Origin of the sequence: Pseudoalteromonas sp. OF7H-1 (assembly GCF_022347825.1) — a bacterium.
Lineage (GTDB): Bacteria > Pseudomonadota > Gammaproteobacteria > Enterobacterales > Alteromonadaceae > Pseudoalteromonas > Pseudoalteromonas maricaloris.
Genome location: NZ_JAKRFX010000015.1, coordinates 1 through 57671, shown reverse-complemented (window position 1 = coordinate 57671; position 57671 = coordinate 1). Strand labels below are relative to the sequence as shown.

Below are 57671 nucleotides of genomic sequence, written 5' to 3'. Positions count from 1 at the left end.
TGGATTTTTTATTTCATGGGCAAGACCGCGAATGAGGTTTCGAGCTGCCTGAAATTGGTGCATTTGATTGGATGCTTGGTCATAACGCAGGGCATCATCAACACGGCGACATTCCACTAAAATATACGCCTTGTCTGCAAGGTAAACTCGTCTGGCATGCAGACTTAGTGTCGCAACACGATTATCTACAAATACCACGTCTACCCTGTGTTGCTGGCAGTCTACGCCATCTTGTAGCACGTATTTAGAGAGCCGTGGCAGGTCTATATGATGATGATTAAACACACTATCAATCGCCAGTCCGACAAGCCGTTTTGTGCTGAGTCCCAGTAGTTCACTACTGCTGTAATTGGCATAGTGAATCATTAAATTTTGATCGAGCACTAAAATCGCGGTTGAGAGAGATTGCCAAACTTTATCCAAGTCAATCGAGTTATGTTGATCCATATATGTTCACCGTGCACCAATGCGGTGCAATGAGAATAGCATAGCTTTGCATCCATTAAAGTAAATTATTACCTAAGCTCAGAAACTAGGGGTTTTCGAACTCGTATCCTAAACTTGTTATTAATAAAGCATGCCAACTTTAAGGTGCTGAGATTATTAATGCTTTGTGTCAAAAAATACATCTAGCTCGTTTTTGTGGGGGGAGCCTGTTTGTCATGTTCTGTATGAACGGGTGTGACTTTCAAAGCGCTAAGTATGTTACCGAACAGATTAACTGCTTTCCTCCTCAAACCGCTAATTTACATCGGGCTACGAATGGCGAGAAAACCACCCTTACAGGTGTGGTGCGGGTCGTCCAACCTAACTGGCGAGATAAATATTTATTGCGAACAAAGGCTGAGGTCTACTATCAAGTTCAAGTTGGTGAGCAAAGGTTGTGGATTGAACACAATGAAATGTCGAATTTGGCTTTCTCAATACCAGAGGAAATGAGCGTGGTGTGTTTGCAACTACTGGTTGCAAGCCAGTGTAGGTAAGCAATATCGCTTTAATTATTTACGGTATTGCGGTGCAAAAAGAACTTATGAACATCACTTTGGGCGACTAACATACCTTTTTGATTAAACACTTTCATAACCACAGAATGCTCGCCGCGATCAATGCCCCGCAAAGCAAACTGAGTATTACTTTGTTTTGGCCCTGTGGCTGTTCCATTGAGAAAGAGTTGCACGCTTAAACCTTGGGTAAATCTTGGCTCTATGGTGCCTGTTACGTATACGCTGCCGCTATTATCACGGATAGTTTGCTCATGCTCAGGAGAAGTGATTTTAGCTGTATATTGAATAGTTGGTGTCGTGTCCGTTTGCTCGAGAATTTTAGTATCAACACTTGGCATGGTTAAAGCGCTGGCGTTGAGTTTGACTTCTTTTGAACCTGGTTGCGGTACATCCGAATAGACCCAATGGCCGTTTTTGTCTTTCCAGCGATAGATTTTTGGGTTGGACTCTGCTGCAGCATCAATGCTTGTTAGGGCTAGCGTCATGCTAACCGACATTATAAGAAACCACTGACGCACCACAAATCTCCAGAGCAAACTACTGTTCATACTGTAGTATAGAGCAGTTGGAATTGCGAGTTACAAATGAATAATTCCCATAATGAAAACATAAAGGCGACTTTCTTTAAGCTTTTGAATTACATTAAAAAAGCCCGTAACAACGGGCTTGAGAACACATATGATTAAGAGTGCCAGAAACGCATAATGAGTTTTGGCTCTACAAGCTCAATACCGCGGTACTGAGCGTAGTAGTCTGTTAGCGATTAAACGCTGTAGTACATTTCGAACTCAACTGGGTGAGTTGTCATGTTTAATTTTTCAACTTCTTTCGACTTAAGCGTGATGTACGCATCGATTAGGTCGTCAGTGAATACGCCACCTTGAGTTAAGAACTCACGGTCAGCATCTAGAGAAGCAAGGGCTTCATCAAGTGATGCTGCAACAGTTGGGATTTCTGCTGCTTCTTCCGCTGGTAGGTCGTATAAATCTTTATCCATTGCATCACCAGGGTGGATCTTGTTGCGGATACCGTCAAGACCAGCCATCAGCTGAGCTGCGAAAGCTAGGTATGGGTTAGCCGCAGGATCTGGGAAGCGTACTTCGATACGACGACCTTTCTCTGATGGGATCACAGGGATACGGATTGATGCTGAGCGGTTACGTGCCGAGTATGCAAGCATAACTGGCGCTTCAAACCCTGGTACTAGACGCTTATAAGAGTTTGTTGCTGGGTTAGTGAATGCATTGATTGCTTTAGCATGCTTAATGATACCACCAATGTAGTAAAGCGCTTCTTCAGATAGGCCGCCGTACTTGTCGCCTGCGAAGATGTTCTTGCCGTCTTTAGCAAGTGATTGGTGGCAGTGCATGCCTGAACCGTTATCACCAACAATTGGTTTAGGCATAAAGGTTGCCGTCTTACCGTATAGGTGAGCCATGTTGTGGATAACGTACTTCATCTCTTGGATTTCGTCTGCTTTAGTCACCATAGTATTAAAGCGAGTCGCAATCTCATTTTGACCAGCAGTTGCTACTTCGTGGTGGTGCGCTTCAACAACGTGGCCCATTTCTTCAAGTACTAAACAAGTAGCTGCACGCCAATCATTAGACGAATCTACCGGTGCTACTGGGAAGTAACCACCTTTTACGCCAGGACGGTGGCCTGTGTTGCCGCCTTCGTAGTGTTTATCTGAGTTCCAAGCTGCTTCTTCAGCATCGATTTTGTACATTGAGCCAGACATATCAGTTTTAAATTTAACATCGTCAAACAAGAAAAACTCTGGCTCTGGACCGAATAATACGGTGTCTGCTATACCCGTTGAACGCATGAACTCTTCAGCGCGCTTAGCTACTGAACGTGGGTCACGCTCATAACCTTGGTGTGTGTTTGGTTCAACTACGTCACAACGAACGATAAGCGTTGTTTCTTCTGCGAATGGGTCTAGCTTAGCGCTTTCTGCGTCAGGCATAAGTACCATGTCAGATTCGTTGATGCCTTTCCAACCAGCGATAGATGAGCCGTCAAACATTTTGCCGTCTTCAAAGAAGTCTTCATCGGCTTGATGATGTGGGATCGATACGTGTTGTTCTTTACCTTTTGTATCTGTGAAACGTAAATCAACAAATTTTACGTCGTGCTCTTTAATAAAATCTAAAACCGATTGTGACATGTGTCCTCCGACTCGTTGGGTTATTTTTTGCTGCAATGTACTGCAATTGCACACAGATAAGCTTGATCTGTGCCATGTTTTTAAGTTTTTGATAAATATTGATTTTTAACTTTTGGGAAATTTAGGGATTAGCTTGGTGCACTAATTTGGTGCGTAAATGTTTCATTATGGTGCGCAATGTTGGTGCAAGCGATTCCCTGTGATAGTCACTTTATCTTCGAGTAAGTGTTTGGAGTATTGGTATAGATTATGAAACGCAACAAAGCAAAAATTAATTTAATTCGATAGCGGGGATCTGGGGTCGTGTTTTAATAAAAAAAGCAAGGCGCCTTGAGGGAGACGCCCTGCCTTCAGGGAGTTAATTTTATCGAAGCTTAGGCTAGTTACTTCTCAACGAGTATAATGCGGGCTTAGTAATAACCCCGCTGGCAGCTAATACAGTTGTTGCAGCGGTAATTCCGATGATAAGCGACAGTGGTAATACGAATCCAAGCAGGGAGACACTAAACATGACCTCCGAGTTTGCCAGCCAAGCCATAGCTGCAACGGTTGCAAATGTCGCACATCCAAGAGCCGTAAAGATCACTTTGGTATTTTCTCCTAGTAATCCAAGTACAATACTTTTTGGCGACGCACCAATTGCCATACGCACTCCGAGTTCATAGCGACGCATAGAAACGCCGTAATTAAGTACGCCATATATGCCAATTAGTGCGATCAGTAAGGTGATGGTTGCCAGAGATAGCGCAGCCCAACCTGCAACTTGGTGAATTGCGAGCGAGTTAGATAGCTGTTGAGACAAAGGTTGAATTTCAGCAACGCGCCAGCGTGTAGATATTTGCGCCATGGTTTGGTTTATGGATTGGGGAAGTATCTGCTGCCCTGTGTGCGTTTGAATAATAAACGCTGGTGTATAGGCTGACAGTCTGTCCACAGCCCACATACGAGCGGTATCAGGCTTATCTGGAATGGCTAAATTTTCACTAATACCGATGATTTCATACTGAATATGACGACGGCCATTGAGCCAATAAAAGCGTTTACCTATAGCGTCTCCTTGTGGCGCAAGTTGTTCTGCAAAGGCTTGATTAACAATAAGCACAGCTGATTGGCTATTGACTTCTTCAGTAGTGAAATTGCGGCCTTGTAGCAGACTAATCTCCATTAGCGGCAGATAAGATTCATCAACGATGTTACCAGACACTGAATACTGCGTCTGGAATCCTGAATCAGTTGCAAGAAACGTACTGAGCCCAAATTCAATCGGTGTGCCAGTAGTTAAGCTGACCGCTTTGAATTGTGGGTTTTGTTTGAGCGCAGCGGTAACATCTAGTAATTGTTGTCTGCGCTCAGCATAAAATGCATCTCTTTGTTCACGGGCTGGACGTTGCTCTACAAGTTGGTTGAGTTCAACCTCATAGCGCTCAGAGGTTGAGAAATTAGGTGATTGGTTGAGTAACCCCCATGCATTGATAAAAGTTTGCGAGCAAGCGAGTAATAATAGGCTGGCTAGAAATAGTTGGCTAAAAATTAAGGCTTTTCGGGTTTCTGTTTTGATTTGGATCCCGGTGCCTTTTCCGCTGCTTTGAAGTTGGCTATTGAGTTGCTTAAAGTTAATGCGTTTGCTCACGAGCCATGCACCGAGCGATGCCAATAACACGGCAAGAACTAAGCACAAGGCAACCGTGATGAAATTTGTGCTGAGGTTGAGTACGCCAGGTAGGCTATCTGCAGCCACCAGCCTAAGTAAGTAGTAGCATAACTCACTCACCGCGAAGAAAAGCATTGCGGCGCAGCTTGTGAGGATTAAGAGCTCGATAAATATGCCCCGCGATAAGTGGCCGCGTCCAGCGCCAAGTGCAGCCTTGATAGCCATATCACGTTGCTGATTTACTGCTCTGGCTAGAATAAGGTTAGCAATGTTGGCACAAGCAATGAGTAGCAGGCATAGTGCGCCTAACAGTAGCCAAATAGTTTTGCTGGCACTATCACCGTGGATTTTTTCTCGCAGCGGTAACAGCTCCAACGTAATGGTCATATCATCAAAAAAAGAAGAGCTGGCTGTTTGGGTTTTAAAACGGCTATTGTAATGCGTGGATAACTGGTGGTTGATAGTGGGAATGTCTACCGCCCCCGCTTTTTTAATCAACACGTGTCGATTAGGACCTGTGATCCCCCAGTGCTGAGCATCGCGGCGTTGAAATGAATAATAATCCCAAGGTAACCATACGTCAGTCAGACGGCCTGGAGTAAGCATTTCAGGTTCGCGATTTTGCTCTGATAGCACACCAATGATTTTAAAATTCACTTGGTCTATTTGAATAGATTGTCCGACGATATCGGCTGCTTGACCATAATATTTTTGCCAAGCTTGATAGGACAATACCGCGACTGGCTGCATTGAATTAAGGCCTTCGTCTGCGCTCGGTCCACGACCTAAGTGAAAAGTAAATCCTAGCATCGGCATAAATTCAGGGGTGGTGTAAGTGGTATTGACTTGCGGCGTTTCAACTTTACTTCTAATCACCTCTTCGGAATAGCCAAAGAGGGCGGTTTGTGACTCCGGCGTTTTTTCATTTTCATAGATCTCAAGCAGCATAGGTATCGGAGTGAAATCATCAAACTCCACTCTATCCTTGATATAGTGCACTGCTTTTGAAACGTAAAGCTGCTCTGCATTGGGGTAAGGCAACGACGCAGAGAGAATAGTAAAGTTTAAATTAAACATCGCCACGAGCGTACCTAGTGTGAGTGCTAGCGTAGAGATAATCGTGATGGTAAATACTTTTACTTTACTCAGAGAGTACAGACTGGCACTCATGTCTTTGACAAGCATATTACTTTCCTCGCTTCCATCATGGACTAAAACGTGTCAACGACTGCGTTGGCGTTAGTGTGTGTTTGGGGGGCCAGTATTTTGCCATCTAGAAGGTGTAGTTTGCGTGTCGCCATATCGGCATATCTAGGATCGTGCGTCACCATACATAATGTCGTCCCTTCTAGGTTTAGCGTTTTCAACATGTCCATAACGGCATCACCATTTTTTGAGTCAAGGTTACCTGTAGGTTCGTCAACAAGCAGTAATGCGGGGTTGCCGACGAGTGCACGGGCAATAGCAATCCTTTGCTGTTGACCGCCTGAGAGCTGGTTTGGGCGATGTTTTGCGCGGTGTGCCATATCTACTTTTGTCAGGCAACTCATTACAGCGTGATCAATATCGGCATTGCTCATCGGGGTTTTACGATAACGCAATGGCAGCGCGATATTATCGTAGACTGTCAGCTCATCAATTAAGTTGAATGACTGAAAGATAAAGCCAATTTTTTCGTTTCGAATATGTGCAGCCGCCGCTAAAGTTAATTGGCTAACCTCAAGATCTTCAATTTTATAGCTACCATCTGTTGGCATGTCTAGCAGACCAAGAATTGACAGCAGGGTAGATTTACCACATCCAGAAGGGCCACAAATTGACACGAAATCACCCTTATATATTTCCAAGTCAATCCCACGCAATGCGTGAGTTTCCATTTCTTCGGTACTAAAAATTTTGGTGATCCCTGACATGGTTAAAATAGTTTCTTTCATAATCGTATCCTAATGATGATTTATTATTGAATGATCCGTACTTGTTTAGCGTTTTTATAAGTACTTGTATCAGAGAGTATGATTTGTTGATTTGGGGTGACACCGCTTTCAATTTGCAAGAATTTGCCTGCATCAATACCAAATGACACTATCTGAGGGGTTGCGATGTCATTGTTTAACACAAAGAGCGTCTGCTGGCTGTGTGATAGAGTGTTACTTGGACGTTCAACATACAGTGCGTTCTTCAACTGATGTGTGCTAATTTGCGCATCTACGTTAAGTTCTGGACGCGCAGAATCAGGAACGCCATTGACAAAAGTGAGCTCAACTTCAATGGTACCTTCTTGTACTTGCGGGCTGATCCTTGTGACTTTCGCTGGCACTTGTTCGCGGCGTGTATTGACCGTAGCAAATTGACCTACCTGAATTTGTTCTGCTTTAGACTGAGATACTCTGACCAGTGCTTGAAGGTCGTTGGTACTGCCAACTTGAGCAAGTTCTTGGCCGGCTACAACACTTTGTCCAAGTTCAACTGCGAGCCGTTGCAACACACCTTCTGTACCTGCTCGGACTGTTAGTTTCGCTTCTCTTTCTTTTAACCGGGCGAAAAGAGACTGAGCTTGGTTGATCAGTTCTTGCGAGATGGTTAAATCTTCCGAATGTAATAGCTTTAGCTGTTCTATACGTGTTTGCTGTAGTTGTACTCTTTCTGACAGCTGCTGTTCTTCAAGCTCTGCGGTTTTTACATCAATGGCGGGGACAACGCCTTGGTCTCTGAGGGTTTGCTGAGCTTCTCGGCGCATGACTAACGATTGATGCTCACTGGTAAGCTCGGCAAGGGTGGCGACTTCCATTAATAACTCGCGCTGGTTTGCGAGTTTTTGTCTGCGAAAGTTTGCTTGCTGACGGTTTAGCTCCATTTCAGCACTTTCTAATTGCTGTAAGAGATCAGGGTCTTGCATCTTCAAAATGATGGTATCAGGCTGAACTTCACCACCGGGGCGTACTAAGATTTCATAGACGGTAGCCGGGTCTTGTGTGGTGATCAGTTTTTGTTTATTTGAGCGAAGCACGCCATAGCCGTCAACGCTAACATCTAAATCACCTTGCTTAACTTGTCCAACAATGATCGTTTGTCTTGGTAATTTGAACTCGTCCGATGTTGAGAATAGCTTAAGGCTAAGCCAAGCGAATATCAGCACTAGGGGGATTGCGATTACAAGTCCTAGCTTATGTAGCGGCTTTGCTTGTTTTTGTTTTAATACGTCCATCATCAGTTACCTTGCTTTAATCGGTTAACTAATGAGAGCAAACGATATGCCAAATTTTATCCTATTGTTTTTGTTGGTATTTAGTGTTTTTGTTTTACCGGAAGGTCCGATTGTGGACGTGAGAATTCAAAAACTGGACTGAGTATATTGGGTCAGTTAAGTGGCACAGGAAAGGCGAGTTGGCAAATCGCTCCCTGTTTATCCTGACGATTGGTAAGGCTAATGGAACCAGACATTTGCTCGACAAAATAGCGGCTAAGGTAAAGGCCAATACCTTCCCCGGTTTGTTTGGTGGAGTAAAATGGCACAAATAAGTTATCGTGGTTGGCAACGCCGGTACCTTCATCAAGCACCTCCAAGATAGCAATATTGTCTTTGGTATATAGCTTCAGTGTAAGCACAGAGCCCGCGGGGCTCGCTTCTATGGCGTTCTTGATGATATTGATTAGCACTTGATTAAATAGGGTTGGGTCAACATGGAAGTAGACCGGAGAAAGTTCAATTTGCCACGCTACATCGGTGAAAAGGCCTTGAACGGTTTTGCTCACTTCTAACCCCGACAGACGTTTTATCTCTACTTTTATTGGTTGGTTGAGCTGGCTGTACTTATGGATAAAATCCTGCAAATGGAAGCACCGCTCAAGTACGATATTAAATGCTTCGTGATCCCTTGGGTCTTTTGCGCGAGTTTGTAGGCGTTCCAGTATGGCGGACACTGGGGTGAGGGAATTTCTTATTTCATGGCTAATCACTCGGATCAAGCGTTGCCAAGCTTGAAGCTCCTGATCGCGCAGTGCTTGCTGAATATCGATACAGACGACAAGATGATATGACTGACTCTGCTGAGTAAAGGTGCTGTGTCTCACTTGCCAGCGCTTGTTGTTCTGTATATCGATAAAATGCCACTGTGGAGAAGGAGTTAACCCTATCGCCTCTGGGTGGCTATATCGTAGGGTTTGCCATGGCCTTTGAAATAATTGAAAGGAGGCGTCATTGCCAAAGCACAGTTGCATACGCTGGTCGAAAATAAGCATCGGGGTATTTAACACACTGATCAGTTCAGCAACGAGGAAAGATTGCATATCTTCATCGGTTTTTTCACTTTGTAGCATATCGGAGAGCGCATTCAGCTGATTGTGAAGCTGGGCGACAACGCCCGAAGAAAATGTCGGTTTGGCTTTTAGGCTAAAGTCGCGTTTAAGCCATGCTTCGGCTTGGTAGCCACAGCGTTCAAACGATAGCTTACAACGATTGTAAAGCTGTTTTAGTAATAGTCCTTGGCAGACAATCAGGCCAACGATTAAGAGTAAGGTGGGTAGAGGCATGGAAATAGGTATGCGAATCCCCATTTGCCAACTGACGACACACACTCCCGCAATTTCAATGGCGATGAGTAGCAAAAACTTACCTACGAAATAGCGCGCCAAGGGTTCTTTAAATAAGTGCATATTTTTCAAGGCGTCGGTAGAGTGATTGCTTAGTGATCCCCAGTAACTCAGCAGCTTGTTGTTTGTTTCCTGCCGTATTAGTCAAAGCTTGAGTAATCAGTTGTTGTTCTGCTTGCTCCAATGTGATGAGTGGCAGTGACATGGAATTATTCGCACTTGGCTGTGAAGGCGTGCTCATATGTAAGTGCTCGGGGCCGATTTCACCCGTTTGTGTTAGTAGCACGGCGCGTTCGAGCAAGTGCCCAAGCTCTCTGGTATTACCTGGCCAATCGTACTGTTTTAGCTGATTTAGCGCTGTGGGTGTAAGCCAACATTGTGTTTTTCCATACCGCTGACCATGGGTTTTGATAAAGTGCTCCGCTAATAATTCAATGTCTTCAGGACGTGTTCGCAAGGGGGGGATTTCGATTGTGAAGGTATTGATGCGGTAGAAAAGATCTTGGCGAAACTCTGCTTGAGCGATTAACTGCTCTAATTTTGCATTCGTTGCACTGATGAGCCTCACGTCTGCGACTTCAGTGACGCTTGAGCCGACTGCTTCATATTCTCGAGACTCTAGCACTCGCAGCAACTTACTTTGTTGTGCAAGCGGAAGAGTGCCAATTTCATCCAAAAATAAGGTACCAAGATCCGCCAATTTAAACCGTCCTGCACGGTCTGATTTGGCGTCAGTGAATGCGCCTTTGGTATGACCAAAAAGCTCACTCTCAAACAGTTGCTCAGGGATGGTTGCCATGTTGACGGAAATAAATGGCTGCGCTGCACGCTGCGAGTGTTGATGTATCCATTGGGCTATTAAGCTTTTGCCAACTCCATTCTCTCCGGTTAACAGAATATTGGCATCCGTGGGAGCCATAACTTCTAGTTGCGTCATCAGGTGTTGCATGGCTTTGCTGCGCCATAACACAGGTTTAGCATTTCCAGCGAGGGCATGCTGAAAAGCTTGGCTTTTATTTTTTAGTTTATTGAGTTGTAATTGGCCTCTAATAACTTGTTCAAAGCGCTGGTTTTTCCATGGCTTTTCTAGAAAATCTGCCGCGCCCAGTTGCATGGCTTGAACCACAAGCTCAGTATGTGACCATGCGGTCATAGCTACAATAGGGGTGGTATTGCCAAGTTGCTGTTGCTGTCGTAGAAACCTGAGTCCCTCTTGCCCCGATGTAGAGTCTAGCTCAAAGTTCATATCGAGTAGGATCAAGCTAGGCTGGTGTTGTTCAAGAAAGCTGAGTGCTTGCACTGGATTTTCGACTTCTTCGACGGCTAGACCTAAATCTTCCAATACAAACCGCGCAGCTAATCTTACTTCTCTGTTGTCTTCTATTAGCAATATTTGTGGTTTAGCACTCACAGTAAGCTTCCTTGATTTATTATTATCATCTCAATCGCTCTATTACTCTCCGCGTAGTGCATGTAATGCAGGGCGGGCAATAATATTTCTTGAAGATAGTAGCGTAACACCTGTGACTAAGGTGATAACAGTGGCAAGTGAAATTAACCAGTGGATAGCGCTATCTAGTGTAATAGGTACAAGCGTATCTTGAAGTATCGCAATACTCAATAACACCAAGATAGAAGCGCACGCTGCTGCAATAACAGGGCGCAAATTATCTTGTAATACCAGTCTAAACACGGCAACCGGTGTTGCACCAACCGACATTCTCACGCCTAACTCAAACCGACGTAACGCTACGCTGTACTTACATACACCGTAAATACCAAGTGCCGCAAGCGCAAGTGCGAATATCGATAGCATCAAAGTGAACATGCTAATGACACGAGCTTGCTGTAAGTGCGTAGCTAAAAGCATGGTCGTGGACTGAAAGTTATAGACGCGCATTTGCGGATGGATACCTGTGAGTGCCTGATTTATTTCCGCTCGACTAATTGTGGCATGTGCGTGAGTTTCAATTAACACAAAGGGGTAACCAGTTGGCACTGAGGGGATGAAAACCCTTGCAATATTAGATTGTTTGGGAAGATAAATATCCTCGACAACACCAATCACCTCAACGCTTTGTTGGCCGTTTCTAGGATATAGTTTAGCGCCCAATACTTGCCCTTGCTGGCGTAATTGCGTAGCTAGGGTCTGATTGACAATGACAACGGGCGCATTATTAATGGCTTCCTCATGAGTAAAAGTTCTACCGTCAATAAGTGTTGCCCCAAAGGTATCAAAGTATGGCCAAGTACCAGCCGTACTTTGATATTCAAACGAGTTTTTTTCTATACCTGGTTCAAATTGCATTTGACGATTTGAAAAGCCCGGCAGCCAATAGGAAAAAGGGGGATAGCCGCCAATGCCTACTTTGGTTACCTGTGGTAACTTTGCTAACGAGTCAACGGCAGATAAAAGCAGTTGTGAACGCTCCTCGCGGCTCATCTGCTGTAGCAAAGTACCTAAGTTTAGTGCTACTTGATAGGTGTTTTGTTCTCGTATCCCTGTGTCACGCTGCAAGTTTTGCCAGCTTGTTTGGAATATCCCAAGACAAATAGTGAGTAGTGACAGGCAAACAAATAATTGGAATGATATTAATAAAGTGCGGGTCATCGCGGAAATCTGAATGCCTGTGCCTTTACCACTGCTTTGCAGCTGTTGAATAATATGATGGTAGTTAAGTTGACGGCTTACTATCCAAGAAAGTAATAAACATAATAAAGTACTGACTGTAAAGGCAAAAGCAATAGTATGCGCTTCGAGTTGTAGCTCTTGCAAACGAGCGAGTGGGCCGACAACTCCTGACTTTAGTAGCCCTATGATCCCCTCAGCGATTAAAAGCGATAATGCTGCTGCGCTGATAAATAACAGTCCTAACTCTATCGCAATGTGGAAAAATAGATGATTAGGCTTGGCACCTAAAGCGGCTTGAACGGCAAAGCTTTTTTGTTGCTCGGCGGCACGTGAAAGCACTAAATTACAAATATTACTTAATGCGATTAATAGTAATACTGCGCTTCCGAGTAGCATCATTATACTCACTTGTGATGCTTCACCAATAATACGAGCTTTTATCGGTACAAATTCAAGTTGTACTTTACTATTAGCGAAAGTTTGCTCGCCAGCAGTTTGTTGTTGTAGTTGTTCATTCAGCCAGTTTTCAAGAGAAAGCTTTGCGCGACGTGCATGTTGTACATCATGTAACTTTAGCAATTGATATGTCTGGATATTATTCCTTTGCCATGTTGGTGTTGGAGAATCATTATAGTCATAACTGATCCATACATCGGTGTGCCAGTTAGGTGTGGATAATACTGGCTCAATGAATCGCTCGTCGGTGACGCCAACAATTTTGAAGCTTACCCCTTTAAATACCAATGTTTGGTCTAGAACGTTTGCATTTCCGCCGAAATAACGTTGCCACACTTGGTGTGAAACGATCGCGACAGGTTGTTGGCTACCTATCCCCTCATCTACTGAAAAGTACCGTCCCAATGCCAGTGGTACATTGAATATCGACATAAACTCGGGGGTGATCGCGCCAGTATTAAATGTTGGGCTGCTCGGTAAACTTTGTTCAACATCAATACTGATATTCTGAATGGCCATCACTTCGATATCGGAAAATTGTGCTTGCTTGTCATACGCCTCTAAGCTGCCAGCATGAGGAATAAAATTACTTTGCTTCACTTCATTATTGTCATCTACCAACGCGCCACGCATTAATACCAAGCGCTCTGCATCTGGGTAAGGAAGCGGAGCTGCGAGCAATTGATAGTTTAGGTTATACATCGCTACCAGCGCACCGAGTGTCAGCGCGAGAGTAATTATTATTGTTAGGGTGTAACTGACATGGCAGCAAAGTTTTTGCCAGGCCATTTTAAGTGAATGCGTTACCATATTTACTCCAAATCCGCTCACATTGTGTATCGGTATGTTGTGATAGTTATTCTACTCTACAGGGGAAACAGCAACGCCTATGCCAAACTTACTTTATTGATATTAATGACATTTGTATTTTATTTACAAGTGTTCAGTCCATAATCGGACGATAAAAGGCCATAAATGGACTAGAGCTGCAATAGGATTGTGCTGAAGCGACTTAAGGTTGTTGATTTATGCGCGCACCAATCAGGATTATTGAAAAAAATGTTGGATAAACTTTCATCTGTCACATTAATAGTAGATAATACGCGACCTTTAATTCTCAATCGGGCAATCTCAACGCGCATTTTTGCGTAGATCGACTAGGATCACTGAGGGCCAACTTCACTGAGTAATAATATGAGCATCGAAAAGTTAAGAAATATCGCGATTATCGCGCACGTAGACCACGGTAAAACAACGCTTGTAGACAAGCTACTTGAGCAGTCAGGTACACTACAGCAGCGCGGTGGTAATGAAGAGCGAGTGATGGACTCAAACGATCTTGAAAGAGAGCGTGGTATCACCATCCTTGCAAAAAATACCGCAATCAAGTGGAACGACTACCGTATCAATATCGTAGATACTCCGGGACACGCCGATTTCGGTGGTGAAGTAGAACGTGTTCTTTCGATGGCTGACTCAGTATTACTACTAGTTGATGCACAAGAAGGTCCGATGCCACAAACGCGTTTCGTAACGCAAAAGGCGTTTGCTCAGGGTCTTAAGCCAATTGTTGTAATCAACAAAATCGACAAGCCGGGCGCTCGTCCTGATTGGGTAATGGATCAAGTTTTCGATCTATTTGATAACTTAGGTGCAACTGACGAACAGCTAGACTTTAAAGTGATCTACGCATCAGCAATCAACGGCTGGGCAACACTTGACCTAGATGAGCCGTCTGACAACATGGAACCAATGTTCCAAGCTATCGTAGACGAAGTTGAAGCGCCTAACGCGGATCCTGAAGGTCCGTTCCAGATGCAAATTTCTCAGCTTGATTACAACTCATATGTTGGTGTTATCGGTGTTGGCCGTGTCACACGTGGTTCAGTTAAACCTAACCAACAAGTGACTATCGTGGGTGCTGATGGTAAGACGCGTAACGGTAAAGTTGGCCAAGTACTGGGTTACTTAGGTCTTGACCGTCACGAAGTTGAGCTAGCAACGGCGGGTGATATCATCGCAATCACAGGTCTTGGTGAGCTGAAAATCTCTGACACTATCTGTTGTCAGAATAATGTTGAAGCACTACCGCCACTGTCTGTTGATGAACCAACAGTAACAATGACTTTCTCTGTAAACACGTCGCCATTCTCAGGCCAAGAAGGTAAATACGTAACTTCTCGTAATATCCTTGAGCGTCTAGAAGCTGAGCTTGTGCACAACGTTGCATTACGTGTTGAAGAAACGGATAACCCTGATAGCTTCCGTGTATCTGGTCGTGGTGAACTTCACTTAGGTATTCTTATCGAGAACATGCGTCGTGAAGGCTACGAGATTGCTGTATCTCGTCCAGAAGTAATCTTGCGCCATGTTGATGGTCAGCTAGAAGAACCGTACGAAACAGTAACAATTGACTGTCAAGACGAGCACCAAGGTTCTATCATGGAGCAGCTTGGTTTGCGTAAAGCAGAAATGACTGACATGTCTCCAGACGGCAAAGGCCGTGTGCGTATGGACTTCATGATGCCTGCACGTGGTCTAATTGGTTTCCAAACTGAATTTATGACGTTAACGTCTGGTTCTGGTTTGATGTACCACACGTTCTCACATTACGGTCCACACAAAGGCGGTAACATCGGCCAGCGTAAGAACGGTGTACTAATCGCTAACGCAGCAGGTAAAGCGCTAACAAACGCACTATTTAACCTACAAGAGCGTGGTCGCCTATTCATCGGTCACGGTGTTGAAGTGTACGAAGGTATGGTTATTGGTATTCACAGCCGTGATAACGACCTAACGGTAAACGCGCTTAAAGGTAAGCAGTTAACCAACGTACGTGCATCTGGTACTGATGAAGCACAAAACCTTGTGCCACCTGTTGTTATGTCTTTAGAGCAAGCTCTTGAGTTCATCGATGACGACGAGCTTGTAGAAGTAACGCCTGAAAGCATCCGTATTCGTAAGAAACTATTGACTGAAAGCGAGCGTAAACGCGCAAGCCGCCAAGCTAAGTAATAGTTGACCTGGGCTTGGGATAACAACTTATCTTGAAGACAGGTTACTTAGAATACAAAAAACGCCGCAATTTTTGCGGCGTTTTTTGTGCTCCATTTACTAACTCTAAAATAAGCCGTACTCTTCCGTTTCTTCTGGCTCATAATTTTGTAAATGTTCAGGGCGGAAAATGGCGCTAGGGTCAATCAATACGCTGTGGCGTTTTCCCATCTTGACCAAGCCTTTCATCAATTTTTTGGTTTGCGCATCTATTTCAAAACCAATACTGGTCATTTCCTGCAGTGATTTAATATCGCTTTCATCACAGTGAACGTTATCTTCTACCTTATCGACAAGCAAACCGATATGCGGACTTTGGCCATCTTGAGTGGTAAAGACGATGATAGGTTTATGGTCGAGCATGATCTGATCACGAGCGGATTCAAATAATCGCATGAGTTTATTAAAAGTGGTGCTCTTTTCGCGAGCGAGAGTATCTATAGCCTCTTGTTTGTGTCCCTGTGCACACATCACTAATAGTTTATCTGCTAATGAATGTAGTTTTGCATGCGGTTCTTCGAAGCGTTTTAGAAGCGCTTTGAGGTCGTCATTTTCAGTTTTGAAGCCGTAATACCACTGCCCGAAAGCACATTGTTTTGGATCTTTGGCTTTAGTGAAGGGGACATCGTTAAAAATGCTTGCTTCGAGTGCGACAAGCCATTCTTTATGATCTTGCTCTCGCTGCTTTAGCATGCTGACCAATTCTTGATTGGTTTCGTAGGACGAGCGCTTGTTCAATATGATCCCTAAATCAAAAATAGGGGTCGGTACGCCCATGTAATCTTTGACACCCAAAAAGCTGGGGTTGTCATTGGGTAAATCCGTTAAATTTTCTTCGTAGCGTTCAGTTAATAGAATATCGAGGATTTGCAGTGATATTGTTTTTTTCCCGACGCGAAAGTTAATTAAATCCATGTCAGCCTCGCATATGGTCAGTATCAACTAAGCATAGAACATTATTGGAAAAAGGAGCGGTAAACTGGCAATTTCTTTTGCGCTGGCTGGAGCATAAATACCTCTCGAATAACGGTGTTATGCTCCAACTCCTGTTGTAATGCGTTTAGCAGACAATCGCTATCAATGGGCAGCTCACATTGCTGGATAGCAGTCGTCAATAAGTAGGCATTGAGATAGCCCTCAAAAACCTGTTCGTTATGGGAAAGTGTGGTATTGCGAACTGCCTCGCGAAAAGTATCACAAAGCTTGCCCTTGCAAATCGCAGGGTCGGGTACAACTTCGGTGACTAAAACTTTGGGCTTACCTTTGAGTCTAGCAAACAGCTCATTTGAGGAAGCAAATGAAACCGTTGCGTATTGTGTTTCAAGGCCAACCTCCATGGCGCGATTAATAAACTTAGACAGTGGCGTGTAGGTGCCTACCATCGCGAAGCCTTCTATTTTATGCTGCTGTGCTTGTTCAAGGGCTCGTTCAATATCATCTGTATTACGTCTAAAACGCGTTATCACAACGGGTTTTAATCCATGTTCCGCAAGCGCTCTGGTAAGGCTTTTTTCTACGGTTAGACCAAATTCATCGGCTTGAATGAGTAAACCCACCCGTTTTAGCTTTTGTTCATCAATAAAGTAGCGGATGATATCTTGTGCTTCTTTATTGTAGCTAGTGCGGAGGTTGAAGACATTAAATGTATGTGGTTCTTGAAGAAACTCAGCGCCAGTATATGGCATAAGAAAGGGAACCTTAGAGTGCTCTAAAATCGGCTTTATGGCATAAGATGTGGGGGTGCCCATTACGCCAAACAATGCATCGACCTTATTTTCGTAAACGAGCTTACGAGCATTGGTTACGGTTTTGTGTGGCTCATAGCCATCATCCAACACCTGCAACTCAATCGCAGCTGCACCGTTCGCTTTGTGCTGATTATAAAAGTTAAAGTGTAGCTCGGCACCCGCTTTCAGTTGTTGACCGATCTCTTTTGCGGGCCCTGAAAGGGCAGTAGACATGCCAATTTTCACCACAGATTGAGCGGATACTGTAAAATTCAGTACAGCAGAAGCAAAAACGAATAGTAAAAACTTAACACCGAAAATACTCATATACTTGCTGCACTGTCTCTCTTAGCGTTGTGGTGAGGGCCTTTTTACCAGATAATCCAAGCAAATTAAGTACGACTTGGGTCGAATGTTGCTGTAATATTAGACGAATTACTAATGCTTTGGAAACTTTAGTTAAGTTTTTAAGTAATCGAGGATCGGTTGTGATCAGCTGCCATATAAAAGGACATACTTGTTGCTCAACCGGATTGCTGTTACGTAAATAGTGCAAATAATCCAGCTGCTCATTAGTTATATGTTCAAAGGGTAAGGTCGCTAATAGTGCGCTCACCACCTCAGTATCTAGTTGTTGATAGTGCGAGCGTAACTGATAGAAAAAAGCTTGTTTAAATATTCGAGTATAAGTGTTGTCTAAGTCGCCTCGGACTTTTTTGAACATCAAAACCGCATACTCACCACTGGCCTTATCTTGCTTAAACCCCAGTTTCATTGGCTGATAGTGACGTTGTGACCAAAACGAAAGCAATGGCGCTGTAAGGCCAAAACTGGTTCCTATGTAACTGATATCTTCTGGTAATGTGGTTTCAAAGAACGCCAGTAGGCGACGGCCAATCCCTTGCTGTTGTACATCCGGGTGCACGGCTATTCTAACGATCCTTACGCTTTTTTCGGTGACAAACTGGCTATCACCAAAGCTTGTTGTTAGCTGCTGCGCCATGAGATGGCCTGCGGGTCTTCGCTTTCCCGCTAGAATATCTTCTGCGAGATCTGAAGCGAGTCCGCCTTCGATAACAGCAAGGCAAATTCCTATTAGCTCGTTATTGCAAAATGCACCTTGTAAATGCAGATCGGGTGCATCTAATAATTGCCTTAAATCATCCACGCTGGTTTGATAATGGGCTAATACGAGCAGTGAAAAAACTTGCTCAAGTAACGAGCTATTTTCTATCAACTCACTCTGGGAAATAGCACGCATTGTGGTTGAGGAAGTGAGTATGGGTGATGTCGCTTTACACTCGAGTACAAATAAATCCCTGATCTGCTGCTCCAGTGGATCATTCGATGCGTAACGAATAGGAGTCGATAAGGTGAAATCAAGATAACTTGGGTAATGTGATTCTAAGTAGCGTTTAAACCGTAAGGTGTAGCCTCTACCATTACCCTCATAACCAACTAAGGTGCTGGAAAAAATGCAGCGAAAGCCAAGTTGAGCGACTTGTATTAAAAATGGAACCGGCAGGGCGGCTGCCTCATCTACCAAAATAACCGTATTGCTATCAAGTGCAGAGGCTTGTTGTAGTAACGCATCTGGTGCCACATAGCTGAGATTAGCCAGCTTCTTCGTTTTTACATCAACCTCGGTATTGAGTGCTTGAGCAAGCATGCTAAAGCAACTATGCAGAGCATGAAGGTGACGGCTACAAATAACAAATTGTTGCGTAGGATGCTTTGATGCCAAGAGGCCTAATAGCGCACTCTTTCCCCTGCCTCTGTCAGCGCTTAGTAATACAGGTGTTTGCTGGTTTTCCAATGCTGTGGAGAGTTGTGTCAGTACGTTTTGTTGCTCCTCAATACCACAAACCGCCGAACTTGCAGCAAGATACGCTAAGGGCAGTTGAACCCCAAAGTGCTCACTGATATGCCAAGCTGGTTGTTGCTGCCAGAGTTGTTGCCACCTTTTTAAAAAGTAGCTCTGTTTGGGCGTTTGTCCCTCTGAGCACCAGCGGGTAATTGCAGGGTCTAGCCAGTGAGCGAGTTCATCTAACTCGGGAAGTAACAATAGGAGTAAGCCGCCTGCCTTTACCGTGCCCGCAGCAGCTGCGATTTTGTTAGGCACAATACCACTAAAGCCGTCGTAGACTAGGTTGCTAAATTCTTGTCCGAGTATTTGGTGTAAGTGCTCAGGCCAAACGGCATTTTCTAATGTCTTACTGCTACTTAGAATAAGATTATCGTTTGAGTTTGCTAGTAGCTGCTGACACTGCGCGTAACACCAAGCTTGACTGCCGGTGATAAGCAAGAGTTGCCGATGGCGGGCATCGGCAAGCTGAGAACGTAATAGCGGCAGATTAGAGCGCTTGAAGTCTTGCATAGGCGGTTACTAACCACTTACTACCAACATCATCAAAGCTAACTTGGATGCGTGATTGAGCACCTGCACCTTCATAGTTAAGCACTGTGCCTGCACCAAATTTGGCATGGAGGACACGCTGGCCTAAATTAAAGCCGCTATCTTCAAAGGTCGCGTGACTGATTGATGGGCTGAATCGACCCGAGTTAGCCGGACGAGAAATTTGCGTTTTAATCCGAATTTCTTCCATGCAGTCTTCAGGAATTTCACGTAAGAACCTTGAAGGGCTGTGATGTTTTTCTTGACCATACAAGCGGCGACTTTCTGCGTGGCTAATGTAAAGCTTATCCATGGCACGCGTCATACCGACGTAGCACAAACGGCGCTCTTCTTCCAAGCGGCCCGATTCTTCATTACTTTGTTGCGATGGGAACATGCCTTCTTCCACCCCAACCATAAAGACCAATGGGAACTCGAGACCCTTGGCCGAGTGCAGCGTCATCATTTGTACCGCGTCTTCGTGCTCGTCAGCCTGGCCTTCGCCTGCCTCCAAAGAGGTATAGGCTAAAAAGCCTTGTAATGGTGAAGTAAAATCTTCATCGATAGGCAGCTCATACTGACCACAAGCACTGATCAATTCTTCCAAGTTTTCCACTCGAGCACGGCCTTTTTCGCCTTTTTCGGCTTGATACATTGCCATGAGACCTGACTGCTCAATGGCTGTCTGCGCTTGTTGTGCCAGTTCAAGCTCGGCAATTTTATCGTCGAGCTGCTCGACTAATTCAATAAATTTTGTCACCGCCGTAGCAGCTCTTCCAGCTAAATGCTTTTGCGCAAGCACAGCTTTGGCTGCATCCCAAAGTGAGAGTGATTCGTGACGTGCACAATCGCGAATATGACTTAATGTTTTATCACCAATACCACGGGTAGGCGTGTTTATCACACGCTCAAATGCCGCATCGTCATTACGATTACTAATAATGCGCAGGTAGGATAAGGCATCTTTAATCTCTTGGCGCTCGAAAAAGCGCATACCGCCATAAATACGGTATTTTAGCCCTTCTTGAAGTAAGGCTTCTTCTAACACCCGGGACTGTGCGTTGTTTCTGTAGAGTACGGCGCTGTCGCTGAGCGCATTGCCAGCTTGTAACCAAGATTTAATTTTGCCAACCACAAAGCGTGCTTCATCAAGTTCATTAAAAGCGGCGTAAATTGAGATCGGCTCGCCTTGGTTACCGTCGGTCCAGAGACTTTTACCCATTCGTTCGGCGTTGTTTTCAATGAGCGCATTGGATGCTTTTAGAATGGTTGCAGTAGAACGATAATTTTGTTCAAGTCGGATCGTTTCGGCGTTAAAGTCGTCCAGAAAACGTTTGATGTTTTCTATTTTTGCACCACGCCAGCCGTAAATACTCTGGTCGTCATCCCCTACGATCATGATATTGTTGTCACTACCTGCAAGCAGGCGTAGCCACAAATATTGAATGCTGTTGGTATCTTGGAACTCGTCCACTAGCATATGGCGGAAGCGTTGTTGATAGTGACGTAGCAAGGTAGGTTGTTGCTGTAATAGCTCGTAGCAGCGCAATAGGATCTCGGCAAAATCAACAAGACCGGCTCTATCACAGGCATCTTGGTAAGCACTATATACATTCAACATCAGCTGTTCATTGACATCGTATGCTTGAATATCTTTGGGTCTTAATCCTTCGTCTTTACGCGCGCTGATATACCAGCTTAACTGCTTAGGTGGCCACTTTTTCTCATCGATATTCATGGCTTTGAGCAAACGGCGGATCATTCGTTGCTGATCATCGCTATCTAGAATTTGAAATGATTCTGGTAATTTAGCTTCACGGTGATGGGCGCGTAACATGCGGTGGGCTAGGCCGTGGAAAGTACCTATCCACATGCCACCAACAGGGCCATTGAGCGTCGCTTCAACACGAGCACGCATTTCTTTGGCTGCCTTATTGGTAAAGGTTACCGCGAAAATACTAAATGCAGAGGCGTGCTCAACTTGCATAAGCCAAGCAATACGATGAACGAGTACTCGTGTTTTACCTGACCCCGCACCTGCGAGCACTAACATGTTTTGCAGAGGCGCGGCGACTGCATCGCGCTGTTTGTCGTTGAGGCCGTCGAGTAATTCTGATACGTCCATTGCTTTGCCTATTTGCTCAAATGATGGCAAGTATACCGAGTCGTTGCCGTAAATCCCAGCATATCGCAAAGCAAACCTAACCGAGAAAAGATAACATTATGATTTATAAAGAAACATAAACTGGTTTTTTATACAGTGTTTATGTTTATTTTTGCAAAACGTCCTTCAACCGATTTTGTACCTCTGTTACCAATAAATCGGGTTGGAATTTTGATAGAAACGCATTACAACCCACTTTTTCGACCATGGCATTATTAAAGCTGCCACTGAGTGAGGTATTGAGAATGACATAAAGGTCTTTCAGGCGACTGTCATTGCGAATTTCATAGGTGAGTCGATAACCATCCATAACTGGCATTTCTGCATCGGTGATCACTGCAAGTAATTCTTTTTGTACGTCGATACCTTCGTCGGCCCAGTGCTTTAACACATTGAGCGCCTCTTGGCCGTCAGTTGCTGGGATGATTTCTATGCCTAATTGTGCCAAGGTATCGGCAACTTGACGACGAGCGGTCGGCGAGTCATCGGCATGTAGAATTTTGCGGCCATGAAACTCGTTGATGATATCTTTATCTAGAATGTCTTGCGGGATCTCAACTTTGTATTCAACGATTTCGGCAAGTACCTTTTCTACATCGATAATTTCAACGATGTGTTCAACGCCGTCACGTTTGATTTTAGTCAGTGCAGTGAGATAGTGATTGCGGCCAACAGACTTAGGGGTTGGCATAATATCGGACCACGTAGTATTGACGATTTGGTCAACTTTACCAACTAAGAAGGCCTGCACTGAGCGGTTGTATTCTGTGATCACTAGGTTGCAGTCTTTGTCTCGGTCGCATGGCGGCATGCATATCGCTTGTCGTAAATCGATAACCGGAATAGACTCGCCACGAATATTGGTTACGCCACATACTTTAGGGTGTGCATTGGGCATTTTATTGAGATGAGGGAGCTTAACAACTTCTTTTACCTTGAAGACGTTGAGCGCAAAAAAGTGGCGGCTATGAAGATGAAATAATAGCAACTCAAGGCGGTTTTCACCCACCAGTTGTGTGCGTTGATCTACTGAGGCCAATACGCCAGCCATGTTAACCCCTCATTACTTCTTGTAACCTTTTCTAAGACTATATCAAAGAAGTCGATATGTCGTGTTGTTTTTTGGCTAAAATCTGCAGTAAGGTAGCAGTATGTATTTGATAGGGAAGCAATATGCCTATAATTTTTAAGCGTTTAGTTGTTTTGATGCGGGCTCATGTGGATAAGGCCAGCTGGCAACTGTTATTTATGGCAACGCTCATTCATATGTCGGTGACTTGGGGGTTGTTATGGCTCAGCAATGAATCGGCATTATTGCCACTGAGCACGTTCTTTTATTACTACGTAGTGACGACTTCAACAGTTGGCTACGGAGACTTTAGTGCAACAACGGATTTTGGCCGTTTAGTCGTTGCCATTATACAGATCCCATTTGGCCTTGCGCTATTTGGTGTGTTATTGGGAAAAGCTGGACAATTTGTGACGTATTGGGTGAGAAGAGGCATGACAGGGGAAAAAGACTTTGCACATTTGCAAAACCACATCGTAATTTTTGGTTGGCATGATGTGAGAACGAAAAAAATGGTGGACTACATTTTAGGTGACAATAAACGCGAAGATAGAAAAATCGTATTGGCCGTCACCGAGGTCATGGAGCATCCGCTGTTGAGCTATCCAGAAGTCGCATTTGCGCGGTTAACCAGCTTTACTGATGACGAACAGTTAAGTCGGATTAACATCGAGCGGGCTGACAAAATCATCATTGATGGCGATGATGATAACCAGACATTTACCACCGCGCTAAAGCTTAGCCGAGTAGTAAAATCCGAAGCGCATATTAGCGCGCACTTCTTGGACGATAGCAAAGCGCTGCTTTTAAGAGAGCATTGTAAAAATGTTGAATGCTCAGCATCTATGTCTGCGGAAATCTTAGTGCGAGCCATGCAAGACCCAGGCTCAAGCCGAGTACAAGAGGAATTGCTGTCGACGCTGCACGGCGATACGCAATTCAGCTTAGCCTTACCTGCAGAGGTAAGCTGTTTAACCTTTGGTGATATTTTTGGTTATTTTAAACAGCATCATGATGCGACGTTGCTCGGTGTTGCGCACGATATAAATGCGCTAGACATGGATCTAAACCCACCTTTGGATTACAACATCACAGGAGGAGATATTTTGCACTATATTGCACCACAGCGAGTGCTTGCATCAGAGGTTGACTGGTCATCACTATGTTCGAAGAACTCTTCTTGATGATTGCTGTTGTGTGCGCTTACTTACTTCCTGTCGCTTTAGTTGCAGGAAGCAAGCGCAGCAAAGGGCATGAAAAAAACGGCTGGCTGATAGGAACGCTACTATTTTCTTGGGTCGCTTTGCTGCTATATATCAGCATTGTGCCTAAACACGGGCGACAAAAAGGCAAAGCAAAACGTTAGCTTTGCCCCGACATCTCTAAAATAATCTGCCACTCAAGTTCGATGATGGGCATGATGGATAATCGCCCCCCTTTTTTTAAAGCCAGCTCGGTGAGCGCAGTGTTGGCTTTTATCGCCTGCAGGGTCACCGGGCGTAGGTGCTGCTCGTATGCTAGAGTGACGCCTACCCAGCGAGGGTTATCGGTGCTTGATTTGGCATCATAATAATCACTGCTTAAGTCAAATTGGTGTGGATCTGGCTCTGCTGCTTTCACCACTTTAGCAATACCGACAACCGCAGGCACTTTACAGCTTGAGTGGTAAATAAACACTGAGTCACCCACCTTAACCTCGTCGCGCAGGAAGTTTCTCGCCTGATAATTACGAATTCCCTCCCAAAAAGTTTGCTGCTCAGGCGCGTTTTTTAAGTCATCAATGGAAAATGCATCGGGTTCTGTTTTAAACAGCCAATAAGCCATATGGGTTAGTCCAATAGTTTGAGTTATGATGTATTATACTCATTTGAGCAATGTACTTGGTTTGCTACCAGTCCGAGTCTACTTGGATTTGGTAAAAGTATTATCTCATTATAACGACTATCGCCAGTTCTACTAGACGTTCGGAGTGCAACATGAGTCAAGTGTTACAAAATCTGTTGGATTTACTCAGCCTTGAAGAAATTGAGCAAGGGATATATCGAGGTCAAAGCCAAGACCTTGGTTTTCCTCAAGTGTTTGGAGGTCAGGTGATGGGGCAGGCGTTGTCCGCAGCAAAATACACCTTACCAGAAGGGCGCTTTGTTAACTCGCTGCACTCTTACTTTTTGCGTCCTGGTGATGCGAGCAAGCCCATAGTCTACGATGTCGAAAACATTCGTGATGGTCGCAGTTTTAGCACTCGTAGGATCAGTGCCATTCAATATGGTAAGCCGATATTTTACATGACCGCCTCTTTCCAAGGGGATGAACCGGGCGTTTCTCATCAATCTTTGATGCCGGATGTGCTAGAGCCTGAAACGTTAAAGTCATCACTCCACTTTTATCAAGAACATGCGGACCTCATTCCCGAATCACTTCGAGCGAAATTTACGCAAGAAATGCCGCTGGATATGCGCCCTGTAAACTTTCAAAATCCATTTAAACCTAAAAAACAGGACCCGGTGAGAAATGTTTGGTTTAAAGCTAATGGTGACATGCCGGATGACAGAAGGATCCACAACTATTTGCTGGCTTATGCTTCAGATTTTGAATTTTTACCAACAGCACTACAACCACATGGTTTGTCGTTTATGCAGCCAAATATGCAAGTTGCGACAATAGACCATGCGATGTGGTTCCATCGTCCGTTTAGAATGGATGAATGGATTTTATATAGCGTTGATAGTCCGAGCGCGTCTAATGGCCGAGGCCTAGTACGTGGCCAATTTTTTAACCGCCAAGGTGAGTTAGTTGCGTCGACTATTCAAGAAGGCGTGATGCGCCAACGCTAATTTGTTGGAAAGTGTATGGCGCTTTTTAACAGTAATCTTGCTTGGTGCTTTGTACTGCACTAAGCAAAGTATAAACTTATAAAATTATAAGCCATTGCTTGCAGAGGGTTTTCCTGTTTATTGATGGCCGTTCCTAAAGTCGTCTGCACTACTTTTTCCGGTGCTGTACTCGGTTTGATTTTGCACTATCTTTAAAATTCCATCTAGATGTAGCGTTATTGCATTTTTCCCAAACAAAAATTAACACTAAAGTCAGCTAAATTTATCTACATTGTTATTAACAAAACGAATCGTCGCGTCACAGACAGACACATATGACTCTAGGAGAATGATAATGAATAAACCGCTCGCCACTGTAATTGCATTGACGTTTGTCGGATTAACCGCGGGTTGCGCAACGGAAGCATCAAGAACGGTAGAAGCACCAAAAGTGGCCTCATATAATCAAGTTTACAATGGCCCAAAAAGTCAGTTAGCGGTTGGTAAATTGCAAAACCGTTCAGCTTTTCACAATGGGGTGTTTAGTTCAGGACCGGACCGCTTGGGCTCTCAGGCTAAAACTATTCTGACCACCCATTTACAGCAGAGTAATCGCTTTATTGTTTTAGATAGAGAAAACATGACAGAGATAGCCCAAGAAGCTGGATTTGCTGGTGCAAAACAAAGTATTAAGGGTGCTAACTTTGTGATCACGGGAGATGTTTCTGAGTTTGGTCGAAAAGAAGTAGGTGATAAACAATTATTCGGTATTCTAGGTAAAGGAAAATCGCAAATTGCTTACGCTAAGGTAAATCTGAATATCGTTGATGTGACTAGTTCAGAAGTCGTGTACTCGGTGCAAGGTGCTGGAGAATACAGCTTATCTAATCGCGAAGTGGTTGGTTTTGGTGGCACTGCAGGGTATGACTCAACGCTAAACGGCAAGGTACTGGATTTAGCTATTCGCGAGGCTGTCAATAACTTGGTTAGCGGCATCGAGAAAGGCGATTGGAAGCCTTTATAGACAATCCCCACAGCTAATCTAAACCTCAGGTAAATTATGAAGCAAACGATATTTGTGGCGACTTTACTATTGATATTGTCTGGGTGTCAGAGTACGACACCACAATATTATTACGGTTCTTACGAACGTAACCTCTATGAGTTCTTTCGAGGTGATGGGCAGTCGCTTGAGCAGCAGATCAGTCAGTTAGAGTCAAGCATTGCGCGCGCTGAAGTAAAGCAGATCAGTCCAGCACCAGGCATGTATGCGCATCTCGGTTACTTATATTTGATGCAAGGGGATGACAGCAAAGGTTTTGCGTATTTTGAACAGGAAAAACAACTGTATCCTGAGTCCAGGCAATATATCGACTTTTTACTAAAAAATGCACAGGGAGAATAAGATGAAATGGATTAAAGCGAGCTTGGTGCTTTTGACTTTTGCCTTATTGAATGGCTGTGCGACGGCTCCTAAGCAGGATTACAGCGCTTTTATTCAAAGCGATCCTAAGTCGATACTGGTGTTACCGCCTATCAATAATTCCAATGAGGTGGTTGCGCCTTACGGGGTCATGGCGACAGTGGTGAAGCCACTTGCAGACTCTGGCTATTATGTTTTTCCAGTATCTTTGGTCAATGAGACTTTTAAAAATAACGGCTTAACTGTGGCTCAGGATGTTCACAATGTTGCGATAGACAAGCTCTATGAAATCTTTGCTGCCGACGCTGCTTTATACATAGAGATTCAAGATTATGGTACGTCATACGTTGTATTAGATAGTGACACTACAGTCGCGCTATCGGCAAGGTTGGTTGATTTAAAAACTGGCCAAGTAATTTGGCGTGGTAAGTCAAAAGCGTCAAGTAGTGAAGACAGAGATGACCGTGATAACAGTTTGGCTGGCGCATTGATTGGCGCGGTACTAAATCAGGTGATTGAAAGCACTTCAGATAAAGGATTTGAAGTTTCACAGAAAGCATCACAGAGATTATTATCAGCGGACTCAAGCAATGGTTTGCTTTATGGCGTGCGCTCACCTAAGTATGGGCAGCCGAAGTGAGCCACTAATCCCAATAATAATTGAACTGTAATGAAAGTCGGGATGTTTCTGCATAGTCCCAACCAATTCTTACATCGGATTGAGGCGAAAGCTTGTTTGCGAGCTCAAGTCTGATATGTGCTGCGTGATGAGTGTTTTTCGAGATAGAGGTTCTGAATGCAAAAGAATTATTTAGCCTTGAAAGTAAGCCAACTTCAATACCTGGGCTGAGATAGTAATTGTTATTTATAGAAAAAGTTTCTATTGTTGCGAGAGCAAATGTGATGCTGCTAGCATTTAGCAGATGGGCGTAGCCTGCAGCAGTATTTAATCCAACAAAAGCGCAATCATTACAATAAGCCTGCAGCTTTTCATAGCCTAAGCGTAGGCGCCAAGCCCAGTTTTGGTTATCAAACCCTTTTGCATAGCTTGGATTAAAGGACTCTAAATCCAGCACGTCAAACTTGTAAATATCAATGTCGTTATCAGCTAGCGCAAGTTCTACATCCAGCATTTCTAAGTTTGAAAATTTAACTCTAGCAGTGTCTGGAGAAAGCGAATCAAAATATGTCAATCTAAAGCCAAACCTCGCGGTATACTCGGAATCGGGTTGTGACTGAATGGCTAGGCTTACTTTCGACGGTTTTGTTGCCAAGTGTGGTGCTTTGTCACTTGGTGTTATAGCCAAGAGAGATTTCGCCTTACTGATGCCTGCTGGAAGCTTTATTCGTTCTCTTAGCAATACACGTTTAAACTCGCTGTTGCGTTTCTCGTCTCTTTCTAAGGTGAGTTGTAGCTGTATAAAGCTCATCAATACTTCAAGTAATATTACTTTTTGCTCAGTTGGAAGCTGTTGATACTTTTCATTATTAAAGTCTTTTTGATGGTGATAAAGATGGATTGCCAACGATCTGAGCTCAGGACTTAATTTTTCATATAGGTTGTAGAACTCACTGCTTGTTGAAGGAATATAATGAATCGCTGACACTAAAGAATTATCTTGGTGCTTAGCTTGATTCAATCTATCAAAAATAGTGACAGGGATCACCCAAGGCGGTAGGTCAGCCGTTAATGGCTTATCAAGCACAAGTTCAATAAGTTGTGCGATATGAAATGCGCAATTTTCGTCAGCAAAGTAATAATCAAATTGAGCGTTTAGTAATTCCCAAAGGTGTTTTGTAATAAATTCGACTTCATCTGGTGTTAAATTTAATTCGTACTCCCAAAGGTCACGCAGCTCGTCCGCACTGTAGTTATGGTGATGATGAAAAAAGCGCTGATCTGAAAAGCCAGCCTGATAGCCGCCAAATAATCCTTTAGTTATATAAACTAACCCATTCTCTTCCTCTGGAACGATTGCGCCATAATTGACACTCCGGTCTAACAGGATATTGTGAGCTGATTCAGAGCCGATTTTAAGTAACATATGCCCATACAGCGAGGCCGGGTTGCTCATGTATCCAGAGGCAAACACTAAGCTGATAGAATCCCAGTCACCTTCATTTTTCCATTCATCAAAAGCCACGCAAGCTGGCGCTTTTGGCAACGAAACGCCTTGGGATCTTAGCCACTTGGCTCGAGCCGGAAATTGGCACTGTGAACTAGGCTCACGTTGAAAAGCTGCAATAGTTGCATTAAGTTCGTTAGCTGGTGAAAATTGGGTGTGATCAGATAGAAAAAAAGAAGCTGATTTTATTAAACTGTGGCCATCTTTCTTTAGGTGGAGAAGTTTTTGCCACGTTGTGTTTTGGGCCAGCTCGTTGGTATCAAAGCTTAATGTGGCTGTACTATAAAACAGTAAGCTGTAAGCTGAATATTTAAGAACGGTCTTCATCAAAAAAGTGAGCACAGCGCTAGATGTGCTCACCTATGCTATTTAGCTTGCGTTACACTGAGCTGAGTAGCTAGTCGAAACGCGAGTTTCTACGATGTTGTATAGTGCTTCAGCGTTATTTGCAGGCTGCGCTGCGTAGTCATTTCTGATAGCGGTTACAATGTCAGCTGTTGCTGCTGCGTCACAGCCACGTACTGCTAACATCGCAGATACGTATTCACCTTGGCCTTCCGCAATTTCTTTCTCAAGTGTAGGGAATGTTTGCTGAATAAACATTGCAGTTTTTACTTCACGACCAGCACAAGATTCTACAGATGAAATCTTTGTAGAAACAGCAGTCGTACCAAGGTCCCAAATGATATTCGAAATTGCAGCAGCAGCACCATTATCTGGGAAGATGATTGCACCGATACCACATTCTTGCCAAGGGTTTACAGAATCAGAAGCGTGTGCAGCTAGAGGGGCAGTCATTGCGCCAACGACGATCGCTGCAGCTAGAGTAGTTTTAAACATTTTACATCCTATAGTTGTTTTTATTTCGCCTAGTCTTCAAAGGCGGAACGGGATTCTATAGGTTAATTTCTAATTCCACAACAATAAACCTCCCACACTTGTAAAATTGTGTAAATGCCTCAGGCGGCTTTAGGCTACTGCTGCTATATTCAATACACTTGAATGATTTTGGTGCTTATCATGGCAATAATTAGTGAATTTAGACCCGGTTATTTTTGTTGGATTGAATTGTGTTCAAGCGATTGGCAGTCAGCAAAACCCTTCTATAGCCAACTATTTGATTGGCAAATTCTAGACCAACCCATTGGTGAAGATTGTTATTACACCATGTTGCAAAAAGAAGTCGATGATGTCGCTGCTATGTATCAGATGACCGCTGAACAACAACAGGGAGGCATGCCTAGTCACTGGCTTGCTTATGTGGCGGTAGACAATGTCGATGAATGTCTAAACAAAGCCAACGAACTCGGTGCTGAAGTGCTTGCAGGCCCTCATGATGTCCCAGGGGCAGGGCGGATGGTAATGTTAAAGGAGCCTGGTGGAGCGGTGTTTGCGTTATGGCAAGAGGGTGGTCATATTGGGACGCAACGTCATCTTGAAGCGAATACTCCTTATTGGTTTGAGCTAGTGAGTAAAAACAGCGCCAAAAGTTGTGACTTTTATTCAGCATTATTTGGGTGGCAAGTCGAAGTCAAAGACATGGGAAATATGGACTACACCTTGTTCAAAGTAAATGAGCAACCTGTCGCTGGCATGTTAGAAATGACGGCTGAATGGGGTGAAGACATTCCTCCGCACTGGATGGTTTACATTGCGGTATTGGACTGCGATAGTAAAGCTGAATATGCCCAAAAGCTTGGCGGAGAAATTTGTGTACCGCCGACAGATATACCTGAAGTAGGTCGCTTTAGCGTGATAACAGATCCTCAAGGGGCGGTATTCTCTATCATAGAATCTGCCATGGATGATATTTCAACTTAATGCATTTCTAATTCAATCACTTTGCCATGGCAAGTGGCAAAGCTCTCAGAGAGCCGGTTTAGAATAATATCGCGCTCTCCACTACTATTTAGCTGCTTGATAGACGCTGTTAATTTCGGCAGTAGGTCTTGGTGTTTACGATTGATATAGTGATAAATAGGATAACTCGCATCTCGTAGCCTACGCACATAAACTGCGGCGAGTCCTGACTGACATAGCGCACCAAGCGCAAATAAGTCATCAGCTAAAATTTGTTCTACATGACCTTTTTCAAGTGCTTGAAACGCAGAAACATCGTTAGAGACTGCGTTACAGGTCAACTTTTTACGCTGACAAACTTGCTCCGTTATTAAACTGCCTTGTATTACTACATAGTCTTGCCGGGTCGACAAAGTACAATGCTCCTTCTTGAGACAAAACACCGCCATTTGCACGGTTGCAAGTGGTTCGGGTATTTGCAGTAAGTTAGGATAGGCATTTGCAATAGCGCTAGTGCGTCCTGCTTCCGCATCATAAAACCCTTGATCTACATATTCTAATCCGCGCTCACTGGGTAACACGACAAGTGTGGGCGTGATGTCCAAAGGTGCGTATATCTTTTGCATGAGTTGTGCGATTTGCTGTTGGCCAAGTTGATAAGCGACCAGCTCGCTGACATTGATTTGGTAGGCGAACGCCGCCTTGTGGATGAAGAAAAGCAAGAAGGTGCTAAGTGCGAGTTTCACAACATATCCTTACGGTTGTCAGAGTTATAACTGTAGCAAAGTTGTCAGAAAGTGAAAAAGTACATCATAAAAATGAATTCAGTCGAGATTGACCTTGAGTTTAGTAAACTCATACCAATTGTAATAGTTTGAGCATAGAAATCGTGAGGAGAAGGATATGACACTACATGTTTTGGTTACCGGTGCTAACCGTGGGATCGGATTTGAGTTTTGTAAACAATACTTATCTCTAGGCTGCAAAGTAACTGCGGTTGTTCGCAAAGCATCGGCAGAACTAGAAGCTCTAGGCGTGGATATCATTGAAGATATAGATGTTGCGACGGAAAATGGCGCGAAAAAGTTATTGGCGGCATTGGGGTCGGAGAAAATAGACATTCTTATTAATAACGCTGGAGTATTTCACAATGAAACGCTAGCGGAAATGGATTTTGAAAATATCGACCACCAATTTAACGTTAATGCGTTAGGACCAATTCGAGTCACTCATGCACTGCTCGATAACCTCAAAGCTGGTAGTAAAGTTGCCATGATCACAAGTCGTATGGGTTCGATTGCAGATAATGGTTCTGGTGGTTACATTGGTTATAGAATGTCGAAAGCAGCACTGAACGCGGCGAGTGTGAGTATGGCTCACGAGCTGAAAAACCAAGATATCGCTGTTGGACTATTCCATCCTGGCTTTGTGCAAACGCAGATGGTGGGATTTGCCGGTGATATTGGTCCAGATGTTGCGGCGGAACGTTTAATTAAGAGAATTGAACACCTAACTATCGAAAACAGTGGTGGTTTTTGGCACTCCAATGGAGACACGCTTCCTTGGTAATCAAGCAGGGCGCATCGTCGCCCCCTTTTCAGCCATCAGCCATCTAACTGTGCTAATATAAAGCAAATACTCAGATGGTAACCTTTGATGGAATTACAACAAGATACCCCATTATCACTGCCGCTTTTTTTGTTAGACGACAACATCGAGAATCGTGATATCGACTCTCCAGATGCTGAAGTATCAGTGATGTTGAGTGAGAACCTCCTTGCTCATTTGTGCCAAAACCCAAAAGAAGATGAGAATATTAGCTTGCATATTGATGACTATGCGCTCAACAACATTAGTACGACAGTGACTGAGTTGATAGGGGCAGAGCATCAGTTGCAATTGCTCATTAATCGCGGGCCTATTCTCAGTGCTGTGCTGAGCACCAGTAGCGATGCATTGTTTGTCTCGCCTCCAGTAGAAATGATGCCGACTTTTGATCTTGGGCTGGATGACGACGAGGGCGAGTAAATGTCTAAACGTGCACTGTTTTGTGCGGTGGTTGTCGCCGTGCTTTCTGGCTGTGTAGCTTTGGGCGTGTCTAAATATGATGATATGTTTGGACCGGAACAACCCCAAGCACGAATCGAACAATACCACCAAGGCGGTGCACGTTACTTACAAAACGTGAAGCCCATTTTGGAGTCGCGCTGTGTGGTTTGCCATGGTTGTTATGACGCACCCTGCCAGCTCAAATTGTCATCTCCAGAAGGAATAGATAGGGGGTTGTCAAAGGAATTAGTGTATGACGGCACGCGGTTGTTAGCACAAACACCAACTCGGCTGTTATTCGATGCTCAAACCACGACACAGTGGCGCGAGCGTGGTTTTACCCCAGTGCTGAATGAGCGCAACCAATCTGAATACAGCAACCTAGCTGGAAGTGTGCTTTATAATAGCTTGCTGTTAAAAATGTCTCATCGTTTTCCTGAGCAAGGCATCTTGGGTAAAGAGTTTGATTTCTCTTTAGATCGAACGCAGTCTTGCCCAACCATGGATGAGTTTTCTACCCTTGCGAAACAGCAGCCTCATGCGGGTATGCCCTACGGCTTACCAGCGCTCACGCATGATGAATTCAAAACCTTGGAAGCATGGCTGCAAAGTGGCAGTAAAATGAGCCAGATTGCAAAGCCAAGTGTTGCAGCACAAAAAGAAGTGAAAAAGTGGGAACAATTTCTTAATCAGGACTCCAATAAGCACCGCCTTGCCGCGCGTTATATTTTTGAGCATTGGTATTTAGCTCATATCCACTTCCCTCATCTTGATGACCCCGCGTTTTTTCAATTGGTACGCTCAAGCACGCCGCCTGGCCAGCCAGTCGCACTGGTGAGCTCGGTACGTCCGTTTGACGATCCTAAGATCGATAGAGTGTATTATCGATTGATGCAAGTGCGCAGTACCATTTTGTCAAAAACTCACATGCCACTGGCATTGAACGACGCTAAGCTATCACGGTTACATCAGCAATTTTATGCAGCGGATTATCACGTGGATGAACTGCCAGGTTATGAGCCAGAGCTTGCAGCAAACCCATTTAAGGTATTCAAAGATATTCCGGTCAATTCTCGTTATCAATTCATGCTGGATGAGGCCGAGTTAATTGTAAAAGGCTTTATCAAAGGCCCTGTATGTCGAGGTCAAATAGCGCTTAACGTCATTAACGACCATTTTTGGGTGGCGTTTGTTGATCCTGAAAAAAATAGCAACGAAGCGGTGAACCAGCTGCTGCTTAAACATGATGAAGATTTGGTGCTACCTGCGGCTGAGCAAAGTAATGCGTTACCGCTTTCCAGTTGGGCTAAATACGCCACTAAGCAGCAGGATTACTTACGTGCCAAAACAGAGCTTGCAGATAAGATGTTTGCCGATGGGCAGCGTCTCAATATGGACTTGATTTGGCGTGGAGAGGGGGAAAACCCGAATGCAGCATTAACTATCTTCCGTCATTTTGATAGCGCAACGGTGGTTAAAGGTTTTATCGGCCAGCCTCCCAAAACAGCTTGGGTATTAGACTATGCTTTGTTCGAGCGCATTCACTACTTGCTGGTGGCGGGTTTTGACGTGTATGGCAACATTGGTCATCAGCTTATCACACGCTTATATATGGACTTCTTGAGGCTTGAAGGTGAGCAAAACTTTTTAAATCTGCTGCCACTTAGTCATCGTCAGGAAATTAAACGCTATTGGTATCGTAAGTCACACCTGAGCTTAAGTGAGTTTATCAATCGCAAATCACTAATCGGTGCGCCAACGGGGATAAAATACGAAACGGACGATCCAAAGCAAGAGCTGTATGACAAACTGCATGCTGTGCTTAAGCCCGTTCTAAATAGGGATTATGACTATCAAGCCGTCGGCAAGCCACTGCAGGCACTCAATAGCATGTCCGTTAGGGCGATTAATTTGCTTCCACAGGTCTCATTTATAATTACTAAGCAAAGCGACGGTTCACATCAAGCGTTCTCGCTATTACACCATAATGCCCACTACAACATCTCCAGTTTGTTAAATGAAGAAGGGCAAAGAGCGTATACCGAAGACACTGCGACGATTGTGCCAGGCTTTATCGGAGATTACCCAGAGGCAATTTGGTATTTAGAAAGCGAGGCAGCACAAGAGGACTTCGTCTCATCATTTAGCCAAATGAATAGTGAGTCTGATTACCGAGCGCTACGAGCGCAATATGGGATCCGCAGGACTCACCCAGAGTTTTGGCGTTACAGTGATTTAATTCACGATATTGCCAAGCAAACACGTGGCGTTGAATATGGTTTATTTGACTATAACCGGTTAGAAAACCGCTAAAAAACGGAGTCTTCGGACTCCATTTTTTATGTGCTTTTCCTATAGTTGACTAGCTGCTTTGACCGCAGCTAGTAGCACGCTTTCATCCAATCTCACTTTGTAATTTGGGTTTGCATATTGAAATTGGATCAAGCCTTTCTTATCGACTACAAATACTGCTGGTACCGGCAAGGCAACTTTATCGTTCCCCTCAAAATCAACAAAATTTACGCCCAACTTGTTGCGATAAGCAAGGGCTGTTTTATCATCAAGGAAATAGGCGAGACCTAACGCTTGGCTTATACGCATTTCGTTATCAGACAACAGTTGGTAGTGAGGGGATTCAATTGTACTTTTTGCCAGCGCCTCAGGTGAGTCTGGTGCGATAGCAATAATTTGTGCCCCCATTTTAACAAGCTGAGGTTCAATTTCTTGGATCCCCGCGAGCTGTCTTGAACAGTATGGACACCAGCCACCACGATAAACCACCAGTACGGTGATATTTTCTTTATAGCGTGTCGCGAGGTCGACAGTTTTACCTGACTTATCTTTGAGTTGTAATGCGGGGGCATCAATGCCTGGAAGGAGTGGACTCACTTGCTCAGGTGCTGCGGCGATATTAGTGATTTCAGCTGCGCTGACAAAGGCTGAACAAGCCAAAGCGAGCGATAAAATAAAATGACGCATAAAAAGTTCCTAGGGTTTCAAGTTGATATCGACTCAGAAGACCTAAGCGCTGGCGAAAATCTTTCACTTCGGTATGATATCGCTCGTAATTGATTTCCATGAAGAGAGAGCACAATGTCTGCAAACATCACTAAGCTTGTGGTTATGCTAGAAATGCAACATGCCATGAACACCAAAGTACACCAACAATGGTTTGAACAAGGGTTTGAATGGTACCGCGCAATTTGGGTTGAGTGTGCAGAAATGCTAGATCACTACGGTTGGAAATGGTGGAAAAAGCAAACGCCAGATACTGAGCAAGTGATTTTAGAGCTAGTGGATATTTTTCATTTTGGCTTGTCTTTACGTATCGATGGCGAAACGTCATTTGAGCAATTAGCGACTCAATTAGAGGCTGAATTGGCAAAGCCAACTACCGCAGAAGACTTCAAGGAAACCCTTGAATTACTTGCAAGTGCGGCTGTGACCAAACGTGAGTTTGATGCCCATGCGTTTGCGGGATGTATGCAGCAAATCGGGATGTCTATTGATGACCTATACCGTGGATATGTCGGTAAAAACACGCTTAACTTTTTCCGCCAAGACCATGGCTATAAAGATGGTTCTTACATCAAGGTATGGAATGGCCAAGAAGATAACGAACACTTAGTCGAAGTGGTGAAAAGTCTAGATACAGCGCACCCAGACTTTAAAACACACGTGTACGACGGCCTAAAAGCTCGCTACCCAGCTTAATCTATAATAGGTAGCAAGGTACGGTAATCGGAGACTGAGAGATATTCAGTGATCTTTCGTTCTGGTTGCCGACTATCAGGATTAGCAACAGCAAGTAAATGGCCAATACCAAATTCTTTCGCAGCATTTAACACGCTAATGCTATCGTCCACAAATAAAGTGCGGGACTTATCAAAGCCCAAATCACGTTCTACTTGTTGCCACAACGTCTGACTTTCTTTACTTACGCCATATTCATGGGTTGAAACCAATTTGTCGAGATACTTATCGAATTGGGTACGCTCAATTTTCAAACTTAGACTGTTTGGGTGAGCGTTGGTCAACAAGATAAGCTGTTTTCCACTCTCTCTTAAGGCCTCTAAAAACGCTGGTACATCCTCACGAATGGAGATCAAGTGTTGTACTTCACGTTTAAGCTCCATAATAGGGAGCTGTAGTTGCTCTTGCCAATAATCTAGGCAATACCATTCTATCTGGCCCATTACTGCGTCATAACGCGCGAGGATGTCGGCCCTTGCAGCCTCAAGGGTTAAGCCTTGACGTTTTGCGTGTGCCTTAGGCACAACGTCGAGAAAAAAGTGATTATCAAAATGGAGGTCGAGTAATGTGCCATCCATATCTAACAAAACGGTATCGATATTTGACCAATTTAGCATAGGCATTTAACTTCAAAGGCTTTATGATTAGGTTATTCGCCATGATAGCAAATAATGATCTATGTCACATAAAAAGCATCCCACACCACCAGAAATTTTAGCTTGCGACGTCGTGGCTAAAAGCAAATTATTCACGGTAGAAGCACTTTCGTTATCTTTTTCGAATGGCGAGCAACGTGAATACGAAAGAGTGCGTGGCGGTGGCCGTGGCGCAGTAATGATCGTGCCCATAACTGCTGATAATGAGCTATTATTAGTGAGAGAATACTGTGCAGGAACACATGACTATCAACTCGGCTTTCCCAAAGGGCTAATTGACCCTGGCGAAACCCCGGTGGAAGCGGGTAACCGAGAGCTAAAAGAAGAAGTGGGTTTTGGTGCAAATGCTTTCTCTGAACTCAAAGTAGTGTCACTGGCACCGAGTTACTTTAATGCTAAAATGCATATTTTGGTCGCTAGTGAACTTTACTCAGAACAGCTTGAAGGTGATGAGCCAGAGCCACTGGTAGTAGTGAAGTGGCCGCTAGATAAATTATATGATCTGTTACATCAAGAGGACTTTACCGAAGCAAGAAGTGTCGCGGCACTACTGTTATTAAAAGCACATTTGAATCTGGAGGCGTAAATTGCAGTCCTATTTAGAGCCTTGCATCGCACTGGCACAACGTGCCGGTGAAGCCATTATGGCAATCTATCAAGCTGATGATATTGGTAAAAAAGAAAAGTCTGACCACACTCCTGTTACTGCCGCAGATTTGGCATCTAATGAGATCTTAATGGCGGGTCTTGCTGAAATAGCACCTGACATTCCGGTAATGTCTGAAGAAACACCAATTCCACCATTGAGTGAGCGACAAGATTGGCAGCGCTACTGGTTACTCGATCCTATGGATGGTACAGGGGAGTTTATTCTTGAAAGCGGTGACTTTGCCGTCAATATTGCGCTAATCGAAAATAATCATCCTGTGTTAGGCGTCATTTACTGGCCATCTCAAGGGCTGACATATTACGCCAGCAAAGATGAAGGTGCGTTTAAACGTAGTGACTCAGGCGAAAGTAAACGTATTTTCGTCTCGCCACGAGAAACGCTGACATTGGCAGTAAGCCGTAGACAAAAGCTTGAAGCGGTAAGCCAGTACTTAAATAGTCAGTTCGACACCGTGGCACTTGGGTCATGTTCATTAAAAGCCTGCATTATCGCAGAAGGTAAGGCGGATTGTTTTTTACGAGTAGGACCAACGGGTGAGTGGGATACTGGCGCGTCACAAATCATCGTCGAAGAAGCCGGGGGTTGTATTACCGATGCTGAGTTTAACCCGTTGACCTACAATCGACGAGAAACTACCGAAAACCCAGACTTTATTGTTATGGGGCATCCCGATTGGCAATGGCAAAAGTTGATCAGTCCACATCATCGAACGATAGAATAAATAACGGTTTAAGTTGAAGGTTGTGGGATTTTTGCGCACTTGAATTGTTTTAAGCGTTAAATCCCTTGCAATAAAATTTTAATCCATTATTATAGCGGCCTCTTGAAAAGGAAGTCCTTTTTAAGAATATACAGGCGCGGAATGGAGCTGAATGATAAATCATTCGTCGAGCTCGCTAAACCTGGAAAGAATCGAAGGTCGTCGGTACCCGACGAAGAATAGATTCAAAAAATATACAGGCGCGGGATGGAGCAGCCTGGTAGCTCGTCGGGCTCATAACCCGAAGGTCGTCGGTTCAAATCCGGCTCCCGCAACCAACATCAGTTGGATGTATAGAGTCTCAAGTACGAGACTTAAAATTAAGTGCAAATACAGGCACGGGACGAAGCAGAATGATAAATCATTCGTCGGACTCGCTAAACCTGGAAAGAATCGAAGGTTGTCGGTCCCCGACGAAGAATAGATTCACAAAAATATACAGGCGCGGGATGGAGCAGCCTGGTAGCTCGTCGGGCTCATAACCCGAAGGTCGTCGGTTCAAATCCGGCTCCCGCAACCAACATCAGTTGGATGTATAGAGTCTCAAGTACAAGACTTAAAATTAAGTACAAATACAGGCGCGGATGGAGCAGAATGATAAATCATTCGTCGGACTCGCTAAACCTGGAAAGAATCGAAGATCGTCGGTCCCCGACGAAGAATAGATTCACAAAAATATACAGGCGCGGGATGGAGCAGCCTGGTAGCTCGTCGGGCTCATAACCCGAAGGTCGTCGGTTCAAATCCGGCTCCCGCAACCAATTTTTAATTGGACTGTAAAATCTAAAAAACTACTCCAAAACTCGTCGGTTCACTCTTCATAAATTAATGGCTCCCGCAACCAATTTTATTGGTGCTGAAGTTTTATAGTTAGCCTACTTTTCCTACACAATCTAAAACTTCATACTATTGATTCTGAAGCTGAGTATTTACTCTCTAGGTCATCGCCTCAATTTTCATCTTTTCAGCATTAAACTCGGTAGCTATATGCTGCGAATATTTGTCTATAAATCTTTATATGGTCTAGGCTTTTACTATCTCTTATTTGAGGTGTATGAAGATGGATTTACATAGTATTCGAGTCAAAAGTTCATTGCCTACGGCTATGTTGACGATCGTGCTGCTATTTGTGTTTTTTGGTTTTTCGGTGTTGCTCAATAAGGTGCAATCGGCACTTGAGATCCAAACTGAAAACTATTTAAAAGCGGTGTCAGTGGTACTCAATGCGGATAGAGACTTTTATCAAGCTCAAGAAGCCTACCTCAAATTATTAGCTGGTGAAGATAAGTGGGCGGATTTTGAAGAAAACGCCGAGCAGGTCAAACAGCGCTATCAAAAGTATCTTCAGTTTATGTCACTCCACCAGAGTGAGCTGGGTAGTTTTGCAACTTTTGATGCGGACTTTCAAAGTTGGTATCGCGTGACGGTGACGAGTATTAAAACCCCAACAGATAAAGCGCTTCAAACTGAGTCGGCCAAGTTATTTGGTGCAGTTCGTAATGTGCTTGATAAAGCCGGTGAATTAGCCGATGGAAAATCTGCTGCAAGTCGTGCGTTAGTCGTTGCTGAGGTGACTCAGATAAAATGGGGACTTGGCGTTGGTGCCTTGCTCCTACTTGGTATTGCTTGTTGGATTGCTTATCGGATCCCTCGTCAGTTAGCACAGCAGATAAATTTTGTGTCGGATAGGATCTCTGAAATTGCCTCTGGGGACGGAGACTTAACTGGTCGCATTGAAATCAAAGGAAATGATGAGTTTGCAAAGCTATCGCTAAACTTTAATCATTTTCTCGAGAGTTTACAGGCGATGGTTACAGCACTTGTGAAAGATGGTGGCGAGCTGTCGAGTTTGTCGTCAAAACTCAGTCATTATGCCACACAGTGCCATGACTTAATCGACTCGCTTGGTAAATCATCACATACCATTGTTAGCGCGGTGCATCAGCTAAGTCACTCAAGTCAAGAAGTCTCGTCGGTGGCAGAAAACTCATTGAAAGAAGCTGAAGCTTCACATCGCTACGCAGCACAAGGTAAAACGGTGTTGGCTGATTCAAAACAAAAAATCACTCATCTTGCTGATAATATGGAAGCGGCACTCTCCAGTTCGTTAGCTTTACAAAAAAACTCTGAAAACATTACGCAAGTGCTCGATGTTATTCGCGGGATTGCTGAGCAAACCAATTTATTAGCGCTCAACGCGGCAATTGAAGCGGCAAGAGCGGGTGAACAAGGTCGTGGATTTGCAGTGGTAGCTGACGAGGTTAGGTCACTGGCCACTCGAACACAAGACAGCACTAATGATATTCAGAAGATGTTAGAAGCATTCTCACATAGCGTAGAGGACTCACAAAAGACCATTGAAGATGGTAAGCAGTATGTTGATGTTGCAGTAGAAAGTTTTACGAAGGCAACGGAGCTATTGGAGTTAATTGCACAAAGTGCGGTGAAAGTGACTGAGCTTTCAGAGCAAACCGCTCATGCGACTCAGCAGCAAAATGCAGTGTCTACTGAGATTAGCAGTAATCTAACTGATTTAAATGACAAAACATTGGACGGCGAGCGACTGTCTGGAGAAACGCATCAAATTTCGGATGATGTGCTGCGAGTCACCAGTAAATTGGTGGATGAATTATCCCAGTTTAAAGTCTAAGGTCTTGTAAGGTGTGCCGTGCGGCACGGCACACCTTATGAAATCAGCTGTTTGAACAGTTATTGAGCAAACTTCTTTGCGTAAGCCTCAGCTTGTTTCCACACGCGTAGGGTATTGCCACCTAAAATCTTTTTGATATCAGCGTCACTGTAGCCTCTATCCAAAAGACCTTGCACAAGATTTGGATACGTTGACACGTCTTTCAAGCCAACCGGTAGTGAGTCACCCACACCGTCGTAATCTGAACCAATGCCTACATGATCTATCCCTATCAACTTAACGACGTGGTCAATGTGATCTAGCACTTGATCAAGTGTGGCAAATGGGAACGGATTTTTTGCTCTAAACGCCGCTCTAAAATCGGTGCGATCTTTGTCTTTGGCTTCTTTTTGTGCTTCGTCACGCTTGTCATACCAAGCACCAGCTTTTGCCGTCACAAAGCTCGAGCCAAAGTTAATTTGGATCACGCCGCCATTTTTTGCCAAGGCTTTGAGCATTTCGTCATCCATATTGCGCTCGAATCCTGGGGTGTATTTACGCAAGGATGAATGTGAAGCAACGACCGGTACTTTTGAAATGTCCATAACCTGATAAAAGGCGTCATCAGAAATGTGTGATACATCAATGAGCATACCAATTTTGTTCATTTCAACCACAAGCTCTTTACCAAATGGGCTTAAGCCTTTCCATTTACGGCGTACGTCATAAGAAGAGTCAGAAATATGGTTGCTTTGCGAGTGTGCTAAGGTGATATAGCGTACGCCACGGTCATAAAAATGCTTAAGGTTTTTCATCTCACCTTCAATGGGTGAGCCATTTTCCATGCCCATCGCGATAGACATAATACCACTGTCAAATTGCGCATAAATGTCATCGGTATTGTAAGCCATTGCAAATTTATCTGGTGCGCGATGCGCTAAGGCTTCCATACCGTCAATCAGTTGATTGGCGAGTTGATAGCTTTTACCTTTACCTTCAAATTCTAAATTAGCAGGAATATAAATAGACATAAATGGCGCATTAAGACCGCCTTTTACCGCGCGAGGGTAATCAAAATCACCGCCTTCGGTTGCTTGGCTAACATCATCCCATTTACTTTGGATGCGATATGGAACGTCGATGTGTGTATCAATTAGGATGTTATCGTGAGCGAGTTTAACTGCGCGCTCAGAGGCTTTGTATTCAGTTGCATAAGCGGTAGAAACAGCCAGCGCGAGGGCGCAAAGAGCAGTGCCGAGCTTCATAAAATTGCCTTTCCTTTATAGTTATAGAAATTTGATTGTAACAACTCCTGTCACTTCGACAACTGTTTACGATTAGCGCTAAATACAAAGAAAGCTGAAGGTTTTTTAATACTCGTAATCTTCCTGTGCTTGCATTGCTTGAAATTGTTGTTTGCTAACAATATTCACCGATTCGTGTAATTCCGAGAAAACGATCAGTGCTTCTCCGGATTTTAGCTGTGCTTTCACTTGCGCGACTTTGCTCTCGGTGCTGACTTCAGTATCGCCATAGTCTGTTCCTTCACGCAGCACATAATGCTCAATAAGGTTGTCCAGCGTCTCTTGCGGAAGTTGTTGATAGGGAATGAGCATACTACTTAGCCTTACTATAAATTTGCTGTAAATATTGTGGGATAACGCTTTCTAGCCAAAACTTTGGTTTAAGGGGGTTACTTCCCGAAATAAACCCTACGTGACCACCGTGTGGGCTCACTGCAAGCGTCACCGGTGAGTTAACCTGAGCGGCTGTAGGCACGGCTTGTGATGATAGCATGGGGTCATCTTCGGCGTGGATCAGGAGTGTTGGTGTCGTGATCTGGGTTAAGTAGGGCTGCGAACTTGCTTGTGCGTAATAGTCTTCCGCACCGTTAAAACCATGCAGCGGTGCCGTTATCTTATCATCAAATTGCCATAGATCATCAATGGCATAAAGGGCAGGCTTGTCTATCCTAATTTGCGACTGGATGGTGTCTAGCTTACGTGAAAAAGACTTCTTCATCCTGTCTAGCAAGTATTTTTGATAGAGCTTAAAGCAGCTCTTTCTGATCACCTGACAAGAGGAAGAAAGGTGATAAGGCGCTGAGACGACAACGCCAGCCTCAAGACCGCTTTGCGATTTGGTTTCTCCCAAGTATTTGGCAAGTACATTACCGCCGAGCGAAAAGCCAACTGCAAATAATGGCCGTTTAGGAAAACGGGCTTTTAGCGTGTCTATAAAAAAGCCAAGATCTGAAGTTTCGCCGCTATGGTAAGCTCTGGCTTGGCGATTTACTTCACGTGAGCAGTTGCGAAAGTGCATCAGTACGGCATCAAAACCATGGTGTACCAACGCTTTTAATAGGCCTTTTGCATAAAAGCTGTTGATATTGCCTTCTAGCCCATGCAATACCACAACCAAAGGTGCTGATTTATCGCCGTGTTTTGCCCATGCAAGTTCCAAAAAGTCATCGTCTGGTGTGTCTAGTGTTTCATAGTCGACGGGCACCTGTAATCTAGGCCTAAAGAATCGCGGAAGTATGGTTTGGGCATGGCGGTTGCGCATCCACCAAGCAGGCTTAAATTCGTAATTATCGGCTGTTATTGTTTTCATGGCTTGATTCATAATAGAAACTGCGTCTTTTTGGCGGTTGCTCGCAAAGCAAAGAAAGGAAGCTATCCAGTTGCAAAACACGTTTTAGCCAGTTTAACGTATTATCAGTTGAGGGTTAAGCAAATAAAAAGCACCCGACCAGTAAACTGATAAGGTGCTTTGTGCGTCGTGCTTAATTCTGCAAGTTGGGGAACTACGTCGAGCCGATCTTCTACTACTTATTCTTCAATCGCCCCAAGGTAATACATTTAAATCTGTTCTATTGTTCGTTAGGTACTTCAGCGTCCATGACTTTTTTAATGAAAAAGTAGACGTAATAACAGCACAGCAAAATTACAATCCCTAAAAAGCCAAAAGACAGAAACAACACAGGGTCGGAAAAAAAGTCTCTAAAGAATACGTTCATGGCTGTGCCTCCTAATTTGTCGATGAGTAAATAGTAGTGGAGGTCTGAGGGGCTTGATATGATCAAGATCAAGTTTCAATCCTGAGTGAAATCAAACCTAGGCAAAGGCTTGATCTCGATCAGGTTTTATATCTAAGTTGGGTAAATAACAGGGCTTATATTGATTTAATGGCTTAGAAGTCAGCCGTATTGAATAAAGCGTCGTACTCACTCTGACTCAAATAGAGCAGCACATTGTTACTTGATTGCAGTGGCGCAAACGAAAAGCGTTTTAATGTCTCCAGCAACAGCGCTTGTTGACGCTTTTCAAGCTCAAGCTCTGCAGCCAGCATCGCTGAACGCAACTTTTGATAGTCTTGGTAGTCTTGATGATGTGTTTTTAGGGTATGGCGGATCGCGCGTTGGGGTTGTAGCACCGCTTGGTCAAACTGCTTAGCAGTCTTTTCCAGTGCGGCTAGGGTGTTGGGGGTAATCGTCAGTGCTAAAGTGTCTAGGTAACAAAGTAACAGGCACAGGTTGATATTTTTGCCTGCAGTATCTTGCAAATTCAGCAGCCGCGATTGCATTTGCGGGCGGCTGTAGAACTCACAGGCAAACTGCCAAAAGTCTTCACGACTTAGCATATCTCTCCAGTCTCATCGAAATGATTTTGCTTTTCTTCTAACTCTTCCAATGCCATTAATAAGTTTTCTTCTATGTCATTAAGCTCTGGGGTTATCTTGGCTTGTTTTGCTAGTAAGTCACTTAATTTTGCCTTGTTTTCGTCCGTGTATAGGTTGTTGTCAGCCAAAGCTTGCTCAATCTCCTCTGCTTGCTCAGTGAGTTTGTCGAGCTGTTTTTCGAGCTTTTCAATCGACTTTTTCAACGGCTGAATGGTTTTTCTGAATTCGGCTTCAAGACGCTTTTGCTCTTTACGATTGGCATTAGAGTTTTGCTTTGGTTCAGCCTCTGAACCACTTGATTTCGCTTGCTCTTTATTGGCATTCATAAGCCATTGGTAATAGGCATCTAAGTCATAGCCGAACTGAGAAACGGTTCCATTATCAACTAAATAGTACTCGTCAGCGGTATTTTTCAGCATGTGGCGATCGTGGGAAACCGTGACCATTGCACCCTCAAAACCTTGTAAGGCCATTACTAGTGCGTGTCGCATTTCTAAATCTAGGTGGTTGGTCGGCTCATCGAGTAACAGCAGGTTCGGCTTTTGATACACCAACATCGCAAGTACGAGTCGTGCTTTTTCGCCACCAGAAAACGGCGCAACGGGTTCGAGGGCCTTATCACCATGAAAAGCAAAACCGCCCAAGAAATCACGAATAAGCTGCTCTGGTACTTTAGGGTCTAGACGTTGAATATGGGTAACCGCACTGGCCTCAAGATCGAGAGACTCAAGCTGATGCTGAGCAAAATAGCCTACATTTAATCCTTGGTGTTGAAACACTTCACCAGCTTGTGGGGTTAAATCGCCGGCAAGTAACTTGATTAGGGTCGATTTACCAGCACCGTTACGGCCAAGTAACGCAATACGGCTACCAGGGACCAGATTAAGCTTGATGTCATGCAAAATGGTAACGTCACCATAGCCCGCTTTGGCTTGCTCTAGTGTCATCAATGGATTAGGCAAGCTTGTTGGATCTGCAAATTCAAAATTAAATGGTGAATCTGCATGAGCGGGCGCAAGCATTTCCATGCGTTCAAGGGCCTTCACACGACTTTGCGCTTGTTTTGCTTTACTCGCTTTCGCTTTAAAGCGGGTAATAAACTTCTCTAAATGTGCAATCGTTTCTTGTTGCTTCTCGTAAAGCGCTTGGTGCTGTGCCATGCGCTCTGCTTTTTGACGCTCAAACTGAGAATAGTGACCTTTATAAACGTTGATCTGCTGTTGGTCGATATGCCAAATCTCGCTAACAACCGCATCTAAAAATTCGCGGTCGTGAGAAATAAGCACTAATGTACCCTGATAGGCGCGCAAAAAGCGTTCTAGCCAATAAACCGCGTCCAAGTCCAAGTGGTTGGTTGGCTCATCCAGAAGTAATAAATCGGCATCGCGGATCAGCGCTTGCGCAAGGTTCAAGCGCATGCGCCAGCCACCAGAAAAGTCGCTAACGGCAAACTCAATCTGTTCATTGCTAAAACCAAGGCCATGGAGTAGTTCACCCGCTTTGGCTTCAATACTATACCCTTTGATGTTCTCTAGCTGTTGGTGTGCTTTTGCTTGTAGTTCCCCATCACCGTCCCGCTCCGCTTGTTGTAGCTGCGTTCTCAATACATAGTATTCAGGGTGTCCCTGTAGTACATACTCGAGGGCGCTAATGGAGAGTGCTGGGGTTTCTTGTTTTACCGATGCAATAGACCAATCTTTTGGAATAGAAAAATCACCTGAATCGAGTTGCAGCTCACCTTTTAGCAGCGCAAAGAGAGATGATTTACCACAGCCATTGGCACCGACAAGGCCCGCCTTATGTTGTGGATAAAGCGTTGCATTAGCTTGTTTTAGCAGTGTTTTACTGCCACGAAGTAGCTCGATATCAGAAAGTTGGATCATAATTCTAAAAGTCTGTCTAAATTGCGCGCATCATAGCATGGATCCAATCCCTTACTCCAAGCGTATCATGACAAATAAAATTAGGATAAAATGACAAACCTTAAACTCGGTGTTCATTAGAGGTGTAGAGTTGAAAGTTAAGAAGCGTTTTATTGCAGGGGCAAGTTGTCCAGAATGCCAAAAAATCGACGTAATGATGCTCTACAAAGAGCATGATGTTGAAAAAGTTGAATGTGTTGAGTGTGGCCACGTAATGTCTCAGCCGAAAGATGCGGTACAGGCTTCTACACGCCAGTTTGAGCAAGTTATTGGAGTGTTCAAACCGGAGTGAGTGCTCACCCCGGTTTTCAATTTATTTGTTAGTAGTGCGGTGGTGGTGGCTCTTGATGTTGAGGCATTAAACCCGGATCGCGGCCTTCTTTCATTTTCTCTGCCAATAGCTCAATTTGTCGTTGCATTTTAGCCAAGCGCTGCTGATGTGCCTTTAGCTCTTCATTTAAGGTTTCGATTGTATCTTCTTGAAAGGCAAGCTTAGCCTCAAGCTCAGTAATTCTGTTTTCGATTTCGTTCATGGCTTTTTCACCTGCGCAAATTTTTCCAGTAGTCCGCTGGAACTTTCGGTTAACAATGCAGTGTCTTGGTCTTGAAAAGCAACGTCAAATACAACCGCAGACTTGGGGCGGCTGCCTTCTCGGGGTTGTACACGCCAAGTTTGCAATCGTTCGCCATCACTCACTTGCCATAAAATAAGCTCGCGGTTAGGTGAGCCGGTAGCCAAGAGCGTTGCGTCTTGATTAAAGCGCACTGCACTGAAAATTTTCTGGCGAGCAATATACTGTAATTGTGCTTTGAGATCACCAGAAGTTAATTGCCAAATACTCGCTTTTTTCATGCTATCTGCGGTAAAAGCAAATCTTCCTTGGTCATCTAATGCAACTTTGGTCACGCGACTAGGGTGGTTAAAGCGGTGGATCACTTGCCCCGTTCTAGTATCCCAAAAGTAAGCGGTATAGTCGTTGCCTCCGGTTAAGGCAAAGTGACCATTGGGAGACATGGCAATAGAATTGATATTTTCTTGATGTCCAAGGAACTCTATCCGCCTTCCACTCTCTAAGTCGAGGTGAACGACAACGTTATCACTGCGGGCATAGAGTAAATATCGGCCCGCATTGCTAATTGCGATATCTCGAATAGTGCCAGACTCGATCTCAAAATATCCTAGGTTTTGACCGCTTTCGACGCTCCAGATGGCGAATGTTTTATCAGTGGCAGTGACGGCCGTGGAGTTGTCATTAGCTAAAGCCAGTGAGTGAATGAGATCATCGGGGGCATCAGAGTGACGCCATTGAAATTTGAGGCCTTGCTCTTGATTATCCCAAAGTACGGCCCCATGCTCTATGGATGAAACAAGGCTGTAGTGACCGTCCGCAGAGATAGCTGCAGAAAATGCGCCTCTGCTGGCATGTTCTACGGTCATAACGGCTTTTGAAGTGTCAGGGCCACAGCCGGTTAAGGTGAAGCAACTGAGCATCGCGCATGCAAAGAGGAGGCTTGTCCACTTAATGTTGACGAGTTTGACCATAAATTAGGTAAATCCTCCTTAACTCCGAAGTCTACAACAGGTAGACTAAAGGCACTAAAAACAAGATATTATTTTGATATTAGCGTATTAAAAGCGTAATGTCGTTACGCGATAATGGCAAGCAAATGCATATTGGCATTCTGATCAGAGAATGTTAATGTGGCTAGCACCTTTTCTTATTAATATAAAATTAACAATGGCACCGCATATCAAGCTCTCTTGCGCGAGCATTGGTGTTTTGATAGTAGGGACTGTCGGAGAGTTGAGAATGAAACAGACAATTAAACTGTCACTCGTTGCTGCTTCAGTGTTAGCACTAGTAGCGTGTAATAAAAAAGCAGAAGAGCAGAAGCCTGCTGAAGTTAAGCTAGATACAGAGGTGCAACAGCAAGCATACGGTATCGGTGCTTCAGTTGGTAACTTCTTGCAAAAAGACTTAGCGGATAAAAAAGAGCTAGGCATTGAACTTGATCAAGAGTTACTTATGCGTGGTTTTAAAGACGCTCTGGCTGGTGAAGCTAAGCTGGATGAAGCAAAAATCCGTGAAGTACTCACTTCACTAGATTCTTCTGTTCGTGAAAAGCAAGCTGCTAAAGTTGAAGCTGACGCGAAGAAAAATAAAGAAGAAGGCGATAAGTACCTAGCTGAGAACGCGAAGAAAGAGGGCGTTCAGGTGACTGAGTCAGGTCTTCAATATGAAGTGCTAAGTGAAGGTGATGGCAAAAAGCCAGTCGCAACAGACAAGGTGACAGTGCATTATAAAGGTACATTGCTAGATGGTTCTGAGTTCGATAGCTCTTACGCACGTAATGAGCCTGCCACTTTCAACCTAAATCAAGTTATTGCAGGTTGGACTGAAGGTCTACAGTTAATGAACACTGGCGCTAAGTATAAGTTTACTATTCCTGCGGAGCTTGCATACGGCACTCGTAACCTTGGTAAAATTCCAGCTAACTCAACACTGGTATTTGAAGTTGAACTGCTAGGTATCGAAGACGAAGCTGAAGAAGCTGCTGAATAATTTGGCAGTGTCCGTAAAGAAAAAGGTGAGATAGCTATCTCACCTTTTTTTATATTTTGGTGCCCGCAAATTTAGACTATTCAGTGTGATTAGAATAAAGGTTATCGATCAGTTCGTCTTCCAATTGGAAGCGTAACTCAAGCGTTTCACCTAACACAGACAAGTCGTTATCGAAGTCTGCTAATTCTTGTGTTTCTTGATTTACTTCAGCGTATTTGTCGTTGAAATCAAGTGCGGTATCAGTCGTATCTGTGATTCGAGGGTACAGTGACTGAGCCAATTTTGCGCTTTCAGGGCCTTTTTCTTGGCAGGCCTCAACAATGTTGTCATAAATTTCAAAATGACCAGCTGAAAGATAGTCCATCAAAATCTGGCAGAATGACTGAATGTCAACTTGCTCAGGAAGTGCTTTACCATTTCGAGTTGGTGAGCATCCTGCAACTTTATAATATAAAACCAATAGTTCCTGACGCTCTGCTAACCATGCATCAATTACACTATGGCTGCCTCCCCATTTCTGTTGGGCTTGTTCTAACTGCGAAAGCATAGTGATTCTCCTTAAGCGGGTTACCTACCTCTATGGAAAGGGAAACGGGGCAAAAGGTCAACCAATTTTTTCTGTAAAAGCGTAAAAAGATCAAAAGATTATTGGTTTGATTATCGGGAATGTTAACAAATTCAGGAGGATAAAAATAAAAAAACCACCGAGAGAAACTCAAGGTGGTTCAAAATAGCAGTTTAGCTTGTTGCGTAATGTTGTTATTTTTCTAATTGAAGGTGTTTTGTTGTTATTTTTCTAACGCGGTAATTTTATACCAACCTTTTAATCGTGTTGCAAACAGTTTAATCGCTTGTTTCGGTAATTTTTACACAAGCTTATGAATTTGTTCCTAATAAAGTGAGGTTTAATCTAGATCATAACGAGGCGTTGGCAAGGATAGTTTAGATAGTGCCCATGTGCACTTAGTGATACAATCCGCACAATTGAATTTAAGTATTGGAATAGAGACGCTATGAGCGAATTAAAAAACGATCGTTATTTACGAGCGCTATTAAAACAACCAGTTGACGTCACACCAGTATGGATGATGCGCCAAGCTGGTCGTTATCTACCAGAGTATCGTGCCACCAGAGCACAAGCTGGTGACTTTATGAGCCTTTGTAAAAATGCAGAACTGGCATGTGAAGTGACATTACAGCCGCTGCGTCGTTATCCACTAGATGCGGCGATTCTGTTTAGCGATATTTTGACTATTCCAGATGCAATGGGACTTGGACTTTACTTTGAAACTGGTGAAGGTCCAAAGTTTGAGCGTCCTATCCAATCGTTAGACGATGTTAAAAAGCTACCAAAATTAGATCCAACCGATGAGCTTGGTTATGTAATGAATGCAGTGAGTACAATTCGTCGTGAGCTTAAAGGTGAAGTACCACTTATTGGTTTCTCCGGCTCACCATGGACGCTAGCGACTTACATGATTGAAGGCGGTAGCAGCAAAACATTCGGTAAGATTAAAAAGATGGCGTTTGCAGAGCCGCAGACACTCCACCTACTGCTAGATAAAGTGGCTGATTCGGTTATCGACTACCTAAATGCGCAAGTAAAAGCGGGTGCTCAGTCGCTGATGATCTTCGACTCTTGGGGTGGAGTATTAAGCCCACGTGACTACAAAGAGTTTTCACTACAATATATGCACAAAATTGTAGATGGCCTGATCCGTGAAAATGATGGTCGCAAAGTACCTGTGACATTATTCACGAAGAACGGCGGTCAATGGATTGAAGCAATTGCAGCTACTGGATGTGATGCAGTTGGTCTAGATTGGACGATTGATATTGCCGATGCAAAACGTCGTGTAGGCGATAAAGTCGCACTACAAGGTAATATGGATCCTTCAATGCTACACGGTACCCATGAGCGTATTCGTGAAGAAGTTCAGCATATATTAGCCGGCTTTGGCGAAGGTAATGGTCATGTGTTTAACTTAGGCCATGGCATTACACCTGATGTTGACCCTGAAAATGCAGGTGTCTTCATCAATGCGGTTCACGAATTTAGCCGTCAATATCACAAGTAATTTAAGTTTGAACTTAAACTTAAAATAGAGAAGAGCGCTTATTGAAGCGCTCTTTTTGTTTTTGAAATGTATTATACCAATTGCACTAAGTCTCCAATCAATTTGAAGGGGGAAATACCATATTAGCGTCGTTAAAAATTTCTCATTTAGAACAACTAAATAGCAAAATTTTTGCCTAGCTACTAAAGCTATTTCTCCGATTCAAATAGCTCATTTACCTAATACAATTGGTATTATTCAAATAAGGCGTCGATGGTGCCTTGAGCAAGTGGGTGGTATCCCGGACGTGCTTGTTGATAAACACGGTAAGCCCAGTCACGCTTGCCATGCTTAATGAGGGACTTGTATAAATTCACAATAAGCTTGCGACGACCAATACTTACTAGATGCTTTTCAAGGTCTGGGTAAATAGCTTGGTAGCCGTTACCTACTGCTAGCATATACCAAGCAAATGCGCGTTCAGCGTTGGTCGATTGGGTCAGCTTAAATGCCTTGTCCAATGCTTCCATACGCTCAATGGCGAGATCTCTTGGTAAGTTATTAATAAAGTGCAGCCACTCATGTACTGTCCAAGCGTCGGTCGGTAAATCTGCAAGTGTTTTCTCGTCTTTTAACCAAGCTTGAGTTAGCGCATCCACTTTTTCAAAAGCATCAGAAGTTGGGTTCGGTGCGTCGCTTGGCAAGCCTGGCTCATAAATCCACTCTTTGGCTTTTTCTAAGCTCACGATACCAGGATATTGCTGTAGCAAGTTTTTGTCTAAGTACGCGACGAATTCATCAGTAGTCAGAGATTTAAAAGAGAAAGTGTTAAAGTAGGTTTTAACAAACTTGTCGAACTTGTCACGACCAAACTTTTCTTCTAGATAAATAAGGAATAATTGACCTTTAGTGTAAGGTACAGAGCTAAATGCATCGTCAGGATCGCGGCCATTAAGCTCTAAATTCATGCGTGTATCAGGAGCGGCGATAGTTTTAAGTTGTGCACGCAGCCCAGCAGCGTCAAGTGCTTGCTCCATCACCGCGCGGTCACGACCAAACACTTCTTCCATAATACGGTTTTCAACGTAAGAGGTGAAACCCTCATTTAGCCACAGATCTTCCCATGTTGCGTTGGTCACTAAGTTGCCAGACCAAGAGTGCGCTAACTCATGGGCGATTAGGTTTACTAAACTTTTGTCACCGGCAACTACGGTTGGCGTGATAAATGACAGGCGTGGATTTTCCATACCTCCAAACGGGAAGCTAGGCGGCAACATGAGCAGGTCGTATCTACCCCAAGCGTATTCACCATACATGGCATTGGTTTTGTCGATCATCGCTTGTGTATCGTTAAACTCTGCAACAGAGGCATCGAGGATTTGCGGTTCTGCAAAAATCGCAGTTTGGTGCGACATCTCTTTATATTCAAGGTTACCTGCACCAATTGCAATTAGGTACGGTGGGATAGCTTGCGGCATATCAAACCAATAATCGCCATCTTTGATCAATGCGCCGGTATTGTCCGCACTCATTACCGCACGCACATCTTTAGGCGTATGTACGCGAGCAGAGTAAGTCACACGCATTGCTGGCGTATCCTGCACAGGGATCCAACTACGAGCATGAATAGCTTGAGACTGGCTATACATAAATGGGTGAGATTTACTTGCGGTTTGCTGCGGTGTTAACCACTGTAGACCTGATGCTACTGGCAAGCTGTTGTAATAAATCCGTGCTTTTTTTGCTTGCTCTTTAAAGTGGATAGTTAACTTAGCACCTTTCACATCATCGCGCTTGGCAAGATCAAACTTGGCGGTATGCCATTTATCATCTCTACCTTGATACATCACTTTGTCGATTTCGAGGTCACGCGTATCTAGTACCAGTGTTCTTGCTTGGCGGTTCTGCCAATCTAGCGTGTGTTCAACAAAACCTTCTAGCTGCTTATCTTCAAAGTCAACGTCTAGGTCTAAATGCAAGTGTGTGGTAATAACATCGTTAAGATTGGCGTAAGTGTGTTGGTCAACGGCTGCGTTTACATCAGCAGTGTGGACAAGGCCAGCCATGGCAAGGCTGAGCGTAAGTGCCGAAAGTTTCATCATAATGCTGCTCTTATAAAAAGAATATTCCCAATTAGAACGGCTAACATAACTAATTTCTAACCATTTAAACAGTATTAGCCGATGGGTTACATAAAATGATGGGTAAGATGACGTTAATGCGTAAGTCAGGGCAATGCGCTACACTAGCGCCAGTTTAGTTAATATTGGCAAGGTGCTGCAGTGACAAGTTTGCAGTCTTATCACACTTTTTCGCTGCCGTCGGGTTGCGAGTCCCTTATCGTTATCACAGATCCACATGCGCTGGTTGAGCTCGATTTCAGTCGTCCTTTCTTTTTAATTGGGGAAGGGAGTAATACCATTTTTCTGGAAGACTATGCTGGAACCGTTATTAAGCTTGCGACCTTAGGTGTCGATATCGAGCAACAAGATGATGATTATATCGTTACAGTCGCAGCTGGAGAAAACTGGCACCAGCTCGTTACAAAGCTGCTTGATAACGGAATTGATGGGTTAGAAAATCTCGCGCTGATCCCTGGTACCGTTGGTGCGGCGCCGGTACAAAATATCGGCGCCTACGGCGTTGAAGTATCACAATTTATCACTGCCGTTAGAGGATTTGATATCGCCGAGCGGCGCTTCACGACATTAACAAATGCCGAGTGTGAATTTGGCTATCGAGATTCAGTCTTTAAACACCGCCTAAAAGATAAGTTCGTTATTACTGAAGTGACATTGACATTGCCTAAACGTTGGCAGCCAACGTTAAGTTATGGCCCTCTACAAAGCTTGAGTGATACAGCAACCGCGCAAGAGATTTGTGAAGCGGTGATAGTTACTCGAAACAGTAAATTGCCCGATCCTGCGACGCTTGCAAATGCTGGGAGCTTTTTTAAAAATCCAGTAGTTGATAGGGCGTTTGCAGCTCAGTTGCAAAGTAAATTTCCAGAGATGCCAGCGTTTGATGTGGATAATGACAATGTAAAACTTGCGGCTGGCTGGTTAATTGACAAAGCGGGTCTAAAAGGCTGCCACCGTGGAGCCATTCGTGTGTATGAGAAACAGGCACTGGTACTTGTTCATAGTGGTGGCAGTACCGGTGAAGATTTAACACAGTTAGTGAGTCATATTCAGCAAACCGTTTGGCAAAAATTTGCTGTGTTACTTGAGCATGAAGTGCGCCTTATAACAAAGCATGGTGAATGTCAGTTACAAAGTGTGGAATGCCATGAAAACGCCTGATCATAAAAAGCAAACGATTTTAGCGGCCTTGAATAAAGGAGAATTTATCTCAGGGCAAGAACTTGGCGAGCAATTAGGTATTAGTCGCGCGGCTATTGCGAAGCATATAGCGGCGTTGCAAGAGATGGGCGTGGATATTTTTCGAGTCAATGGCCGCGGTTATAAACTCAATTATAGCTTACCACTGATTCATCAAAGTAAGTTGAATACTCTATGGCAACAGCAGTTTCAAAGTGAGTGTCCAATCGAATATTACGCAATTATAGACTCCACGAATAGCGAGCTAATGCGTCGTTTACAGGACAAACAGAATATGGGCTCAGGCCATGTCTTGGTGGCTGAAATGCAGCAAGCTGGCAGAGGGCGCAGAGGTCGGGTATGGCAATCGCCCTTTGGTGCTAACCTTTATTACAGTTATTACTGGCAGTTTGACGCTGGCATGCAAGCGGCGATGGGCTTATCCATTGCTGTAGGACTTGCAGTATATGATGCGTTAAAGGTCCTTTATGGTATTTCCGTTGAACTAAAATGGCCAAACGATATATATCTCAACCAGCAAAAACTGGCGGGGATCTTGGTTGAACTAGAGGGGCAGGTGGAAGGGCCTTGCCATCTCGTGATTGGGATTGGGCTAAATATATGCATGCCAGAATCTGCCTCTAAACACATCGACCAAGCGTGGACAGATCTGCAAACGCACTTAGGCCAAATTGATAAAAATCAGTTAGTGGTGCAGCTCACTCACTCCTTGTCTGAGCGTCTTGCCCAGTATAAAGAGTCTGGACTGAGCGAAATGGTGACCGAATGGAATAGTCTAAATGCCTTTAAAGGTGACGCAGTGACCTTGAGCACAGGACAAAGAGAATGGCGTGGGATCTGTGAAGGCATCGATATGCAAGGAGGCATATTGCTTAGGCAAGATGGTGAGCTTAAAGCTTTTTATGGCGGTGAAATTTCGTTAAGAAAGGTGATATCGTGAAACTGCTAATCGACGTAGGTAATACTGCAGTTAAATATGCGCTTGAGCATGAAGGCCGTATTAGTCCTGTAAAAGAAAGTAATATTGAATGGCAAAAGCTAACTGCAATTGTCTGCTCTCAGGTTGGTAAGGGAGCGGGATTACAGTGGGTGGAAAGTCGCGCCTCTGAGTTTGGTCTTGTGCTAGAGCAAGCACAAGTATCGCCAAGGCGAGCTGGGGTAACTTGCGCCTATCCTAGTTTTAAAAATTTGGGGATTGATAGGTGGCTCGCGGTGCTTGCCGCGCATGCTCTATATCCAACGCAAGATATAATCGTGATTGATTCTGGCACTGCGACCACGGTTGATGTAGTGACTGCACAAGGGATACACATGGGTGGGTGGATTTTGCCAGGTATCGATCTCATGATTTCCAGTATTACCGCGCGTGCAGAGCGGGTATTTTGTGATGACAACACGCCTTTTGCCGCAGAATTTGCTAAAAATACACCAGAAGCGGTGAAAAATGGTGCGTTAGCCGCAACACTTGGGCTCGTACATAGTGCAAAACAGCAACTTAATAATGAGTCTGCGTTGGTATTGTGCGCAGGTGGATATGGCGAGTTAATAAAAAACCATATTGCGTCAGCGGTTTTTGATGACCTTTTGGTATTCAAAGGGCTGTCAGTTTGGTGGAAAAACCCACAATAACTGTAAAAATGTCATGGGATTGGCTTAAAACTGAGCGTTTGAACAATAAATTTAAATTTTTTTGCATATTCCTGTTGCATCAAGTCAATGGTTGCTCTAATATCTCGCCCCGTACTAAAGCAGTGCCGACTTAGCTCAGTTGGTAGAGCAACTGACTTGTAATCAGTAGGTCATCCGTTCGACTCGGATAGTCGGCACCATCTTTTTACCCTATCTTGTATAGGATGCTTTAGGAAAGAATTTTACGTGGAGGGGTTCCCGAGCGGCCAAAGGGATCAGACTGTAAATCTGACGGCTCAGCCTTCGCTGGTTCGAATCCAGCTCCCTCCACCACTTTATTCTTGACGGTTAGAGGTAGTTAAGAACAGGTTCCTAAAGCGGGCATCGTATAATGGCTATTACCTCAGCCTTCCAAGCTGATGATGCGGGTTCGATTCCCGCTGCCCGCTCCAGTTCGTCTGGCGTGCTGATATAGCTCAGTTGGTAGAGCGCACCCTTGGTAAGGGTGAGGTCGGCAGTTCAAATCTGCCTATCAGCACCAGTCTCCGAAGAATCTTCTCAAATACTTCCTTTGAATTGTCGAAAAAATATTTATAATAGACTGAATAATTCTAATCCACACTCGTCGTGGATTATTTTTATATGTAATCTAGATACACAAAACTTATAGGTTTCGTCATGGCAAAAGAAAAGTTTGAACGCGTAAAACCGCACGTAAACGTTGGTACTATCGGCCACGTTGACCACGGTAAAACAACTCTAACTGCAGCAATCACTAACGTACTTGCAAAAGTATACGGTGGTACAGCAAAAGACTTCGCATCAATCGATAACGCTCCAGAAGAGCGTGAGCGTGGTATCACAATCTCAACTTCACACGTTGAGT

The 57671-nt window shown here is 44.1% G+C and carries 52 protein-coding genes and 7 tRNA genes (1 of these 59 running past the window's edge); 29 read left to right on the top strand and 30 right to left on the bottom strand.

What is annotated here, in order from left to right:
* The 9 genes from glnL to MHN30_RS17395 all read right to left on the bottom strand — a co-directional run.
* Nucleotides 1–447, bottom strand: the start of a protein-coding gene (gene glnL / locus MHN30_RS17435; RefSeq protein ID WP_039494750.1) for a nitrogen regulation protein NR(II). It extends 636 nt beyond the left edge of the window; 447 of the gene's 1083 nt are visible here — the first part of the coding sequence; the start codon lies at nucleotides 445–447; its stop codon lies beyond the left edge, outside the window.
* A gap of 547 nt (nucleotides 448–994) precedes the next feature.
* The gene (locus tag MHN30_RS17430; RefSeq protein WP_239360547.1) at nucleotides 995–1501 is read right to left on the bottom strand and encodes a DUF4124 domain-containing protein; all 507 of its coding nucleotides are present in this window, start codon (nucleotides 1499–1501) and stop codon (nucleotides 995–997) included.
* Between the two features lie 266 nt (nucleotides 1502–1767).
* Nucleotides 1768–3174: a glutamate--ammonia ligase gene (gene glnA, locus MHN30_RS17425; RefSeq protein WP_010374454.1), complete on the bottom strand. Its 1407-nt coding sequence runs from the start codon at nucleotides 3172–3174 to the stop codon at nucleotides 1768–1770.
* A gap of 379 nt (nucleotides 3175–3553) precedes the next feature.
* Nucleotides 3554–6010, bottom strand: a complete 2457-nt coding sequence (locus tag MHN30_RS17420; RefSeq protein WP_239360545.1) for an ABC transporter permease — start codon at nucleotides 6008–6010, stop codon at nucleotides 3554–3556.
* Between the two features lie 26 nt (nucleotides 6011–6036).
* Nucleotides 6037–6759: an ABC transporter ATP-binding protein gene (locus MHN30_RS17415; protein WP_239360543.1), complete on the bottom strand. Its 723-nt coding sequence runs from the start codon at nucleotides 6757–6759 to the stop codon at nucleotides 6037–6039.
* Between the two features lie 23 nt (nucleotides 6760–6782).
* Complete coding sequence (locus MHN30_RS17410; RefSeq protein ID WP_239360541.1) at nucleotides 6783–8033, bottom strand: HlyD family efflux transporter periplasmic adaptor subunit; 1251 nt, start codon at nucleotides 8031–8033, stop codon at nucleotides 6783–6785.
* Between the two features lie 149 nt (nucleotides 8034–8182).
* Nucleotides 8183–9478 (bottom strand): ATP-binding protein, encoded by a 1296-nt coding sequence (locus tag MHN30_RS17405; protein ID WP_239360539.1) that lies wholly within the window; start codon nucleotides 9476–9478, stop codon nucleotides 8183–8185.
* Entirely contained in the window at nucleotides 9465–10826 is a 1362-nt protein-coding gene (locus MHN30_RS17400; RefSeq protein WP_239360537.1) for a sigma-54 dependent transcriptional regulator, read from the bottom strand. Before MHN30_RS17400 ends, MHN30_RS17405 begins: the two co-directional genes overlap by 14 nt.
* A 42-nt stretch (nucleotides 10827–10868) precedes the next feature.
* Nucleotides 10869–13313, bottom strand: a complete 2445-nt coding sequence (locus MHN30_RS17395; protein WP_239360535.1) for an ABC transporter permease — start codon at nucleotides 13311–13313, stop codon at nucleotides 10869–10871.
* A 384-nt stretch (nucleotides 13314–13697) separates the two neighbouring features.
* Between MHN30_RS17395 and typA the strand changes: the two genes are divergently transcribed.
* Entirely contained in the window at nucleotides 13698–15518 is a 1821-nt protein-coding gene (typA, locus tag MHN30_RS17390; RefSeq protein ID WP_010374470.1) for a translational GTPase TypA, read from the top strand.
* Between the two features lie 105 nt (nucleotides 15519–15623).
* Here typA and MHN30_RS17385 read toward each other — a convergent pair whose 3' ends face one another.
* The 5 genes from MHN30_RS17385 to MHN30_RS17365 form a co-directional block, all read right to left on the bottom strand.
* Nucleotides 15624–16472 carry a CZB domain-containing protein gene (locus tag MHN30_RS17385; protein WP_039494743.1) on the bottom strand — a complete coding sequence of 283 codons (849 nt, stop codon included), beginning with the start codon at nucleotides 16470–16472 and terminating at the stop codon, nucleotides 15624–15626.
* Nucleotides 16473–16513: 41 nt separating this feature from the next.
* Nucleotides 16514–17611, bottom strand: coding sequence for an ABC transporter substrate-binding protein (locus MHN30_RS17380; protein WP_239360533.1), 1098 nt, complete (start codon nucleotides 17609–17611; stop codon nucleotides 16514–16516).
* Nucleotides 17592–19661 carry a GNAT family N-acetyltransferase gene (locus tag MHN30_RS17375; protein WP_239360530.1) on the bottom strand — a complete coding sequence of 690 codons (2070 nt, stop codon included), beginning with the start codon at nucleotides 19659–19661 and terminating at the stop codon, nucleotides 17592–17594. Before MHN30_RS17375 ends, MHN30_RS17380 begins: the two co-directional genes overlap by 20 nt.
* Entirely contained in the window at nucleotides 19639–21804 is a 2166-nt protein-coding gene (gene uvrD / locus MHN30_RS17370; protein ID WP_010607891.1) for a DNA helicase II, read from the bottom strand. The genes MHN30_RS17375 and uvrD overlap by 23 nt, the downstream gene beginning before the upstream one ends.
* A gap of 145 nt (nucleotides 21805–21949) precedes the next feature.
* Nucleotides 21950–22894, bottom strand: coding sequence for a chemotaxis protein CheV (locus MHN30_RS17365; RefSeq protein ID WP_010374479.1), 945 nt, complete (start codon nucleotides 22892–22894; stop codon nucleotides 21950–21952).
* Between the two features lie 122 nt (nucleotides 22895–23016).
* Between MHN30_RS17365 and MHN30_RS17360 the strand changes: the two genes are divergently transcribed.
* A complete protein-coding gene (locus MHN30_RS17360) occupies nucleotides 23017–24096 on the top strand; it encodes a potassium channel family protein (protein ID WP_130163312.1) in 1080 nt (359 codons plus the stop codon).
* Nucleotides 24096–24278 (top strand): hypothetical protein, encoded by a 183-nt coding sequence (locus tag MHN30_RS17355; RefSeq protein WP_010374482.1) that lies wholly within the window; start codon nucleotides 24096–24098, stop codon nucleotides 24276–24278. The genes MHN30_RS17360 and MHN30_RS17355 overlap by 1 nt, the downstream gene beginning before the upstream one ends.
* Here the strand turns inward: MHN30_RS17355 and MHN30_RS17350 are convergent.
* Complete coding sequence (locus tag MHN30_RS17350) at nucleotides 24275–24736, bottom strand: EVE domain-containing protein (protein ID WP_239360528.1); 462 nt, start codon at nucleotides 24734–24736, stop codon at nucleotides 24275–24277. The two genes, MHN30_RS17355 and MHN30_RS17350, sit on opposite strands and share 4 nt — an antisense overlap.
* A gap of 152 nt (nucleotides 24737–24888) precedes the next feature.
* On the opposite strand from MHN30_RS17350, the gene tesB reads away from it, so the two are divergent.
* The 4 genes from tesB to MHN30_RS17330 all read left to right on the top strand — a co-directional run bounded on the left by tesB (nucleotide 24889) and on the right by MHN30_RS17330 (nucleotide 27788).
* The gene (gene tesB / locus MHN30_RS17345) at nucleotides 24889–25746 is read left to right on the top strand and encodes an acyl-CoA thioesterase II (RefSeq protein ID WP_239360526.1); all 858 of its coding nucleotides are present in this window, start codon (nucleotides 24889–24891) and stop codon (nucleotides 25744–25746) included.
* A 334-nt stretch (nucleotides 25747–26080) separates the two neighbouring features.
* Complete coding sequence (locus MHN30_RS17340) at nucleotides 26081–26749, top strand: CsgG/HfaB family protein (RefSeq protein ID WP_039494727.1); 669 nt, start codon at nucleotides 26081–26083, stop codon at nucleotides 26747–26749.
* A gap of 36 nt (nucleotides 26750–26785) precedes the next feature.
* A complete protein-coding gene (locus tag MHN30_RS17335; protein ID WP_017219344.1) occupies nucleotides 26786–27130 on the top strand; it encodes a DUF4810 domain-containing protein in 345 nt (114 codons plus the stop codon).
* Nucleotide 27131: 1 nt separating this feature from the next.
* Nucleotides 27132–27788, top strand: a complete 657-nt coding sequence (locus MHN30_RS17330; RefSeq protein WP_239360524.1) for a DUF799 domain-containing protein — start codon at nucleotides 27132–27134, stop codon at nucleotides 27786–27788.
* Between the two features lie 4 nt (nucleotides 27789–27792).
* On the opposite strand, the gene MHN30_RS17325 is transcribed toward MHN30_RS17330, so the two are convergent.
* Together MHN30_RS17325 and MHN30_RS17320 are read right to left on the bottom strand one after the other, a co-directional pair.
* Nucleotides 27793–29634 (bottom strand): DUF4105 domain-containing protein, encoded by a 1842-nt coding sequence (locus MHN30_RS17325; RefSeq protein WP_239360522.1) that lies wholly within the window; start codon nucleotides 29632–29634, stop codon nucleotides 27793–27795.
* A 9-nt stretch (nucleotides 29635–29643) separates the two neighbouring features.
* The gene (locus tag MHN30_RS17320) at nucleotides 29644–30114 is read right to left on the bottom strand and encodes a DUF3015 family protein (protein WP_130163315.1); all 471 of its coding nucleotides are present in this window, start codon (nucleotides 30112–30114) and stop codon (nucleotides 29644–29646) included.
* A gap of 180 nt (nucleotides 30115–30294) precedes the next feature.
* Here MHN30_RS17320 and MHN30_RS17315 point away from each other — a divergent pair, with 180 nt between their 5' ends.
* Nucleotides 30295–31095, top strand: a complete 801-nt coding sequence (locus tag MHN30_RS17315) for a VOC family protein (protein ID WP_211859034.1) — start codon at nucleotides 30295–30297, stop codon at nucleotides 31093–31095.
* On the opposite strand, the gene MHN30_RS17310 is transcribed toward MHN30_RS17315, so the two are convergent.
* Nucleotides 31092–31820 carry a transporter substrate-binding domain-containing protein gene (locus tag MHN30_RS17310; protein WP_239360520.1) on the bottom strand — a complete coding sequence of 243 codons (729 nt, stop codon included), beginning with the start codon at nucleotides 31818–31820 and terminating at the stop codon, nucleotides 31092–31094. The genes MHN30_RS17315 and MHN30_RS17310 overlap by 4 nt on opposite strands.
* Before the next feature lie 157 nt (nucleotides 31821–31977).
* On the opposite strand from MHN30_RS17310, the gene MHN30_RS17305 reads away from it, so the two are divergent.
* The 3 genes from MHN30_RS17305 (at nucleotide 31978) to MHN30_RS17295 (ending at nucleotide 35436) form a co-directional block, all read left to right on the top strand.
* Nucleotides 31978–32643, top strand: a complete 666-nt coding sequence (locus MHN30_RS17305; RefSeq protein ID WP_045989388.1) for an SDR family oxidoreductase — start codon at nucleotides 31978–31980, stop codon at nucleotides 32641–32643.
* An 87-nt stretch (nucleotides 32644–32730) separates the two neighbouring features.
* Nucleotides 32731–33102, top strand: a complete 372-nt coding sequence (locus tag MHN30_RS17300; protein ID WP_010374501.1) for a hypothetical protein — start codon at nucleotides 32731–32733, stop codon at nucleotides 33100–33102.
* Nucleotides 33103–35436: a fatty acid cis/trans isomerase gene (locus MHN30_RS17295; RefSeq protein ID WP_239360518.1), complete on the top strand. Its 2334-nt coding sequence runs from the start codon at nucleotides 33103–33105 to the stop codon at nucleotides 35434–35436.
* A gap of 39 nt (nucleotides 35437–35475) precedes the next feature.
* On the opposite strand, the gene MHN30_RS17290 is transcribed toward MHN30_RS17295, so the two are convergent.
* On the bottom strand, nucleotides 35476–36102 hold the full coding sequence (locus MHN30_RS17290) for a peroxiredoxin-like family protein (protein ID WP_239360516.1): 627 nt from the start codon (nucleotides 36100–36102) through the stop codon (nucleotides 35476–35478).
* A gap of 114 nt (nucleotides 36103–36216) precedes the next feature.
* Between MHN30_RS17290 and MHN30_RS17285 the strand changes: the two genes are divergently transcribed.
* A complete protein-coding gene (locus MHN30_RS17285; protein WP_017219351.1) occupies nucleotides 36217–36837 on the top strand; it encodes a dUTP diphosphatase in 621 nt (206 codons plus the stop codon).
* Here MHN30_RS17285 and yrfG read toward each other — a convergent pair.
* On the bottom strand, nucleotides 36834–37493 hold the full coding sequence (gene yrfG, locus MHN30_RS17280) for a GMP/IMP nucleotidase (protein WP_239360598.1): 660 nt from the start codon (nucleotides 37491–37493) through the stop codon (nucleotides 36834–36836). The two genes, MHN30_RS17285 and yrfG, sit on opposite strands and share 4 nt — an antisense overlap.
* 61 nt (nucleotides 37494–37554) lie before the next feature.
* Here yrfG and nudE point away from each other — a divergent pair, with 61 nt between their 5' ends.
* From nudE to MHN30_RS17250, 6 genes are all read left to right on the top strand, one after another.
* Nucleotides 37555–38118 carry an ADP compounds hydrolase NudE gene (nudE, locus tag MHN30_RS17275; protein WP_095728586.1) on the top strand — a complete coding sequence of 188 codons (564 nt, stop codon included), beginning with the start codon at nucleotides 37555–37557 and terminating at the stop codon, nucleotides 38116–38118.
* 1 nt (nucleotide 38119) lies between these two features.
* Nucleotides 38120–38923, top strand: coding sequence for a 3'(2'),5'-bisphosphate nucleotidase CysQ (gene cysQ, locus MHN30_RS17270; protein WP_095728585.1), 804 nt, complete (start codon nucleotides 38120–38122; stop codon nucleotides 38921–38923).
* A 240-nt stretch (nucleotides 38924–39163) separates the two neighbouring features.
* A tRNA-Met gene (locus tag MHN30_RS17265) sits at nucleotides 39164–39240 on the top strand.
* Between the two features lie 165 nt (nucleotides 39241–39405).
* Nucleotides 39406–39482: transfer RNA gene (locus MHN30_RS17260), tRNA-Met, on the top strand.
* A gap of 164 nt (nucleotides 39483–39646) precedes the next feature.
* Nucleotides 39647–39723: transfer RNA gene (locus MHN30_RS17255), tRNA-Met, on the top strand.
* 299 nt (nucleotides 39724–40022) lie between these two features.
* A complete protein-coding gene (locus tag MHN30_RS17250; RefSeq protein WP_239360513.1) occupies nucleotides 40023–41612 on the top strand; it encodes a methyl-accepting chemotaxis protein in 1590 nt (529 codons plus the stop codon).
* A 59-nt stretch (nucleotides 41613–41671) separates the two neighbouring features.
* Here the strand turns inward: MHN30_RS17250 and MHN30_RS17245 are convergent, their stop codons facing one another.
* The 6 genes from MHN30_RS17245 to MHN30_RS17220 form a co-directional block, all read right to left on the bottom strand.
* Nucleotides 41672–42856: a dipeptidase gene (locus MHN30_RS17245; RefSeq protein ID WP_239360510.1), complete on the bottom strand. Its 1185-nt coding sequence runs from the start codon at nucleotides 42854–42856 to the stop codon at nucleotides 41672–41674.
* 105 nt (nucleotides 42857–42961) lie between these two features.
* Nucleotides 42962–43207 (bottom strand): YheU family protein, encoded by a 246-nt coding sequence (locus MHN30_RS17240; RefSeq protein ID WP_010607914.1) that lies wholly within the window; start codon nucleotides 43205–43207, stop codon nucleotides 42962–42964.
* 1 nt (nucleotide 43208) lies between these two features.
* On the bottom strand, nucleotides 43209–44216 hold the full coding sequence (locus MHN30_RS17235) for a hydrolase (protein ID WP_130163322.1): 1008 nt from the start codon (nucleotides 44214–44216) through the stop codon (nucleotides 43209–43211).
* A 247-nt stretch (nucleotides 44217–44463) separates the two neighbouring features.
* Nucleotides 44464–44610, bottom strand: a complete 147-nt coding sequence (locus MHN30_RS17230; RefSeq protein ID WP_010374526.1) for a hypothetical protein — start codon at nucleotides 44608–44610, stop codon at nucleotides 44464–44466.
* A gap of 173 nt (nucleotides 44611–44783) precedes the next feature.
* A complete protein-coding gene (locus MHN30_RS17225; RefSeq protein ID WP_239360507.1) occupies nucleotides 44784–45233 on the bottom strand; it encodes a TIGR02444 family protein in 450 nt (149 codons plus the stop codon).
* Nucleotides 45227–47155, bottom strand: coding sequence for an ATP-binding cassette domain-containing protein (locus MHN30_RS17220; RefSeq protein ID WP_130163324.1), 1929 nt, complete (start codon nucleotides 47153–47155; stop codon nucleotides 45227–45229). Before MHN30_RS17220 ends, MHN30_RS17225 begins: the two co-directional genes overlap by 7 nt.
* 130 nt (nucleotides 47156–47285) lie before the next feature.
* Here MHN30_RS17220 and MHN30_RS17215 point away from each other — a divergent pair, with 130 nt between their 5' ends.
* Nucleotides 47286–47486 (top strand): YheV family putative zinc ribbon protein, encoded by a 201-nt coding sequence (locus MHN30_RS17215; RefSeq protein WP_010374531.1) that lies wholly within the window; start codon nucleotides 47286–47288, stop codon nucleotides 47484–47486.
* Between the two features lie 28 nt (nucleotides 47487–47514).
* Here MHN30_RS17215 and MHN30_RS17210 read toward each other — a convergent pair whose 3' ends face one another.
* The gene (locus MHN30_RS17210) at nucleotides 47515–47727 is read right to left on the bottom strand and encodes a SlyX family protein (protein ID WP_010374533.1); all 213 of its coding nucleotides are present in this window, start codon (nucleotides 47725–47727) and stop codon (nucleotides 47515–47517) included.
* A complete protein-coding gene (locus MHN30_RS17205; protein ID WP_045990543.1) occupies nucleotides 47724–48737 on the bottom strand; it encodes a vegetatible incompatibility protein HET-E-1 in 1014 nt (337 codons plus the stop codon). Before MHN30_RS17205 ends, MHN30_RS17210 begins: the two co-directional genes overlap by 4 nt.
* A 268-nt stretch (nucleotides 48738–49005) precedes the next feature.
* Between MHN30_RS17205 and fkpA the strand changes: the two genes are divergently transcribed.
* Nucleotides 49006–49758, top strand: a complete 753-nt coding sequence (fkpA, locus tag MHN30_RS17200; RefSeq protein WP_026001096.1) for an FKBP-type peptidyl-prolyl cis-trans isomerase — start codon at nucleotides 49006–49008, stop codon at nucleotides 49756–49758.
* 76 nt (nucleotides 49759–49834) lie between these two features.
* Here fkpA and MHN30_RS17195 read toward each other — a convergent pair whose 3' ends face one another.
* Nucleotides 49835–50305 (bottom strand): Rsd/AlgQ family anti-sigma factor, encoded by a 471-nt coding sequence (locus MHN30_RS17195; protein WP_010607921.1) that lies wholly within the window; start codon nucleotides 50303–50305, stop codon nucleotides 49835–49837.
* Between the two features lie 466 nt (nucleotides 50306–50771).
* Between MHN30_RS17195 and hemE the strand changes: the two genes are divergently transcribed.
* Entirely contained in the window at nucleotides 50772–51836 is a 1065-nt protein-coding gene (gene hemE, locus MHN30_RS17190; RefSeq protein ID WP_010374544.1) for a uroporphyrinogen decarboxylase, read from the top strand.
* Between the two features lie 233 nt (nucleotides 51837–52069).
* Here hemE and MHN30_RS17185 read toward each other — a convergent pair whose 3' ends face one another.
* Nucleotides 52070–53914: a M1 family metallopeptidase gene (locus MHN30_RS17185; RefSeq protein ID WP_010607924.1), complete on the bottom strand. Its 1845-nt coding sequence runs from the start codon at nucleotides 53912–53914 to the stop codon at nucleotides 52070–52072.
* Nucleotides 53915–54097: 183 nt separating this feature from the next.
* On the opposite strand from MHN30_RS17185, the gene murB reads away from it, so the two are divergent.
* From murB to MHN30_RS17145, 8 genes are all read left to right on the top strand, one after another.
* The gene (gene murB / locus MHN30_RS17180) at nucleotides 54098–55117 is read left to right on the top strand and encodes a UDP-N-acetylmuramate dehydrogenase (RefSeq protein WP_239360504.1); all 1020 of its coding nucleotides are present in this window, start codon (nucleotides 54098–54100) and stop codon (nucleotides 55115–55117) included.
* Complete coding sequence (gene birA / locus MHN30_RS17175; protein ID WP_239360501.1) at nucleotides 55104–56096, top strand: bifunctional biotin--[acetyl-CoA-carboxylase] ligase/biotin operon repressor BirA; 993 nt, start codon at nucleotides 55104–55106, stop codon at nucleotides 56094–56096. Before murB ends, birA begins: the two co-directional genes overlap by 14 nt.
* Nucleotides 56093–56785: a type III pantothenate kinase gene (locus MHN30_RS17170; RefSeq protein ID WP_010374559.1), complete on the top strand. Its 693-nt coding sequence runs from the start codon at nucleotides 56093–56095 to the stop codon at nucleotides 56783–56785. The genes birA and MHN30_RS17170 overlap by 4 nt, the downstream gene beginning before the upstream one ends.
* Before the next feature lie 124 nt (nucleotides 56786–56909).
* A tRNA-Thr gene (locus tag MHN30_RS17165) sits at nucleotides 56910–56985 on the top strand.
* A gap of 48 nt (nucleotides 56986–57033) precedes the next feature.
* Nucleotides 57034–57118 (top strand) — tRNA-Tyr (locus MHN30_RS17160).
* 44 nt (nucleotides 57119–57162) lie between these two features.
* Nucleotides 57163–57237, top strand: a tRNA-Gly gene (locus MHN30_RS17155).
* 13 nt (nucleotides 57238–57250) lie between these two features.
* Nucleotides 57251–57326: transfer RNA gene (locus tag MHN30_RS17150), tRNA-Thr, on the top strand.
* 137 nt (nucleotides 57327–57463) lie between these two features.
* Nucleotides 57464–57671, top strand: a 208-nt coding sequence (locus MHN30_RS17145; RefSeq protein ID WP_239360500.1) for a GTP-binding protein, incomplete at its 3' end; no start/stop codon positions are given.

Excerpts from the sequence above, each read along its gene's own strand:
- MHN30_RS17430 (WP_239360547.1), bottom strand. The coding sequence starts at position 1,501 with ATGTCGGTTAGCATGACGCTAGCCCTAACAAGCATTGATGCTGCAGCA.
- glnA (WP_010374454.1), bottom strand. The coding sequence starts at position 3,174 with ATGTCACAATCGGTTTTAGATTTTATTAAAGAGCACGACGTAAAATTT.
- MHN30_RS17420 (WP_239360545.1), bottom strand. The coding sequence starts at position 6,010 with ATGCTTGTCAAAGACATGAGTGCCAGTCTGTACTCTCTGAGTAAAGTA.
- MHN30_RS17415 (WP_239360543.1), bottom strand. The coding sequence starts at position 6,759 with ATGAAAGAAACTATTTTAACCATGTCAGGGATCACCAAAATTTTTAGT.
- MHN30_RS17410 (WP_239360541.1), bottom strand. The coding sequence starts at position 8,033 with ATGATGGACGTATTAAAACAAAAACAAGCAAAGCCGCTACATAAGCTA.
- MHN30_RS17405 (WP_239360539.1), bottom strand. The coding sequence starts at position 9,478 with ATGCACTTATTTAAAGAACCCTTGGCGCGCTATTTCGTAGGTAAGTTT.
- MHN30_RS17395 (WP_239360535.1), bottom strand. The coding sequence starts at position 13,313 with ATGGTAACGCATTCACTTAAAATGGCCTGGCAAAAACTTTGCTGCCAT.
- typA (WP_010374470.1), top strand. The coding sequence starts at position 13,698 with ATGAGCATCGAAAAGTTAAGAAATATCGCGATTATCGCGCACGTAGAC.
- MHN30_RS17385 (WP_039494743.1), bottom strand. The coding sequence starts at position 16,472 with ATGGATTTAATTAACTTTCGCGTCGGGAAAAAAACAATATCACTGCAA.
- MHN30_RS17380 (WP_239360533.1), bottom strand. The coding sequence starts at position 17,611 with ATGAGTATTTTCGGTGTTAAGTTTTTACTATTCGTTTTTGCTTCTGCT.
- MHN30_RS17375 (WP_239360530.1), bottom strand. The coding sequence starts at position 19,661 with ATGCAAGACTTCAAGCGCTCTAATCTGCCGCTATTACGTTCTCAGCTT.
- uvrD (WP_010607891.1), bottom strand. The coding sequence starts at position 21,804 with ATGGACGTATCAGAATTACTCGACGGCCTCAACGACAAACAGCGCGAT.
- MHN30_RS17365 (WP_010374479.1), bottom strand. The coding sequence starts at position 22,894 with ATGGCTGGCGTATTGGCCTCAGTAGATCAACGCACACAACTGGTGGGT.
- MHN30_RS17360 (WP_130163312.1), top strand. The coding sequence starts at position 23,017 with ATGCCTATAATTTTTAAGCGTTTAGTTGTTTTGATGCGGGCTCATGTG.
- MHN30_RS17355 (WP_010374482.1), top strand. The coding sequence starts at position 24,096 with ATGATTGCTGTTGTGTGCGCTTACTTACTTCCTGTCGCTTTAGTTGCA.
- MHN30_RS17350 (WP_239360528.1), bottom strand. The coding sequence starts at position 24,736 with ATGGCTTATTGGCTGTTTAAAACAGAACCCGATGCATTTTCCATTGAT.
- tesB (WP_239360526.1), top strand. The coding sequence starts at position 24,889 with ATGAGTCAAGTGTTACAAAATCTGTTGGATTTACTCAGCCTTGAAGAA.
- MHN30_RS17340 (WP_039494727.1), top strand. The coding sequence starts at position 26,081 with ATGAATAAACCGCTCGCCACTGTAATTGCATTGACGTTTGTCGGATTA.
- MHN30_RS17335 (WP_017219344.1), top strand. The coding sequence starts at position 26,786 with ATGAAGCAAACGATATTTGTGGCGACTTTACTATTGATATTGTCTGGG.
- MHN30_RS17330 (WP_239360524.1), top strand. The coding sequence starts at position 27,132 with ATGAAATGGATTAAAGCGAGCTTGGTGCTTTTGACTTTTGCCTTATTG.
- MHN30_RS17320 (WP_130163315.1), bottom strand. The coding sequence starts at position 30,114 with ATGTTTAAAACTACTCTAGCTGCAGCGATCGTCGTTGGCGCAATGACT.
- MHN30_RS17315 (WP_211859034.1), top strand. The coding sequence starts at position 30,295 with ATGGCAATAATTAGTGAATTTAGACCCGGTTATTTTTGTTGGATTGAA.
- MHN30_RS17305 (WP_045989388.1), top strand. The coding sequence starts at position 31,978 with ATGACACTACATGTTTTGGTTACCGGTGCTAACCGTGGGATCGGATTT.
- MHN30_RS17300 (WP_010374501.1), top strand. The coding sequence starts at position 32,731 with ATGGAATTACAACAAGATACCCCATTATCACTGCCGCTTTTTTTGTTA.
- MHN30_RS17295 (WP_239360518.1), top strand. The coding sequence starts at position 33,103 with ATGTCTAAACGTGCACTGTTTTGTGCGGTGGTTGTCGCCGTGCTTTCT.
- MHN30_RS17290 (WP_239360516.1), bottom strand. The coding sequence starts at position 36,102 with ATGCGTCATTTTATTTTATCGCTCGCTTTGGCTTGTTCAGCCTTTGTC.
- MHN30_RS17285 (WP_017219351.1), top strand. The coding sequence starts at position 36,217 with ATGTCTGCAAACATCACTAAGCTTGTGGTTATGCTAGAAATGCAACAT.
- yrfG (WP_239360598.1), bottom strand. The coding sequence starts at position 37,493 with ATGCTAAATTGGTCAAATATCGATACCGTTTTGTTAGATATGGATGGC.
- nudE (WP_095728586.1), top strand. The coding sequence starts at position 37,555 with ATGTCACATAAAAAGCATCCCACACCACCAGAAATTTTAGCTTGCGAC.
- MHN30_RS17250 (WP_239360513.1), top strand. The coding sequence starts at position 40,023 with ATGGATTTACATAGTATTCGAGTCAAAAGTTCATTGCCTACGGCTATG.
- MHN30_RS17245 (WP_239360510.1), bottom strand. The coding sequence starts at position 42,856 with ATGAAGCTCGGCACTGCTCTTTGCGCCCTCGCGCTGGCTGTTTCTACC.
- MHN30_RS17240 (WP_010607914.1), bottom strand. The coding sequence starts at position 43,207 with ATGCTCATTCCCTATCAACAACTTCCGCAAGAGACGCTGGACAACCTT.
- MHN30_RS17235 (WP_130163322.1), bottom strand. The coding sequence starts at position 44,216 with ATGAATCAAGCCATGAAAACAATAACAGCCGATAATTACGAATTTAAG.
- MHN30_RS17230 (WP_010374526.1), bottom strand. The coding sequence starts at position 44,610 with ATGAACGTATTCTTTAGAGACTTTTTTTCCGACCCTGTGTTGTTTCTG.
- MHN30_RS17225 (WP_239360507.1), bottom strand. The coding sequence starts at position 45,233 with ATGCTAAGTCGTGAAGACTTTTGGCAGTTTGCCTGTGAGTTCTACAGC.
- MHN30_RS17220 (WP_130163324.1), bottom strand. The coding sequence starts at position 47,155 with ATGATCCAACTTTCTGATATCGAGCTACTTCGTGGCAGTAAAACACTG.
- MHN30_RS17210 (WP_010374533.1), bottom strand. The coding sequence starts at position 47,727 with ATGAACGAAATCGAAAACAGAATTACTGAGCTTGAGGCTAAGCTTGCC.
- MHN30_RS17205 (WP_045990543.1), bottom strand. The coding sequence starts at position 48,737 with ATGGTCAAACTCGTCAACATTAAGTGGACAAGCCTCCTCTTTGCATGC.
- fkpA (WP_026001096.1), top strand. The coding sequence starts at position 49,006 with ATGAAACAGACAATTAAACTGTCACTCGTTGCTGCTTCAGTGTTAGCA.
- MHN30_RS17195 (WP_010607921.1), bottom strand. The coding sequence starts at position 50,305 with ATGCTTTCGCAGTTAGAACAAGCCCAACAGAAATGGGGAGGCAGCCAT.
- hemE (WP_010374544.1), top strand. The coding sequence starts at position 50,772 with ATGAGCGAATTAAAAAACGATCGTTATTTACGAGCGCTATTAAAACAA.
- MHN30_RS17185 (WP_010607924.1), bottom strand. The coding sequence starts at position 53,914 with ATGAAACTTTCGGCACTTACGCTCAGCCTTGCCATGGCTGGCCTTGTC.
- birA (WP_239360501.1), top strand. The coding sequence starts at position 55,104 with ATGAAAACGCCTGATCATAAAAAGCAAACGATTTTAGCGGCCTTGAAT.